This is a genomic window from Phaeobacter sp. HF9A (assembly GCF_011806385.1).
GTDB lineage: Bacteria > Pseudomonadota > Alphaproteobacteria > Rhodobacterales > Rhodobacteraceae > Epibacterium.
Genome location: NZ_JAATOX010000007.1, coordinates 1 through 57,671, shown reverse-complemented (window position 1 = coordinate 57,671; position 57,671 = coordinate 1). Strand labels below are relative to the sequence as shown.

General features: G+C 59.9%; 50 protein-coding genes, 1 tRNA gene and 2 pseudogenes (1 of these 53 running past the window's edge). 25 read left to right on the top strand and 28 right to left on the bottom strand.

The window, feature by feature from the left end; translation table 11 throughout:
• The 3 genes in view from pstB to phoB are tightly spaced (at most 17 nt apart) and all read left to right on the top strand, a layout consistent with a single transcriptional unit that may run on beyond the window.
• Positions 1-48 carry the 3' end of a phosphate ABC transporter ATP-binding protein PstB gene (gene pstB / locus HCZ87_RS02435; RefSeq protein ID WP_167642180.1) on the top strand. The gene continues 750 nt to the left of window position 1, outside the view, so the window shows 48 of its 798 coding nt (coding positions 751-798); the start codon falls outside the window, past its left edge; its stop codon occupies positions 46-48.
• Between the two features lie 17 nt (positions 49-65).
• A complete protein-coding gene (phoU, locus tag HCZ87_RS02430) occupies positions 66-776 on the top strand; it encodes a phosphate signaling complex protein PhoU (protein WP_167642179.1) in 711 nt (236 codons plus the stop codon).
• 3 nt (positions 777-779) lie between these two features.
• Positions 780-1,469 carry a phosphate regulon transcriptional regulator PhoB gene (phoB, locus tag HCZ87_RS02425; protein WP_167642178.1) on the top strand — a complete coding sequence of 230 codons (690 nt, stop codon included), beginning with the start codon at positions 780-782 and terminating at the stop codon, positions 1,467-1,469.
• 801 nt (positions 1,470-2,270) lie between these two features.
• Here phoB and HCZ87_RS02420 read toward each other — a convergent pair.
• The 10 genes and pseudogenes from HCZ87_RS02420 to HCZ87_RS02375 form a co-directional block, all read right to left on the bottom strand.
• Positions 2,271-3,281, bottom strand: a pseudogene (locus HCZ87_RS02420) (IS30 family transposase).
• Positions 3,282-3,446: 165 nt separating this feature from the next.
• Positions 3,447-4,667 (bottom strand): cysteine desulfurase, encoded by a 1,221-nt coding sequence (locus HCZ87_RS02415; RefSeq protein WP_167642177.1) that lies wholly within the window; start codon positions 4,665-4,667, stop codon positions 3,447-3,449.
• The gene (locus tag HCZ87_RS02410; protein ID WP_167642176.1) at positions 4,660-5,238 is read right to left on the bottom strand and encodes a YIP1 family protein; all 579 of its coding nucleotides are present in this window, start codon (positions 5,236-5,238) and stop codon (positions 4,660-4,662) included. The genes HCZ87_RS02415 and HCZ87_RS02410 overlap by 8 nt, the downstream gene beginning before the upstream one ends.
• Positions 5,238-5,723: a YIP1 family protein gene (locus HCZ87_RS02405; RefSeq protein ID WP_167642175.1), complete on the bottom strand. Its 486-nt coding sequence runs from the start codon at positions 5,721-5,723 to the stop codon at positions 5,238-5,240. The genes HCZ87_RS02410 and HCZ87_RS02405 overlap by 1 nt, the downstream gene beginning before the upstream one ends.
• A gap of 7 nt (positions 5,724-5,730) precedes the next feature.
• A complete protein-coding gene (locus HCZ87_RS02400) occupies positions 5,731-7,011 on the bottom strand; it encodes a SufD family Fe-S cluster assembly protein (protein ID WP_167642174.1) in 1,281 nt (426 codons plus the stop codon).
• Complete coding sequence (sufC, locus tag HCZ87_RS02395) at positions 7,011-7,766, bottom strand: Fe-S cluster assembly ATPase SufC (protein ID WP_167642173.1); 756 nt, start codon at positions 7,764-7,766, stop codon at positions 7,011-7,013. Before sufC ends, HCZ87_RS02400 begins: the two co-directional genes overlap by 1 nt.
• A 66-nt stretch (positions 7,767-7,832) precedes the next feature.
• Entirely contained in the window at positions 7,833-8,147 is a 315-nt protein-coding gene (locus HCZ87_RS02390; protein WP_167642172.1) for a heavy metal-binding domain-containing protein, read from the bottom strand.
• A gap of 38 nt (positions 8,148-8,185) precedes the next feature.
• Positions 8,186-9,706 (bottom strand): Fe-S cluster assembly protein SufB, encoded by a 1,521-nt coding sequence (sufB, locus tag HCZ87_RS02385; RefSeq protein ID WP_167642171.1) that lies wholly within the window; start codon positions 9,704-9,706, stop codon positions 8,186-8,188.
• A 15-nt stretch (positions 9,707-9,721) separates the two neighbouring features.
• Positions 9,722-10,765, bottom strand: a complete 1,044-nt coding sequence (locus HCZ87_RS02380) for a cysteine desulfurase family protein (protein ID WP_167642170.1) — start codon at positions 10,763-10,765, stop codon at positions 9,722-9,724.
• Between the two features lie 42 nt (positions 10,766-10,807).
• On the bottom strand, positions 10,808-11,266 hold the full coding sequence (locus HCZ87_RS02375; protein WP_167642169.1) for an Rrf2 family transcriptional regulator: 459 nt from the start codon (positions 11,264-11,266) through the stop codon (positions 10,808-10,810).
• Positions 11,267-11,450: 184 nt separating this feature from the next.
• Here HCZ87_RS02375 and HCZ87_RS02370 point away from each other — a divergent pair, with 184 nt between their 5' ends.
• The 4 genes from HCZ87_RS02370 to typA all read left to right on the top strand — a co-directional run bounded on the left by HCZ87_RS02370 (position 11,451) and on the right by typA (position 15,491).
• A complete protein-coding gene (locus HCZ87_RS02370) occupies positions 11,451-12,104 on the top strand; it encodes an alpha/beta hydrolase (protein ID WP_167642168.1) in 654 nt (217 codons plus the stop codon).
• On the top strand, positions 12,104-12,352 hold the full coding sequence (locus tag HCZ87_RS02365; RefSeq protein WP_167642167.1) for a hypothetical protein: 249 nt from the start codon (positions 12,104-12,106) through the stop codon (positions 12,350-12,352). Before HCZ87_RS02370 ends, HCZ87_RS02365 begins: the two co-directional genes overlap by 1 nt.
• Positions 12,349-13,518: an HD domain-containing protein gene (locus tag HCZ87_RS02360; RefSeq protein WP_167642166.1), complete on the top strand. Its 1,170-nt coding sequence runs from the start codon at positions 12,349-12,351 to the stop codon at positions 13,516-13,518. Before HCZ87_RS02365 ends, HCZ87_RS02360 begins: the two co-directional genes overlap by 4 nt.
• A gap of 152 nt (positions 13,519-13,670) precedes the next feature.
• On the top strand, positions 13,671-15,491 hold the full coding sequence (gene typA, locus HCZ87_RS02355) for a translational GTPase TypA (protein WP_167642165.1): 1,821 nt from the start codon (positions 13,671-13,673) through the stop codon (positions 15,489-15,491).
• 159 nt (positions 15,492-15,650) lie between these two features.
• Here the strand turns inward: typA and HCZ87_RS02350 are convergent, their stop codons facing one another.
• From HCZ87_RS02350 to recA, 4 genes are all read right to left on the bottom strand, one after another.
• Positions 15,651-15,938, bottom strand: coding sequence for a DUF1330 domain-containing protein (locus tag HCZ87_RS02350; protein WP_167642164.1), 288 nt, complete (start codon positions 15,936-15,938; stop codon positions 15,651-15,653).
• Positions 15,939-16,016: 78 nt separating this feature from the next.
• Positions 16,017-18,668 carry an alanine--tRNA ligase gene (gene alaS, locus HCZ87_RS02345; protein WP_167642163.1) on the bottom strand — a complete coding sequence of 884 codons (2,652 nt, stop codon included), beginning with the start codon at positions 18,666-18,668 and terminating at the stop codon, positions 16,017-16,019.
• A 118-nt stretch (positions 18,669-18,786) separates the two neighbouring features.
• The gene (locus HCZ87_RS02340; protein ID WP_167642162.1) at positions 18,787-19,332 is read right to left on the bottom strand and encodes a hypothetical protein; all 546 of its coding nucleotides are present in this window, start codon (positions 19,330-19,332) and stop codon (positions 18,787-18,789) included.
• Between the two features lies 1 nt (position 19,333).
• Positions 19,334-20,410: a recombinase RecA gene (gene recA, locus HCZ87_RS02335; RefSeq protein WP_167642161.1), complete on the bottom strand. Its 1,077-nt coding sequence runs from the start codon at positions 20,408-20,410 to the stop codon at positions 19,334-19,336.
• A gap of 194 nt (positions 20,411-20,604) precedes the next feature.
• Here recA and HCZ87_RS02330 point away from each other — a divergent pair, with 194 nt between their 5' ends.
• The gene (locus HCZ87_RS02330; protein WP_167642160.1) at positions 20,605-21,201 is read left to right on the top strand and encodes a gamma-glutamyl kinase; all 597 of its coding nucleotides are present in this window, start codon (positions 20,605-20,607) and stop codon (positions 21,199-21,201) included.
• A 266-nt stretch (positions 21,202-21,467) separates the two neighbouring features.
• Here HCZ87_RS02330 and HCZ87_RS02325 read toward each other — a convergent pair whose 3' ends face one another.
• The 3 genes from HCZ87_RS02325 to guaB all read right to left on the bottom strand — a co-directional run bounded on the left by HCZ87_RS02325 (position 21,468) and on the right by guaB (position 26,534).
• Positions 21,468-23,780, bottom strand: a complete 2,313-nt coding sequence (locus HCZ87_RS02325) for an ATP-binding protein (protein WP_167642159.1) — start codon at positions 23,778-23,780, stop codon at positions 21,468-21,470.
• A 96-nt stretch (positions 23,781-23,876) separates the two neighbouring features.
• Positions 23,877-25,052, bottom strand: a complete 1,176-nt coding sequence (locus HCZ87_RS02320; protein ID WP_167642158.1) for an RsmB/NOP family class I SAM-dependent RNA methyltransferase — start codon at positions 25,050-25,052, stop codon at positions 23,877-23,879.
• 33 nt (positions 25,053-25,085) lie between these two features.
• Positions 25,086-26,534, bottom strand: coding sequence for an IMP dehydrogenase (guaB, locus tag HCZ87_RS02315; protein WP_167642157.1), 1,449 nt, complete (start codon positions 26,532-26,534; stop codon positions 25,086-25,088).
• A 187-nt stretch (positions 26,535-26,721) separates the two neighbouring features.
• Here guaB and HCZ87_RS02310 point away from each other — a divergent pair, with 187 nt between their 5' ends.
• From HCZ87_RS02310 to HCZ87_RS02295, 4 genes are all read left to right on the top strand, one after another.
• Positions 26,722-27,891: a CaiB/BaiF CoA-transferase family protein gene (locus HCZ87_RS02310; protein WP_167642156.1), complete on the top strand. Its 1,170-nt coding sequence runs from the start codon at positions 26,722-26,724 to the stop codon at positions 27,889-27,891.
• Between the two features lie 98 nt (positions 27,892-27,989).
• Complete coding sequence (locus HCZ87_RS02305; RefSeq protein WP_167642155.1) at positions 27,990-30,032, top strand: ASKHA domain-containing protein; 2,043 nt, start codon at positions 27,990-27,992, stop codon at positions 30,030-30,032.
• A gap of 66 nt (positions 30,033-30,098) precedes the next feature.
• Positions 30,099-30,172, top strand: a tRNA-Gly gene (locus tag HCZ87_RS02300).
• Between the two features lie 95 nt (positions 30,173-30,267).
• Positions 30,268-30,744: a thioesterase family protein gene (locus HCZ87_RS02295; protein ID WP_167642154.1), complete on the top strand. Its 477-nt coding sequence runs from the start codon at positions 30,268-30,270 to the stop codon at positions 30,742-30,744.
• A 27-nt stretch (positions 30,745-30,771) separates the two neighbouring features.
• On the opposite strand, the gene pgl is transcribed toward HCZ87_RS02295, so the two are convergent.
• Together pgl and HCZ87_RS02285 are read right to left on the bottom strand one after the other, a co-directional pair.
• Complete coding sequence (gene pgl, locus HCZ87_RS02290) at positions 30,772-31,443, bottom strand: 6-phosphogluconolactonase (RefSeq protein ID WP_167642153.1); 672 nt, start codon at positions 31,441-31,443, stop codon at positions 30,772-30,774.
• 120 nt (positions 31,444-31,563) lie between these two features.
• On the bottom strand, positions 31,564-31,833 hold the full coding sequence (locus HCZ87_RS02285; RefSeq protein WP_167642152.1) for an usg protein: 270 nt from the start codon (positions 31,831-31,833) through the stop codon (positions 31,564-31,566).
• Between the two features lie 191 nt (positions 31,834-32,024).
• Between HCZ87_RS02285 and gyrA the strand changes: the two genes are divergently transcribed.
• Together gyrA and HCZ87_RS02275 are read left to right on the top strand one after the other, a co-directional pair.
• The gene (gyrA, locus tag HCZ87_RS02280) at positions 32,025-34,760 is read left to right on the top strand and encodes a DNA gyrase subunit A (RefSeq protein ID WP_368484070.1); all 2,736 of its coding nucleotides are present in this window, start codon (positions 32,025-32,027) and stop codon (positions 34,758-34,760) included.
• Between the two features lie 128 nt (positions 34,761-34,888).
• Positions 34,889-35,239 (top strand): DUF6614 family protein, encoded by a 351-nt coding sequence (locus HCZ87_RS02275; RefSeq protein ID WP_167642150.1) that lies wholly within the window; start codon positions 34,889-34,891, stop codon positions 35,237-35,239.
• 70 nt (positions 35,240-35,309) lie between these two features.
• On the opposite strand, the gene HCZ87_RS02270 is transcribed toward HCZ87_RS02275, so the two are convergent.
• The 3 genes from HCZ87_RS02270 to HCZ87_RS02260 all read right to left on the bottom strand — a co-directional run bounded on the left by HCZ87_RS02270 (position 35,310) and on the right by HCZ87_RS02260 (position 38,743).
• Entirely contained in the window at positions 35,310-36,779 is a 1,470-nt protein-coding gene (locus HCZ87_RS02270; protein WP_167642149.1) for a carboxypeptidase M32, read from the bottom strand.
• 5 nt (positions 36,780-36,784) lie between these two features.
• Positions 36,785-37,930: a heme A synthase gene (gene ctaA, locus HCZ87_RS02265; protein WP_167642148.1), complete on the bottom strand. Its 1,146-nt coding sequence runs from the start codon at positions 37,928-37,930 to the stop codon at positions 36,785-36,787.
• Positions 37,931-37,993: 63 nt separating this feature from the next.
• Positions 37,994-38,743: an RNA methyltransferase gene (locus tag HCZ87_RS02260; RefSeq protein WP_167642147.1), complete on the bottom strand. Its 750-nt coding sequence runs from the start codon at positions 38,741-38,743 to the stop codon at positions 37,994-37,996.
• Between the two features lie 157 nt (positions 38,744-38,900).
• Between HCZ87_RS02260 and HCZ87_RS02255 the strand changes: the two genes are divergently transcribed.
• The gene (locus HCZ87_RS02255; protein ID WP_167642146.1) at positions 38,901-39,533 is read left to right on the top strand and encodes a thiamine phosphate synthase; all 633 of its coding nucleotides are present in this window, start codon (positions 38,901-38,903) and stop codon (positions 39,531-39,533) included.
• 13 nt (positions 39,534-39,546) lie between these two features.
• On the opposite strand, the gene HCZ87_RS02250 is transcribed toward HCZ87_RS02255, so the two are convergent.
• Entirely contained in the window at positions 39,547-40,629 is a 1,083-nt protein-coding gene (locus HCZ87_RS02250) for a HupE/UreJ family protein (protein ID WP_254868495.1), read from the bottom strand.
• A 64-nt stretch (positions 40,630-40,693) separates the two neighbouring features.
• Between HCZ87_RS02250 and HCZ87_RS02245 the strand changes: the two genes are divergently transcribed.
• From HCZ87_RS02245 to HCZ87_RS02230, 4 genes are all read left to right on the top strand, one after another.
• A complete protein-coding gene (locus tag HCZ87_RS02245) occupies positions 40,694-41,494 on the top strand; it encodes a DUF4198 domain-containing protein (RefSeq protein WP_167642145.1) in 801 nt (266 codons plus the stop codon).
• A gap of 37 nt (positions 41,495-41,531) precedes the next feature.
• Positions 41,532-42,440, top strand: a complete 909-nt coding sequence (locus tag HCZ87_RS02240) for a PfkB family carbohydrate kinase (protein ID WP_167642144.1) — start codon at positions 41,532-41,534, stop codon at positions 42,438-42,440.
• Positions 42,437-43,345 carry a pseudouridine-5'-phosphate glycosidase gene (locus tag HCZ87_RS02235; RefSeq protein WP_167642143.1) on the top strand — a complete coding sequence of 303 codons (909 nt, stop codon included), beginning with the start codon at positions 42,437-42,439 and terminating at the stop codon, positions 43,343-43,345. The genes HCZ87_RS02240 and HCZ87_RS02235 overlap by 4 nt, the downstream gene beginning before the upstream one ends.
• 86 nt (positions 43,346-43,431) lie before the next feature.
• Complete coding sequence (locus HCZ87_RS02230; RefSeq protein ID WP_167642142.1) at positions 43,432-44,124, top strand: DUF502 domain-containing protein; 693 nt, start codon at positions 43,432-43,434, stop codon at positions 44,122-44,124.
• A 24-nt stretch (positions 44,125-44,148) separates the two neighbouring features.
• Here the strand turns inward: HCZ87_RS02230 and HCZ87_RS02225 are convergent, their stop codons facing one another.
• Entirely contained in the window at positions 44,149-45,177 is a 1,029-nt protein-coding gene (locus tag HCZ87_RS02225) for a patatin-like phospholipase family protein (protein WP_167642196.1), read from the bottom strand.
• A 64-nt stretch (positions 45,178-45,241) separates the two neighbouring features.
• Positions 45,242-46,015: a 3-hydroxybutyrate dehydrogenase gene (locus HCZ87_RS02220; protein WP_167642141.1), complete on the bottom strand. Its 774-nt coding sequence runs from the start codon at positions 46,013-46,015 to the stop codon at positions 45,242-45,244.
• 351 nt (positions 46,016-46,366) lie between these two features.
• Between HCZ87_RS02220 and HCZ87_RS02215 the strand changes: the two genes are divergently transcribed.
• Both HCZ87_RS02215 and HCZ87_RS02210 read left to right on the top strand, forming a co-directional pair.
• Complete coding sequence (locus tag HCZ87_RS02215; protein WP_167642140.1) at positions 46,367-48,193, top strand: extracellular solute-binding protein; 1,827 nt, start codon at positions 46,367-46,369, stop codon at positions 48,191-48,193.
• A 233-nt stretch (positions 48,194-48,426) separates the two neighbouring features.
• Positions 48,427-48,669: a hypothetical protein gene (locus tag HCZ87_RS02210; protein ID WP_167642139.1), complete on the top strand. Its 243-nt coding sequence runs from the start codon at positions 48,427-48,429 to the stop codon at positions 48,667-48,669.
• Positions 48,670-48,678: 9 nt separating this feature from the next.
• On the opposite strand, the gene HCZ87_RS02205 is transcribed toward HCZ87_RS02210, so the two are convergent.
• Positions 48,679-49,302: a helix-turn-helix domain-containing protein gene (locus tag HCZ87_RS02205; RefSeq protein WP_167642138.1), complete on the bottom strand. Its 624-nt coding sequence runs from the start codon at positions 49,300-49,302 to the stop codon at positions 48,679-48,681.
• A 77-nt stretch (positions 49,303-49,379) separates the two neighbouring features.
• Here HCZ87_RS02205 and HCZ87_RS02200 point away from each other — a divergent pair, with 77 nt between their 5' ends.
• The 3 genes from HCZ87_RS02200 (at position 49,380) to HCZ87_RS02190 (ending at position 52,998) form a co-directional block, all read left to right on the top strand.
• Positions 49,380-50,891, top strand: a complete 1,512-nt coding sequence (locus HCZ87_RS02200) for a class I adenylate-forming enzyme family protein (protein ID WP_167642137.1) — start codon at positions 49,380-49,382, stop codon at positions 50,889-50,891.
• A 3-nt stretch (positions 50,892-50,894) separates the two neighbouring features.
• Positions 50,895-51,584, top strand: coding sequence for a DsbA family oxidoreductase (locus HCZ87_RS02195; RefSeq protein ID WP_167642136.1), 690 nt, complete (start codon positions 50,895-50,897; stop codon positions 51,582-51,584).
• A 190-nt stretch (positions 51,585-51,774) separates the two neighbouring features.
• Complete coding sequence (locus HCZ87_RS02190; protein ID WP_167642135.1) at positions 51,775-52,998, top strand: multidrug effflux MFS transporter; 1,224 nt, start codon at positions 51,775-51,777, stop codon at positions 52,996-52,998.
• 63 nt (positions 52,999-53,061) lie between these two features.
• On the opposite strand, the gene mfd is transcribed toward HCZ87_RS02190, so the two are convergent.
• Together mfd and HCZ87_RS02180 are read right to left on the bottom strand one after the other, a co-directional pair.
• Positions 53,062-56,520, bottom strand: a complete 3,459-nt coding sequence (gene mfd, locus HCZ87_RS02185) for a transcription-repair coupling factor (RefSeq protein WP_167642134.1) — start codon at positions 56,518-56,520, stop codon at positions 53,062-53,064.
• A 29-nt stretch (positions 56,521-56,549) separates the two neighbouring features.
• A complete protein-coding gene (locus HCZ87_RS02180; protein ID WP_167642133.1) occupies positions 56,550-57,074 on the bottom strand; it encodes a component of SufBCD complex in 525 nt (174 codons plus the stop codon).
• Between the two features lie 178 nt (positions 57,075-57,252).
• Between HCZ87_RS02180 and HCZ87_RS02175 the strand changes: the two are divergent.
• Positions 57,253-57,671, top strand: a pseudogene (locus HCZ87_RS02175) (porphobilinogen synthase); the annotation flags it as partial.

Genomic DNA, 57,671 nt, shown 5'->3' with positions numbered 1-57,671 from the left:
CCCGAAGATCCGCGCACCGAAAGCTACATCACCGGCCGTATCGGCTAAGGCAGAGAGAAAGTCTCATGGAAGAACAACATATTGCATCCGCCTTTGACCGGGATCTGGAGGGCATCCAGGCCCGTATCATGAAGATGGGCGGGCTGGTCGAAGCCTCCATCAAGGACGCCGCCCGAGCCCTGGAAACCCGCGACGAGGAACTGGCCGCACGGGTCATCAAGGATGACCTCGCGATTGACGGCCTCGAAGAGCTGATCAACGAAGACGCCGCCCGCGTCATCGCCATTCGCGCTCCGGCAGCGGTGGATCTGCGGGTGATCCTCAGCGTGATCAAGATCTCCGGCAACCTGGAACGCATCGGCGACTACGCCAAGAACATGGCCAAGCGGACCAGCGTTCTGGCTCAGAGCCCGGCCGTCGCTGACAGCGCCGCCGCTGTGCGTCGCATGGCGCGTGAGGTGGAACTGATGCTCAAGGACGCGCTTGACAGCTACATCCAGCGCGACGCCGAGCTGGCACAGGTCATCATCGAACGCGACCGCGATGTTGACCAGATGTACAACGCGCTGTTCCGCGAATTCCTGACCCATATGATGGAAGATCCGCGCAACATCTCGCCCTGTATGCATCTGCATTTCATCGCAAAAAACGTGGAACGCATGGGCGATCATGTCACGTCGATCGCCGAGCAGGTGATCTATCTGGTGACCGGCGACAAACCCGACGAGGACCGCGCCAAGGCGGACACCACCTCGACCACGGCGCAGGGGATCTAAGACATGGCAGCCGATCAGCCAACAGTTCTGGTCGTCGAGGACGAACTGGCGCAGCGCGAAGTGCTGTCCTATAATCTCGAAGCCGATGGGTTCCGGGTGATCAAGGCCGAGAACGGCGAAGAGGCGCTGCTCCTCGTGGATGAGGACATGCCAGATATCATCGTTCTGGACTGGATGATGCCCAATCTTACCGGGATCGAAGTCTGCCGACGCCTGAAGACCCGCACCGAAACCCGGGGCATTCCGATTATCATGCTCTCGGCCCGGTCAGAGGAGGTGGACAAGGTCCGCGGCCTAGAAACCGGCGCCGATGACTATGTGGTCAAACCCTATTCGGTGATTGAGCTGATGGCGCGGGTGCGCACCCAGCTGCGCCGCGTCCGGCCCGCCACGGTGGGGATGCGGCTGGAATTCGACGACATCATTCTGGATTCCGAGACCCACAAGGTCAGCCGCGCGGAGCATTCGCTGAAACTCGGCCCGACAGAGTTTCGTCTGTTGTCCACCTTCATGGAAAAACCCGGCCGGGTCTGGAGCCGCGAGCAGCTCCTGGATCGGGTCTGGGGCCGCGATATCTATGTCGATACCCGCACGGTGGATGTTCATATCGGGCGCCTGCGCAAGGCGCTGACCCAGCACGGCGGCAATGATCCGGTTCGCACGGTCCGCGGCGCAGGCTACGCGCTCGGCTAACTTCCCAGTGACTTATTTGACGATTGAACGGCCCCGCATGCGGGGCCGTTTCATTGTGTTTCCAACGGATCAAAGCCTCCCAAATTTGCATTTTTGCAGGTTATGCGTCGATTCAATTCTCATAGACCTGCAAAATCACAATGATTTTCTCAGGATATCGCCAGATGGGCACAGTTCAGAGCGACCTTTTCTACCGCTCAATCCCTTAACGCGACGCATTCCTGCAAAACCTTCGTTGCGATTTTGCAAAAGCGTTCATTTTGCGGGGACACCAGAACAAAAACAAGGGACGCGCGAACTCTGTCAACATCGAGATCTTAACGGCATTCCTAACAGAGGCTTCGAAAACTACGCGGTTCTAAGCATTGCGACTAACACTAGTAAACTGCCACAGTATAGCTTTGCGCACTCTCTTGATTCAACACGGCATCTCAGCCATTGGTTTGCACAAATGCAGATCTACCATTTGACCCGTATATCGCGCCGAACTCAGGTGATTTTGCAAAGTACCCTGAAACCCTGGGGCAAAATGCGCCCGATATCGGGTTAACAAGCACAGCATGCATGCAAGCCAACGCCAAGAAAATAGAAGGTAGACTTGCGATATCGCAAGTCGCGATACAGCGATCACGCTCAGAGCCTTCCGATGGAACGCTCCAAAGCAGCTCTCAGCACTCAAGACCCATCCGCAAGCCGCCGGGTCATGATCTTTGAGGTGTGAGAGATTGAGCAAAGGGCATGCACGGCACCCTGGCATTTCTGTGTGAACTCACGCTGAAGCGCAATTTCTGCTTTTCTGTTTTACCTCAGCCGGTTCTGGATTTCCATCAGCCCGCTCTCGAAGACTTCGGCTGGTGTGCGGTAGCCGAGGCATTTCCGTGGTGTGGAGTTAAGGCGGTGGCAAATCGACCTCAAATATCGATTTGTCAGCGCCGTCGGCTCAGTTGATCGGGGCAGATAACGCCGCAGCCTGTTGTTCGTGTTTTCAATCGTGCCTTTCTGGTACGGCGCTTGTGGATCACAGAACCACGCGTCCGCACCGACGCCAGCCGTCAGGTGCCCCCAGGCCGAAAACTCGGTGCCTCGGTCAAAGGTGATCGACTGGCGTGCGTCGGCGGGCAGGGGAGCTAGGCCCTGGATCAACGCCTCCATGATCGGTTTGGACCGGCGATCCTCGTTGCGCATCACCACGGCATAGCGGCTGACGCGTTCGACCAGCGACGTTACGTTCACCTTCCCATACTCTTTGCGGAACATCATCAAATCGCGTTCCCAGTGGCCGAACTCGACGCCGTCCGCGATGCGCTCTGGTCTGTGTGACAGGCTTTGAATATCCAAGATATGCGTTCGGTTGTGTTTGCGATGTCCGCGCGGCCTGCGGCGCCTGCGATGCTCGGGAAGAAGACGATAGAATTGCGCGTCACGACCGTCCTTGGAATAGGCGAAACGGTAGATCGTCTCATGGCTCACGCGGATCGGATGGCGTTCGAGCCGCATACGACCTGCGATCTGCTCCGGTGACCATCCAGCCTTGAGCCGATCTTAGACGGCGGCCTTGAGTTCGGGATGCACGATCATCTTGCGATGAATGGCGCGGCGTTTCTCATACATGTCCTGCGCATTCAGTGCGTAGTAGCCGTTCAGCTCCGGCAATTCCTTGTCGTCAAAGAAGTTGCGCTTCAGTTCCCGGTAGATCGTGGACGGCGCGCGGCCCAGCCGATCTGCAATCTCCGAGATCGGCATTCTCGCTTCACGCCACTTGGCAAGCTTCCGCCGGTCTTCCAAACTCAGGTGAGGGTAGCAACGTCCCATCCGCTATCCTCCATGCAACATTCTGTTTTGATACAGAATTTGCACTTCGGATGTGAATCCACCCAGGCTCCAATCTTCATCCCATAATCAGTATTATGTAAATATTACAGTTGCACAGGACTGGAGCCCATGCCATGCTTTTCCGTCACCTAAGCCACAAATGGCTTAGGCAAAAAGCTCATGCGCGAGTTCAAGCGCGTCGATCAGGCGATCAACTTCCGCCTTGGTGTTATACATGCCAAAGGATGCACGGCATGTCGCGGTCACGCCGAGATGATCCATCAACGGCCCCGCACAGTGATGACCGGCGCGCACTGCAACGCCTTTCTTGTCGAGAATGGTCGAGATGTCATGCGCATGCGCGGCACCATCCAGCGTCAGGCTGAAGATCGCGGCTTTGCCGGGTGCATGGCCCTGGATGTTCAACCAGTTCAGCCCCTTGAACCGCTCCGACGCATAGTCATGCAGATCCGCTTCATGTGCGGCGATCTGCGCCATGCCGATCTCCATCATATAGTCCAGCGCAACGCCGAGCCCGATGGTCTGCACGATCCCGGGCGTTCCGGCCTCAAACTTCATCGGCGGATCATTGTAGATCACGCTGTCCTTGCTGACCTCCTTGATCATGTCACCACCGCCAAGAAACGGTTGCATCTCCGCCATCCGCTCAGGTCGCACATAGATCGCACCGGAGCCTGACGGACCATAGAGCTTGTGCCCGGTGATCGCATAGAAGTCGCAACCGATATCCTGCACATCCACCGGCATGTGAACCGCGCCTTGTGAGCCATCCACCAGCACCGGAACGCCTTTGTCCTGGGCGCCACGGCAGATCTCTTTCACATCAACAACGGTGCCCAAGACGTTGGAACAATGAGTAACCGCGATCAGTTTCGTGCGCGGGCCGATCGCCTCCAGAACTTTTTGGGGATCAAGGCTGCCGTCTGGCTCGCAATCAATCCATTTCAGCACCACTCCCTGACGTTCACGCAGGAAATGCCAAGGTACGATATTGGCGTGATGCTCCATCACCGAAAGGATGATCTCATCCCCGGCCCTTAGCTGCGGCATCGCCCAGGCATAGGCCACCATGTTGATGCCCTCGGTAGTGCCGGAATTCAGGATGATGTGATCCTCATGCCCGGCATTCAAGAAACGTGCGATGATGCCGCGCACGCCTTCGTATTTCTCGGTCGCAAGGTTAGAAAGATAGTGCAAGCCACGGTGAACGTTAGAATATTCCTCTGCGTAGGCTTTGGTGATCGCATCAATCACCACCTGCGGTTTCTGCGCTGAGGCGCCATTGTCAAGATAGGTCAGCGGCTTGCCGTTGACCTCGCGCGCCAGGATCGGAAAGTCAGAGCGGATTTTTTCGACATCATACATTGGACGTCTCCAGTAGCGTGGGCACGAAGGGACCCATCAGGAACATCAAGGCGGTCATACTTGCAAGACCGGCCAGAACGACAACCCCAAGCGCGCGCGCCAGTGAGGTGAAGCCAAAGCTTTCTTTGGAGAAATGCGCGAGCACATAGAGACCATAGCACAGCGTCACCAGATTGAGCAGGATGGCCAGAGGCGGCATTAGGAAAAGAAGAGCAAAGGCAACAGCTTCGACGACGTTCTTTACAAGCCCTAGCCAAGTCAGAGCGGCAAACAGCGGCAAGAAAGCCGCGTGCCCGCCAAGACGATTGCCGATCAGGATGCAGGCAAAAGTATAGATAAGTTGCCCGCCGATCAGAAAAAGCCCGAACAACTTTGGGCTCAAGCCCGGAAACAGCGCATTGTCAGGGATGCCCAACAAGAAGCCCTGCCCGGCGTAAATCAACACGCCAAGCACGATATTCAATGCAAAGGCGCTCCAGATCACATCTGCGCTGAGGTTGAGCGCCAGAAACTTGCGCGCGGCATGTGCCGGGCTGGTGAGCGTCTCGACGGCGAGCGATTTGAAATCCATCAGCTTTTTCCCCAGTAGGCCTCAAGAATACCGGAGACCCAGAACCAGAGGAACACCGCAACCCAGAGGATGCCAACCGCATTCAGCGCAGGACTGGCACCGATAAAGCCAGCCACCAAACCGTAGAGAAGCAACAGCGGCGTTGCCGCGAGGAAGGCCCAGAACAGCGCTAACCGGGCCCGGAAGCCTTCGCCCTGCCCGCCCAAAACGCGGATGATCAGATGTGAAATAAAGGCCAAGGCATAAAGCGCCAACGGAGCAATCACGACGATCCCCAGGAGCGCACCGCCAAGAAGCATGTTCAGCTCTTGTCCGCTGAGATAGGCCTCGCGCGACAGACGCGGCATTTGCGCGATGAACATCAGCGCGCAACCCACCATGACAAAAGCCAAAAAACGATCTTCACGTTGGCCCATGGCAAGAAGCCGCGCAATCACCTTGCGCGGCCCCCGATAGGTCGCCGTGATGTCTGTGGTCACAGCCATGCTGACCTCAGCGCCGACGGGCGAGCCAGCCGTAAAGGCGGTCGTTGATGCTGGCTGCGATCTCGCTGTCGTCGATTTCCTCCACCGCTTCGGCAAGGAAAGCCAGCGTCATCAGATCGGTGGCCTCGCCAATCGGAACGCCACGAGAGCGCAGGTAGAAGAGCCCGTCCTCGTCAATCGCACCAGAGGTGGAGCCATGCGAGCAGGCCACGTCGTCGGCATAGATTTCGAGCTCTGGCTTGGCCAGGAACTGGCTGTCGTCGTCCAGCAGCAAAGACTGAGAAATTTGATATCCGTCAGTCTTTTGCGCGCCTTCCTTCACCAGGATCTTGCCCTGAAAAACGCCCGTCGCCCCGTTGCGCAGCACCTTCTTGAAAACCTGACGGCTTTCACAATTCACCGCGTCATGGGTGATGAAAACCGTGTCATCATGATGGAAGTCCCCGTCCCCGACGCAGGCGCCAGCCACATGGGCCATGGCATTGTCGCCGGTGAACTCGACCACCGCCTCGTTGCGGGTGAGAACGCCATTGACCGTCAGGGTGAAACTCTTGAATGCCGACTCCTCGCCCAGGTGCGCAAAGAGATGCGTCGCAGCGCGACGTTCGTGATCACGACCCTGAGCGCGCAGCAGATGCAAGGTCCCCTTGTCGGCGATGTCGATTTCCATCACCTTGTTAAAGCGCGCAGCGGCCGGTCCGTTTTCCAGGATTGTCGCCTCGGCGCCGCTGTCCACCTTGATCACGTGATGCAGGATCGCATCAGAGCTGTCATTCGCGTGCCGATAGGTCAGATTGATCGGTTTTGAGGGCGTGCCGGTCACATGGATCACAACACCATCAGTTGCAAATGCGGTGTTGAACGCCGCAAGGGGACGCTCCACCGGGGTCTGTCCACGCGCTTCAAGAACGCCGTACAGGTCTTTGACCCAATGGATATCTTTGCCCTGCACATCGGCGAGCCGCTCAATGCTGACCCCTTCAAGTGACAGATCATCCGACGCCTCGGCATCAAAGACACCATCAACAAAGACGATCTGAAGACGATCAAACTCGCTGAAGGCCGGCGTTTCATCGGTTTCGAACACTGCCGCCTTGGTCACATCGACCGAGATCAGCGTGTCCGGGCGGGTGTATTTCCAATATTCATCCCGACGATCCGGCAGGCCCATGCCCTGCACGCGCGACAACGCGGCACGGCGTGCGGGCTCCAGGCAGCCACCTTCGGGCAGAGTAACAGAGGCCAGTCGCGCCTCTGTCGTGGTTTGTTTCAACTCGGGAAGCGCCATTATGCCACCTCGGTGAGAATATCTGCATAGCCGTTGTGCTCGACCTCAAGCGCCAGCTCGGGGCCGCCGGTCTTGATGATCCGGCCGTTGGCCATGATGTGCACGACGTCGGGTTTGATATGGTCCAGCAGACGCTGGTAGTGGGTGATCACCAGGAAGCCGCGGCCCTCATCGCGCAGCGCATTCACGCCATCGGCGACCAGTTTCATCGCATCCACATCAAGGCCGGAGTCGGTCTCGTCCAGGATGCACATTTTGGGTTCCAGCATCGCCATTTGCAGGATCTCGTTGCGCTTCTTCTCGCCGCCGGAGAAACCGACATTGACCGGGCGCTTCAGCATCTCGGCGTCGATTTTCAGCGTCTTGGCCTTTTCACGCACCACTTTCAGGAAGTCGGAGGCAGAGAGTTCTTCCTCGCCACGTGCCTTGCGCTGCGAATTCACCGCGGTGCGCAGGAAGGTCATATTGCCAACGCCGGGGATTTCGACCGGGTATTGGAACGCCAGGAAGATACCAAGTGCTGCGCGCTCTTCGGGTTCCAGCTCCAGCAGCTCCTCGCCACCCAGCGTTGCGGAGCCTTCGGTGACCTCATAACCATCCTTGCCCGAGAGCACATAGGACAGGGTCGATTTGCCAGAGCCGTTCGGCCCCATGATCGCATGCACCTTGCCAGCCTCGACAGTCAGGTTCACACCCTTGAGGATCTGCTTGTCCTCATCTTCAAGTTTCACGTGCAGGTTTTTGATTTCGAGCATTTTTTCCTCGTCTCATATCTAGTGGAGCAGCTGCCCCATGTTCCTTTGCCCCGAAGGGCGAATATCCTAACCGATCACCACGGCGGTGCCGCTGGCGGAGACCATCAGCATCGACTGGCCGACAACCTCGTAATCCAGATCCACGCCAACCACCGCATTGGCCCCGAGCGCGCGGGCGCGCTCTTCGAGCTCGTGCAGCGCGGTTTCGCGGGCATCTTGCAGCTTGCTTTCATAGGCGCCGGAGCGGCCACCGACGATATCGGTGATGGAGGCAAAAACATCGCGGACCACATTCGCCCCCATGATCGCCTCGCCCACGACGATGCCTTTGTAGTCGGCGATCTGATAGCCTTCGACGGTATTCGTTGTGGTGATGATCATGGGCGTGTCTCCTTTGCGTTTTTGCCAGGGGCCTGCCATTAGCCCACAGAACCTTCCAGCGAAATCGCAACGAGCTGCTGGGCTTCCATCGCGAACTCCATCGGCAGCGCTTGCAGCACGTCCTTGCAGAAGCCGTTCACCACCAGAGCGACCGCCTCTTCCTCGTCCATGCCACGCTGGCGGCAGTAGAACAATTGATCGTCGTCCACCTTGGAGGTGGTCGCCTCATGTTCCACGCGGGAGGAATTGTTCTTCACCTCGATATAGGGCACCGTGTGCGCGCCGCATTTATCGCCGATCAGCAAGCTGTCGCATTGGGTATAGTTGCGCGAATTCTTCGCTTTGGGGTGCATCGACACAAGGCCACGATAGGTGTTCTGCGCCTTGCCGGCCGAAATCCCCTTGGAGACGATGCGCGACTTGGTATTCTTGCCGAGATGGATCATCTTGGTGCCGGTGTCGGCCTGTTGCATATTGTTGGCGATGGCGATCGAGTAGAATTCGCCCTGGCTCTCGTTGCCACGCAGGATGCAGGAGGGATATTTCCAGGTCACGGCAGAGCCGGTTTCGACTTGCGTCCACATCACCTTGGCGCGGTCGCCCCGGCAATCGGCACGTTTGGTCACGAAGTTATAGATGCCGCCCTTGCCGTTTTCATCACCGGGATACCAGTTCTGAACGGTGGAGTATTTCACCTCGGCATCTTCTTCTATGATGATCTCGACTACGGCGGCATGCAGCTGCGCGGTGTCGCGTTGCGGCGCGGTACAGCCTTCCAGGTAGCTGACATAACTGCCTTTATCGGCAATAATCAGCGTGCGTTCGAACTGACCGGTGTTTTCCGCGTTGATGCGGAAATAGGTGCTCAGCTCCATCGGGCAGCGCACGCCCGGCGGCACATAAACGAAGGAGCCATCAGAGAACACGGCCGAGTTCAGCGTCGCATAGAAGTTGTCAGACGCGGGCACAACGGTGCCGAGGTATTTCTTGACCAGCTCGGGATGTTCGCGGATCGCTTCCGAGATGGAACAGAAAATCACGCCCGCTTTTTTCAGCTCGGCCTGAAAGGTGGTGCCGACGGAAACCGAGTCAAATACAGCATCCACGGCAACTTTGCGCTCTTCGGTCTGGGCCTCTTCGGCACCCTCTACGCCCGCAAGAATCATTTGTTCTTTCAACGGGATACCGAGCTTAGCATATGTATCGAGCAGCTTGGGATCGACCTCATCCAGCGACTTCGGCTTCACTTCCATGCTCTTGGGGCGGGCATAATAATACTGGTCCTGAAAGTCGATCTCGGGATAGTTCACCATCGCCCAGTTCGGCTCTTTCATGCCGGTCCAGCGCTCAAAGGCTTGCAGGCGCCATTCGGTCATCCACTCGGGCTCTTCGTTCTTGCTCGAGATCAGCCGCACGATATCCGGGTTCACGCCTTTGGGGGCGTATTCCATCTCGATATCGGTGTTCCAGCCGTATTTATAGGTGCTGACATCGCGAACGGCATCCACCGTTTCCTGATCAACGCCTTCCTTTGCTTCGAATTGGTCCAGAGCGGCCATTTTCTTCTCCTGAACTCACGCCGAGCGGGCGCGATGTTTCTTCTGTTTGGCGCACCATGCTTCGGTGAAGCGCAGCACATCCGTTTCTGTTGTTTGCGGCCCGAGCGATACGCGGATCGCACCCTGGGCCGTCATCTCGTCAAATCCCATCGCGGTCAGAACCGCGCTGGCGCGCACCTTGCCACTGGAACAGGCACTGCCCGCGCTGATCGCGAAACCGGCCAGATCCATCTGCATCACCTGCGTTTCGCCCTTCCATCCGGGCGTGGCAAAACAAGAGGTATTGGGCAGGCGGCGCGCGCCCTTGCCCACAAAAATCGTCTCGGGGCACGCGGCCTCGATGCTCTTCTCCATCAGGTCCCGCAGCGCTGCAACCCGATCCCAGAGACCTGCGTCAAGATCCCTGGCCGCTGCTTCAGCTGCGGCGCCGAACCCTACGATTCCAATGACATTTTCCGTCCCGGAGCGCCGCCCCATTTCCTGACCACCACCGCGGATCTGCGCCGCAAGCTCTGTGCCGCGCTTCAACACAACCGCGCCGACCCCCTTGGGTCCGCCGAGCTTATGCGCCGAGATCAGCGCCATGGTCGCGCCCATCCAGTTAAACGCCACCGGCAGCTTGCCAAAGGCCTGCGTGGCATCCGTCACCGCCAAGCCTTCGGGCAGGTCCTGAATGACACCGGTTTCCGAATTAGCCAGCTGAACGCAGCTCCTGGCCGCATCCGTTACCGTGACGCGCCCCAGCGTATCAACCGAAAGATCTTCGATAATTCCGGCCCTTACGGCATCATGTTCAACCACAGCACCATGCAAGTCACGCCCGGCCAACGCTAACGCCGCCCCCTCGGTTGAGCCCGAGGTAAAGACCACATCCGCCCCATCCGCACCAAAGGCAGCCGCGACCTGCGCCCGGGCACGCTCCACCGCGGCCTTGGCGGCGCGACCTTCGGCATGCACGGACGAGGGATTACCGCAGATATCCATCGCCGCAATCATCGCCGCGCGCGCCTCTGGGCGCAGCGGGGATGTGGCGTTATGATCGAGATAAACACGGGTCATGGATGCATCTTTTACACTGTCCGTTGGCCGGCGCAAACGGCATTACTCGTCCACCACAGCAAACAGGTTCGGAACCGCCGGACAAGGCGCCAGATCATTTTCGATCACATCCGAAAGCCGCGTTTGATGAAGGAAAACATAGACATGGGCGCTGAGTCCTTCCCAAAGGCGATTGGTCAGCGATTGCGCGCGGCTGCCACAAGACCCGCCGGAGACCCCGGCCCCCTTGTGCATTGCATCCACGGTTTCATCCACCGCCGACAGGATCTCGACCACGCGAATTTCCGACGTGGGACGCGCCAGACGGTATCCACCGCCCGGACCACGCACAGACGCCACCAGCCCCGCGCGGCGCAGCTTGACAAAAAGCTGTTCCAGATAGGGCAAGGAAATATCCTGACGCTTGGAAATATCGGCAAGCACGACCAGCCCGTCAGCGGGTTGAAGCGCGATATCAGCCAGCGCCACCATCGCATACCGTCCCTTGGTTGATAGCTTCATTTGCTCACCCTCTCGCGAAAACGCAGCAAATGATTGACGATACCCCTGTCAATGCGTATCTCAGCTTGACAAGGTGCTGGTGTCCACCTGCGCCTCTTTAGAATAGTTCTAAGGTGCCGGAGAAAATTCGTCAAGTATTTGTCTTCTGCATCCGCGCCAAAAAGAGAATAGGATCCATCCCCCCATGCCTGAGGTCATTTTCCCCGGACCCGAAGGACGCCTGGAAGGCCGTTATCACCCGCAAAAGGAAAGGGACGCGCCGATCGCGATCGTGTTGCATCCGCATCCTCAATTTGGCGGCACCATGAACAACAAGGTGGTCTATAACCTCCACTATGCGTTCTATAATATGGGTTTCACGGTCCTGCGGTTCAACTTCCGCGGCGTCGGTCGCTCGCAGGGCGAATATGATCAGGGCGTGGGCGAATTGTCCGATGCGGCCTCGGCGCTGGATTACCTCCAGTCGATGAACAACAACTCCAAGCATTGCTGGGTTGCGGGCTTCTCCTTTGGCGCCTGGATCGGCATGCAGCTGTTGATGCGCCGCCCAGAGATCACCGGTTTCATCTCGGTCGCACCGCCGGCCAATATGTATGATTTCTCCTTCCTCGCGCCCTGCCCGTCTTCGGGTCTGATCATCAACGGCACCGCGGATCGCGTCGCACCGCCCGCCGATACCGTTGGTCTGGTCAACAAGCTGCACGAGCAAAAGGGCATCACCATCACCCATACCGAGGTGGAAGGCGCTGACCATTTCTTCCAAGATCAGCATATGGACACGATGATCGGCACCGTTTCCGATTATGTGAAACGCCGCCTGACAGAGACCTCGCGCTAATGGCAGGACTGGATAAGCTGGCTGAAAAGCTGGCGGAGGACACGTTAAAAATCCAGGACGTTCTCAATGAGGACCGCATCTATATGGAGGTTGCCCAAGTCCTCGGGGCGGCCTCCCAATCTCTGGAAGAAGCCTTCCTGACAGAGATCCGCGTGCGACTGGCCGAGCGCAAGGCACGCGAGTTTCTCAACAAACGCCTGGCGGATGCCAAGGCTGCACTCGAAGCAGAGGCTCAAAACCAACGATGACGACCGACACCCTGACGCAGCAGTTCGACTTTCTCTCTCAAATCGAAAGGCTGCGCGAGGTGGATCGTCAGAACCTGTTGCTGGACGGCAGCCGGGTTGAAAACTCCGCAGAACATTCCTGGCATCTGGCGCTCTATGCGCTGGCCTTTGCACCCTATGCGCCCGAAGCCGTCAGCCTCACGCGCGTTATCCAGATGTTGCTGCTGCATGATATCGTGGAAATCGACGTAGGCGACCATCCCATCGACGAACCCACGGATTGGGAGGCCGTCGCACGGGCAGAAGAACGCGCACAGCGGCGGATTTTCGGCCTGCTTCCCCTCCCTCAGGCGCAGGAGCTCAGCGCCATCTGGCAGGAGTTCGAAGCCGCCCAAAGCGCCGATGCCCGCTTTGCAAAAGCGTTGGATTACTGCCAGCCGATCTTCCAGACGCTTTGCGCGCCTGTGCCTCCGGCGGACCATCTGCGCGTGGTCAAGGAAAACCTGACCACCGGGCGCGCGACAAGCTTGCAGGACCGCTTCCCCGAGGCGTATCGCGCGGCCAAGCAGTTGCTGAAGGGCGAGGCAATTGAGGATCCGATGTTTGCCGCCCGCCTCGCTTTCCTCTCCGAGGCGGATCGGCTCAAGACCATTCTCAGGGCTTCGCGGATCGCATCGGGCATCCGTCATGAGAATTCCGCCGAACACAGCTGGCACATCATGATATACGCCTGGATCCTGTCCGGGCATAGCAACACCGATATCAAGCTGGATCGCGTGCTTATCATGTTATTGCTGCATGACCTTGTTGAAATCGACGCGGGCGATGTGCCAATCCACAGCGCACTCGACGCCGCCGCGCTTGCGCGCATTGAGGCGGCCGAACTCTCTGCCGCGCGGCGGATCTTTGGCCTGCTGCCCGACGATCAGGCCGACGCCTGCCTGAGGACCTGGCAGGAGTTTGAAGCCGCGCAAAGCCCGGACGCCATTTACGCCAAATCGGTGGATCGGGTGCAGCCGGTTCTGTTGAATATGGCGACCGGCGGCGGCAGCTGGGTCGAATATGACGTCACCCTGTCCCAACTCGAAACCCGGGTTGGGGCCAAGGTCGCCCTCGGCGTGCCCGCGGTCTGGGACCATCTGCGCGCGCAGCTGCTGCCCTGGTTCACGGCGCAAAACAGGATCTGACGCCGATCCAGACGAAACCGACCCGATCCGCCGCGAGAGACTGTGCGCTTTGCGGCATCGCAGCATATGAAACACGCGGATTTGTCTTTTCTACTGGCCATCGGGCCAGTATCGCGCTATTCGCGCGGCAACCCCAATCAAAGGCATACCTTATGGACCTGCGCAATATTGCGATCATCGCGCACGTTGACCACGGCAAAACCACACTGGTTGACGAGCTTCTGAAACAATCCGGCGCCTTCCGCGAAAACCAGGCCGTGGCAGAACGTGCCATGGATTCCAACGACCTGGAACGCGAACGCGGCATTACCATTCTCGCCAAATGTACTTCGGTGGAATGGAACGGCACCCGGATCAACATCGTGGACACCCCCGGCCACGCCGACTTTGGCGGCGAAGTGGAGCGGATTCTGTCCATGGTTGACGGTGTTGTGCTGCTGGTGGACGCCGCCGAAGGGCCGATGCCGCAAACCAAATTCGTGACCTCCAAGGCGCTGGCCCTGGGTCTGCGCCCCATCGTGGTGCTGAACAAGGTCGATAAACCCGACGCCGAGCCGGACCGCGCGCTGGACGAATGTTTCGACCTCTTTGCCAACCTCGGCGCCGACGATGATCAGCTCGATTTCCCCTCCATGTATGCCTCCGGTCGCTCCGGCTGGGCCGATATGGAGCTGGACGGCCCGCGCAAGGACCTCTCTGCGCTGTTCGATCTGGTGGTCAAACACGTCCCCGCCCCCAAGCAGATCGCCCATAAGGAAGAACCCTTCCGCATGCTGGCGACCACGCTGGGCGCGGATCCCTTCATGGGCCGCATCCTGACTGGTCGCGTCGAAAGCGGCACGCTGAAAGTCGGCGAAAGCATCAAGGCGCTGAGCCGCGATGGCGCGCTGATCGAAAACTTCCGCGCCACCAAGATCATGGCCTTCCGTGGTCTGGCGCAGCAACCGATCGATCTGGCTGAAGCGGGCGATATCGTCACCGTTGCCGGCATGACCAAAGCCACCGTTGCGGATTCGCTGGTTGATACTTCGGTCAACGAGGCCCTGCCCGCTCAGCCGATCGATCCGCCCACCATCACCGTGACCTTTGGCATCAACGACAGCCCGCTGGCGGGTCGTGACGGCAAAAAGGTTCAGTCCCGCGTCATCCGTGATCGCCTGATGAAAGAAGCAGAGCTGAACGTGGCCATCCAGGTCAGCGACACCCCCGGCGGCGAAGCCTTCGAGGTTGCAGGTCGTGGCGAACTCCAGATGGGCGTTTTGATCGAGAACATGCGCCGCGAAGGGTTCGAACTGTCGATCTCCCGTCCGCAGGTTCTGTTCAAGGAAGAAAACGGCCAGCGTCTGGAGCCGGTCGAAGAAGCCACCATCGACGTTGATGACGAATACTCCGGCGTGGTGATTGAAAAACTCACCGGCAACCGCAAGGGCGAGCTGGTCGAGATGAAACCGGCCGGTGTCGGCAAAACGCGGATCATCGCGCATGTTCCGTCGCGCGGCCTGATCGGCTATCACGGCGAATTCCTGACCGACACCCGTGGCACCGGCGTTCTGAACCGCGTGTTCCACGGCTGGACCCCGCATAAGGGCTCCATTCCGGGCCGTCGTGCCGGGGTGCTGATCTCCATGGAGAACGGCCAATCCGTGGCCTATGCGCTGTGGAACCTCGAAGAGCGCGGCAAGATGTTCATCGGCGCGCAGGCAGATGTCTACACCGGCATGATCATTGGCGAGCACAGCCGCGAAAACGATCTGGAAGTGAACCCGCTCAAAGGCAAGAAGCTGACCAACGTGCGCGCCTCCGGCACCGATGAAGCGGTCCGCCTGACCACGCCGATCACGCTCTCGCTGGAAGAGGCCATTGCCTATATCAACGACGACGAGCTGGTCGAGGTCACACCGCGCTCCGTGCGTCTGCGCAAACGCTATCTGGACCCGCATGAGCGCAAGCGGATGGCCAAAGCGAACCAGTAGTCGCTACAAATCTACAAAAGGCCGCCGAATTGGCGGCCTTTTTTGTGTTTTCCTGACGGAAGAGGAACGTGCATTCCATATACCTGTCAGACACCCCAGAGACGCAAAGAAAAAGGCGCCAAACGGCGCCTTATCTTGCAATAGTGCTGGAATGATCCGCTATTCGCTGGTCTCGACGACCATCAGCTCGCGTTCGGATGCGTCACGCGCGTGGCTCAGCGCCTCCTGATATTCAGGGCTGTTGTAGCACGCCACCGCAGCATCAACGCTGGCGAATTTCGCCACCACATTGCGCGGCCGCTCCTTGCCCTCAAGCTGAACAAACCGTCCGCCGCGCGCGATAAATGTACCGCCATGTTTGGCGATCGCCGGACCGGCAAGCTCGGCGTATTTTCCATAGGCCTCCGCGTCGGTCACTGTCACATGTGCAATCCAGAGTGCAGGCATTTGGGTCTCCCGTCAGAATGGTCTTTCCGGCACCCTAAGGCATTTGCCGAAAAGACCAAGTGATTTTTGACCAAATGGTCAGCCAGCAAGGAGCGCTTCGGCGGCTTTGATCGCCTCTTCGGCACCGGCAAAATCCTTGCCACCACCCTGCGCCATATCCGGTCGTCCACCGCCGCCCTTGCCGCCAACCGCAGGCACAGCGGCCCGCAGCACATCAACGGCGGAGATCTCGCCGGTCAGATCATCGGTCACCCCAGCCGCAACGGCAACCTTGCCGTCATCTTCGGCGATCAGCAGGATCACGCCGGAGCCGATTTTCTGCTTATGCGCATCAATCAGACCGCGCAGATCCTTGCCCGACACCCCTTGCAGCGCTTGGCCGACAAAGGTCTTGCCGCCGATCTCCTTGGTTTCGGCGCCACCGCCCGCACCGCCGCCCATGGCGATCTGCTGCTTGAGGTTGGCGATCTCGTTCTGCAACGCGCGGCGTTCGTCCATCAGCGCCTTCAGCCGGTCCATGACCTCGCCCGATTGCGCCTTGAGAGATCCGGCAACCTCAGCCATCCGGCCAGCTTCACGCGTCAGATAGTCAAAGGCCGCAGCCCCGGTGAGCGCCTCGATCCGACGCACCCCCGCAGAGGAGGCACTGTCGCCCAGGATCACAAAGGTGCCAATGTCGCCGGTCTGTTTCACATGCGTGCCGCCGCAAAGCTCGATCGAATAGGTCTCGCCGTCATGGCCCTTGCCAGTTGCGGCCCGACCCATGGAAACCACGCGCACCTCATCGCCGTATTTCTCGCCGAACAGCGCCTGCGCCCCCAGGGCCCGCGCGTCATCCGGCGTCATGATGCGGGTTTCCACGGCGGTGTTTTGACGGATGAAACGGTTCACATCCGTCGCGACCTGGCTCAGCTCGGCTTCCGAGAGCGCCTTGCCATGACTGAAATCGAACCGCAGACGGTCGTCCGCATTGAGCGAGCCGCGCTGCGCAACGTGATCACCAAGCGCCTCACGCAGGGCCTCATGCAGCAGGTGCGTGGCGGAGTGGTTTGCACGAATAGCGGTACGGCGCGCGTTATCGACCTCCAGCTGTGCAGAGGCACCGGTGGTCACAAGACCGTCAGCCACTTCGGCAAAGTGGATGAAGACGCCAGCAACCTTCTTGGTGTCACTCACGCGCAGCAGGCCGCCTTCGACGCGGATCACACCGCTATCGCCGACCTGACCACCGGATTCCGCATAGAACGGCGTCTGGTTCAGAACGACCTGAACACTGTCGCCCTGCCCGGCCTCCTGGACGATCTCGCCATCCTTGACCAGCGCAACAATCTGGCCCTCGGCGCTCTCGGTTTCATAGCCGAGGAACTCCGTGGTGCCCTTGCTGTCAGCTACATCATACCAGATGGTGCTGTCGGCAGCTTCACCGGAGCCCGCCCAGGCGGCGCGCGCCTTGGCTTTTTGCTCGGCCATGGCGCTGTCAAAGCCATCGGTATCGACCTCGCGGCCCTTTTCGCGCAGCGCATCCTGTGTCAGGTCGAGCGGAAATCCGTAGGTATCATAGAGCTTGAAAGCTGCGGCGCCAGGCAGCGGCGCCCCCTCTTCCAGATCGGACAGTTCATCATCCAGCAGCTTCAACCCGCGATCCAGGGTCTGCTTGAAGCGGGTTTCTTCCAGCTTCAGCGTCTCCTCGATAAGCGCCTGCGCGCGGCCAAGCTCCGGGTAGGCGGCGCCCATCTGCTGCACCAGCGCGGGCACCAGACGGTGCATCACCGGATCCTTGGCGCCCAGCAAATGCGCATGACGCATTGCACGGCGCATGATGCGGCGCAGCACATAGCCGCGACCATCATTCGAGGGCATCACCCCGTCGGAAATCAGGAAGGAGGTGGAGCGCAGATGGTCCGCAATCACCCGGTGGTGCACGTTCTGATCGCCGTAAGGATCGACGCTGGTCACATCCGCTGACGCCTCGATCAGCGCCTTGAACAGATCGGTATCGTAGTTGTCATGCGAGCCTTGCAGCAGCGCGCCGATGCGCTCTAACCCCATGCCGGTGTCGATCGACTGCATATCCAGCGCCCGCATGGAGCCATCTTCGAACTGCTCGTTCTGCATAAAAACGAGGTTCCAGATCTCGATGAAGCGATCCCCGTCTTCTTCCGGGCTGCCCGGAGGGCCACCCCAGATATGATCGCCATGGTCATAGAAAATCTCGGTACAGGGACCGCAGGGGCCGGTCGGGCCCATCTGCCAGAAGTTGTCGGAGGTCTCGATCCGAATGATCCGATCTTCGGGAACGCCGACTTTCTTCCAGATTTCAAAGGCTTCGTCGTCGGTGTGATAGACCGTGGTCAAGAGCCGTGACTTGTCGATGCCGAATTCCTTGGTCACCAGTTCCCAGGCATAGGGGATAGCCTGTTCCTTGAAATAGTCGCCAAAGGAGAAGTTCCCCAGCATTTCAAAAAACGTGTGGTGACGGGCGGTATAGCCGACATTGTCCAGATCGTTGTGCTTGCCGCCGGCGCGCACGCATTTCTGTGCGGTGGTGGCGCGCACATAGTCGCGTTTTTCCAGCCCGGTGAAACAGTTCTTGAACTGCACCATACCGGAGTTTGTGAACATCAAGGTCGGATCATTGCGCGGAACCAGAGGGCTCGAGTCCACAATCTCATGGCCTTGCTTGGCAAAATAGTTGAGGAAGGTCGACCGGATGTCGTTCAAGCTGGGCATGGCAACGCGGCTTTCTTGATGTGAATGGTTCGTCTAAGGCGGTTTATCGCGCTGATGCAGGGCTGTCCACCGCGCAAAGCAATCGCGGCCAATTCCCTTGAAACACAGGGAATTGGCCTCAGATTTTGATCAAAACATCACCGGTGCAAAAGCGGCCTGCTCGCTCCACCGAACACAGGATCCCCCGCAGGCGCAGCGCAATGTTATCAGGATCGACGATCCAGTCTTTTGCCGCGGTGCCATAGCGTACCTTCCATTTCACGCAGCCCTCGTTGAACACATCCGACACCCGCAAGACCGCTGATCCGACCTGCAACAATTGGCCTGTGGGCAGGTTGGCCTCAGAGAGGTCCATATCCACGATGAAACTATCGCCCGGATGCGGCAGGTTTTCACGGTCGCGCCAGACCAGATCCAGCACCCGTTTGGACAGAATGCTGATCTGAATCCCCGGATGCGGCGCGCCATCCGGCAGGGTCAGCCAGGGTTTTGAAGACCAGCGCTCGCCGGGGATGCCCTCCTCCGGCGTCACGGCGATCTCGTCTACAAACTGGCGCTGATTATACCCGGGGCGCAGGCACAACATGAAAATGGCCGCCCGATCCTTCGGGGCGGCCATCACATGCGGCAGCGCCGCGTTCAGCTCTTCACGGCTGACCTGCATGTCAGCCTTCATCAAACAGGACGTCGTCGTCCTTCTCGCCCGGGGGCATATCAAATTCGAGCCCATGGGCGGCGCGGATCTTGTCCTCAATCTCCAGCGCGACACGGGTGTTTTCCCGCAGGTAGGTCTTGGCGTTTTCGCGCCCCTGCCCGATGCGCTCGTCCCCGTAAGAGAACCAGGCCCCGGATTTATTGACCACCCCGGCCGCCACACCCAGATCCAGCAGTTCACCCATTTTGGAGATGCCTTCGCCATACATGATGTCGAATTCCACCTGTTTGAACGGCGGCGCCACCTTGTTTTTCACGACTTTCACGCGGGTGGCGTTGCCGACAACCTCGTCGCGGTCCTTGATTGCGCCAATGCGGCGAATGTCCAGACGCACGGAGGAGTAGAACTTCAGCGCGTTGCCGCCTGTCGTGGTCTCGGGCGAGCCAAACATCACGCCGATCTTCATCCGAATCTGGTTGATGAAGATCACCATGCATTTGGAACGGCTGATGGAGCCGGTCAGCTTGCGCATTGCCTGGCTCATCAGGCGGGCATGCACGCCAACGCTGCTGTCGCCCATATCACCTTCGAGTTCCGATTTCGGCGTGAGCGCCGCGACGGAGTCCACGATCACCATATTCACCGCCCCGGAACGCACCAGCGTGTCGGTGATTTCCAGCGCCTGTTCGCCGGTGTCGGGTTGCGAAATCAGCAATTCGTCCAGATCCACGCCGAGTTTGCGCGCATATTGCGGATCCAGCGCGTGCTCGGCATCCACAAAGGCGCAGACGCCGCCTTTTTTCTGTTGTTCCGCAATGCAGTGCAGCGTGAGCGTGGTCTTGCCGGAGCTTTCCGGCCCGTAGATTTCAATGATCCGCCCCATCGGCAGGCCGCCGATCCCCAGCGCGATATCCAGCCCGAGAGAGCCCGTCGAGCTTGCCTCGATCTCCTGCAAGGCGGTGCCATCGCCCAGTTTCATGATCGAGCCCTTGCCGAACTGCCGTTCGATCTGGGCGAGCGCGCTGTCCAGAGCTTTTTTCTTGTCGCCGCTCTTCTTGTCGTCCTTCATGGTCAATAGATCCGCCATAATCCCGTGTCCTCTTCTATGTGTCACACCCGAGGGCGGACGACAATCACTGCTTTGTTCTCCTCTTGTTCCTTATGAGTTCAAAACAAGAACATTGCAAGCCCAAACATAAGGTCTCCAGCAGGCTGGAAACGTGGTTAAAGAATGGTTTACAAGTCAGGAACGCTTGGAATTATTGCCGGGGCTTTCACGACATGATGGTATTTTATCGTGCAAAATTGGCGCTCCTGTCGGTGCCGAAGACCGGCACAACCGCCCTGCAAACGGCGCTGAGACCCCACGCGGATATCGTGATCTCCGACCCGCCAGAGCTGAAACACGCGCCCGTCTATCGCTACAACCGCTGGATTCGCCCGATGTTCGAACGGGTCTGCGACACCGAGCTGGAGCTGGCGGCGGTGATGCGCGAGCCCGTGGACTGGCTTGGCAGCTGGTATCGCTTTCGCCAGCGCCCGCATCTGGACGGCAAGCCTGTCTCGACCAAGGGGCTGAGTTTCGATGCCTTTGTACAGGATTACTGCAAGGGCAAGCGCCCGCCCCATGCGAATGTCGGCAGCCAGGCGAAATTTCTGGAACCCCAGCCCAATGGCTGCCGCGTGACGCATCTCTTTGCCTATGAAAACCTGGCGCCGTTTCACAGCTTTCTGGAAGAGCGCACCGGGATATCCATTGAAACCCAACAGGAAAACGTCAGCCCAAAGGCGGATCTGACGCTGGAGCCGCGCACGCTGGAGAAGCTCAGGCGCAAACACCCGGAGGAGTTCGCGCTCTACGGCTCAATCCCCGCCTGACCCTAGGCTCAGGACCCATTAATCCTGCGCCACTGGTTTGTCAGTTTTTTGTCCTGACAACGAGCCATACTGAAGGAATAGTGGTTCTATTTCAAGGAACTGAGAGGCGGTCAGGACAAAAGACCGTCAAATCCGAAGGACGCGAAATCCACTTCATCTCAGCACTTTGGCCTGCTTGGAAATAGAACCACTATTCCCGGCGCAGGCCAAAGCACTGATCTTTCGTGGATTTCGCGCCAGTGATGCAGGATTAATGGGTCCTGAGCCTAGTCCTGCAACTGCAATTGTACCGTCTCGGTCAACTGGCTGAGCGAGAAGGGTTTGGCGAGGAAGACCGAATTCGGCACTTCCGGCTCGGCATCGCCAAAGGCGCCCTCGGAATAGCCGGAAACGAACACCACCTTGGTGCCCGGGCGTTCCTTCAGCGCTTCGCGCACCCAGCTGGGCCCATCCATACCCGGCATAATCACATCGGTCACAAAGACATCGACGCTGAGGTTCGGATCTTCCAGCGTGTGCAAGGCTTCCTCGGCGGAATCCGCCTCCAGCACCGTATAGCCGCGCATGCGCAGCGCCCGGGAGGCAAAGGCGCGCACCGGGGCCTCGTCCTCGACCAAGAGGATCACACCATCGCCATGCTGCGCGGCGAGTTTGGGCTTGGGGGCGACCTCCGCCACGGCCTCGGCCTCTTCCGCACCATCGCTGCGATAGACCGGGAAATAGAGCGTGAACTTGGTGCCCACGTTGACCTTTGAATCCACAAAGATAAAGCCGCCGGTCTGCTTGATGATCCCATAGGCGGTAGAGAGACCAAGCCCGGTGCCCTCGCCGGTGCGTTTGGTGGTGTAGAAGGGTTCAAACACCTTTTGCAGCTTATCGGGCGCGATGCCGCTGCCCTCGTCGCTGACCTGGATGGTCACCCATTCGCCCGGCGGCACCACCGCACGGTTGCGCTCCAACGGCGCATCCAGAGAGATCACCTCGGTTTCGACCCGGATTTCGCCGCCGCTGGGCATGGCGTCGCGGGCATTCACGACGAGGTTCATCAAGACCTGCTCCAGCTGCCGCTTGTCGGCACGGATCGAGCGCATGACCGGATCGTGGCTGAGCGTGAGCGAGACCCGCTCTCCCACCAGCCGGTTCAGCAGATGGGTCAGATCCGACAGCGTTTCGCGCACATCCAGCACCTCGGGCTGCAAGGTCTGCTTGCGCGAGAAGGCCAGAAGCTGGCTCACCAAGGCCGCTGCCCGGTTGGCATTTTCATGGATCTGGATCAGGTCGCCATAGTCCTGGTCGCCCTGATCATGGCGCAGCAACAGAAGGTCGCAATGGCCCGAAATTGCCGTCAGGAGGTTGTTGAAATCATGCGCAACGCCGCCAGCAAGCTGTCCGATCGCCTGCATTTTCTGGCTCTGGACAAATTGCGCCTCCAGCGTCTTGAGCTCGGTGGCGTCGTTCAGCACCGCCATCAGCAGCGTTTCGCCCTCCTCGATCACCCGGGTCAGCGTGACCTGAACAAAAACCTCCTTATCCTCGCGCGAGACCCGCAGGAATTCGGATTTATGCGGCGCGAGCCCCTTAGCGGTTTCCTGCAACCAGTCGTTCATCGGCCGGCCAAGCCCTTCCATCAGCTGACCAAGATGCACGCCTTCGGCCTTCTCTGCCCCGAGAAGGCGCAGCGCCATGCGGTTGATCGCCATGACCTCGCCGCTTGGCCGCACCTTCAGGAGCGGCACGGGCAGGGTTTCAAAACCGGTATGGGGGCCGCTGTCCTCGACATCCGCCTTCAGGAAATAAAGCTCGCTGCGGCCCTGGCCATGGCAGTGTTCGCTGACCAGCACCTCCACCGCGCCGGTCTTGGTCATGATGGTGTTGATCCGCCCCGGCATCACCGGCAGCGAGGTAAACAAACGTTCGGTGGATTTAACCCGCGCTCCAATCAGGCTGCGCGCCGCCTCGTTCATGAAAAGCACCGCCCCGGTCCGCCCGACAGAGATCATCGGCACCGGGCTGGTATCTGACGCCCGCCCCGACGGACGCTCGACCCGATCCTCAACCCGCCAGAGGAAGCTCCCGGCTGTCATCTCATGCACCGCAAGACGCAGCTGGCCACGGCGGGTCACGAAATCCTCGCTTGCGGCGCCGTCCTGCTGTGCCCGCGTCTGCAACCGCAGCAAGACCGCCGAGGGATTGGCCAGAACCGACCGCAAGGTGCCGGAGATGGTCTCGCTCTCGCTGCCCTCAAACCGTTTCAGCGCCGCAGAGTTGCAGGCGTGGATCACACCGGCATCATCGGTCACGAAACTCGGCGTCGCGTCCTTGTCGATAAAGCCGCCAAGCAGCTCGCTTGCCATGGTTTTCGCCGCAAGCCGGGATCGGCTTTGCACAAATACCAGCGCCGCCACACCGGCCAGTGTCAGACCGACGGCGATCAGCGCCCGCCCGATCCAATCCGGCAGCGTCAGCAGCCAGGGGCAGGCCACAAGCAGCAGCGCCAGGCAAAAGGTCACGGCAAGCCGCGCCTGTTCGGGCGTTTGAACCTTCAGGTTCGGCACAAAGGAGGAAGTGCGACCGATCATTGCGGCTCCGTTATCAATCTTCACGTCGCAATATCGCGTTAGTCTTGGTTAAGGCGGAGTTAACCGAAAGGCCGAATTGCAACACTTTCCAATAGATTAATCGCTTTGTGGACGTTGGAACACGCTCACATAGAACCCGTCCGTCCCTTGATGAACCCGCCAGGCCGCCTCAGTCACCGCTGTCCAGCCGGGGTGGCGGTCCAGAAAGCCACGCGATTGCGCGCCGTTCTCGACCTCCAGCATGGAGCAGGTCGCAAAGGCCAGATAGCCGCCCGGTGCCACATGCGCGACCGCCCGATCAAGGATCTCGGCCTGAAGGCGCACCAGCTCATCCAGCCCCTCCTGGGTCAGGCGCCATTTGCCCTCGGGGTCACGCCGCCAAGAACCGGAACCGCTACAGGGCGCATCACAGAGCACCAGATCAAACGGCGGCTGCGCCGCGAGCGCCTCGGGCGTCAGACAGGTGATCTTGACCCCGGCACGCGCGGCCCGGGCAGGAATATCCGCCATGCGGCGCGGCGCGGCGTCATGGGCATAAAGCGCCAGATCTTCCCGCATCGCCATCGCGAGGGATTTTCCACCACCGCCGGCGCAATAGTCCAGCACCCGCATGCCGCTTTGCAATGGCAGGGCCTCAACGACCGCCTGACTGGCCGCGTCCTGCAATTCCACAAAGCCCAGCGTATAGCTCTCGGTATTCTTGATGCGCCGCGCGCCCTCGGTGACAAGCAGTGCGGCCTCGGATGCGGCGTGCGGCTCTGCGACAACACCCTCCTCAGCCAGACGCGTGATTGCCTCCGCGCGACTGGCTTTGCGCAGGTTGACCCGCAGATGGGCCGCCGCGCGACTGCGCAGCGCCTCGGCTGCGGGAATCGCCTCATCGCCAAGGCTGCGCGAAAACAGCGGCCAGAGCCACTCCGGGATGTCCTTCGCCTCTGCCGAGCTCTGGAAATTGCGCGGCTCGGCCTGTTCCGCCTCGCTCAACGGCGCAGGGGCATGACCTTCGCCGGTAAAGAGACTGCCCACCTCGATGCCCTGATCACGCAGCGCGCCAATCAGCAGCCCGCGACCGCTCAGACTGCCGCCGAGCACCGCATGTGAGCGCTGACAGCGCAACGCCTGGAACACATGATCGCGCACCGCGGCGCGATCTTTGGAACCGGCAAAGCGGCTGCGACGCCCCCAATTGGTCAGCGCCTTTTCAGCCGCCTGCCCGCCAAGGATGTCATCAAGAATTTCGATCGCCGCCTGAACGCGCGCTGCGGGGGTCATTGGGCTGCCCCCGCATGTTCACTCCGGGCCACCTCAGCCGATCCGATAGTTGGGCGACTCGCGGGTGATCTGCACGTCATGCACATGGCTTTCTTTCAGACCGGCGCCGGTGATGCGCACAAATTCGCAATTGCTGCGCATGTCGTCCACCGTCGCGCAGCCCGTGTAGCCCATCGCCGCACGCAGACCGCCCACCAACTGGTGGATGACCGCGCCTGCGGCCCCTTTATAGGGCACCTGCCCTTCGATGCCTTCGGGCACCAGCTTGTCGCTGGCGGCGTCTTTCTGGAAATAGCGATCCGCAGAGCCGCGCGCCATGGCGCCCATCGACCCCATGCCCCGATAGGATTTGAAGGACCGGCCCTGATAGAGGATCACCTCGCCCGGGCTTTCATCGGTGCCCGCGATCATCGACCCCACCATGGCGCAAGACGCACCCGCGGCGATGGCCTTGGCAAAATCGCCAGAGAACTTGATGCCGCCATCGGCGATCACCGGCGTATCCCCCGCAGCCCGCGCGCAATCCATGATCGCGGTCAGCTGCGGCACGCCGACGCCCGCCACCATGCGGGTGGTGCAGATGGAGCCCGGCCCGATGCCGACCTTGACCGCATCCGCGCCCGCGTCGATCAGCGCCTTGGTTGCATCGCCGGTGGCAACATTGCCCGCAATGACTTGAACATCGTGCGACAAAGCCTTGACCCGCTTGACAGCTTCAATCACCCCGGCAGAGTGGCCATGGGCGGTATCAATCACCACAACGTCAACCCCCGCTTCGATGAGCGCGACGGACCGTTCATAGCCGCTGTCGCCCACTGAACTTGCCGCAGCCACCCGGAGACGGCCCAGATCGTCCTTGCAGGCCGTCGGGTTCAGCACCGCCTGTTCACTGTCCTTGAGGGTCAGCAAGCCGGTCAGCTTGCCGTTCTTGTCGGTCACCAGCAGCTTTTCGATCCGCCGCGCCCGCATCAGGGATTTAGCCTCTTCGCGCTCGGCCGGTTCTTGCAGCATGGCGAGGTTTTCAGAGGTCATCATCACCGAGACCGGCGTCTTGTCATCCGAGGCAAAGCGCATGTCGCGATTGGTCACGATACCCACGACCCGACCGCCCTCGTCCACCACCGGAAAGCCGGTGACGCGGTAGCGCTCTTGCAGCGCCTTTGCATCGGCCAGTGTCTGATCGGCGCGCAGGGTGATGGGGTTGTAGACGATCCCGCTTTCAAAGCGCTTGACCCGACGCACCTGGCGCGCCTGCTCTTCCGCGTCGAGGTTCTTGTGGATCACCCCCATCCCGCCCGCCTGCGCCATGGTGATTGCCATGCGCGACTCGGTCACCGTATCCATGGCCGAGCTGAGCAGCGGGATATTGAGCGAGATGGCGCGGGTCACCCGCGTGCGTGTATCCGCCGTACTCGGCAGGACATTGGATGCGGCCGGAACCAACAAAACATCGTCAAAGGTGAGAGCCTCACGAATCTGCATCTGTCTTCCCCATGCAAAACACCGTTTGGCGGTGACCCTATTGCACAGTTCTACCAAAGGGGAAAGAGGGCGCCGGCATTTTTCGCCGCGCCGCGGCAGTTGCTCGGATGCCCTGACATAGGTCAAGGAACTGTCGTATCCTGCGACTATAGCACGACACAGATGACACCAAGCTGCGGAGACCCACATGAGCGCGCCCCTTGACGGAGTGATTATCCTCGACCTCACCCATGTGCTGGCGGGGCCCTATGCCTCGATGACGCTGGCGGATCTCGGCGCCCGGGTGATCAAGGTCGAACGCCCCGGCACCGGTGATGACACCCGCAGCTTCCCCCCCTTCAAGAATGGCGAGAGCGCCTATTTCGCGACCATCAACCACGACAAGCAGAGCATCGCGCTTGACTTGAAGAACACCGATGATCGCGCTGTTTTTGAACAATTAGTCGAGCAATCAGATATCATACTTGAAAACTATCGCCCTGGCGTGATGGAGCGGCTCGGCTATGGTTGGGAGGATCTTCATGCCAAGCATCCGAGGCTGATCTACGGCGCGGTTTCCGGCTTTGGTCATAGCGGCCCTGACAGCCAGCGCCCCGCCTACGACATGGTGGTGCAGGCCCGGGGTGGCGTCATGTCGATCACCGGCGAGCGCGACCGGGAGCCGGTGCGCGTCGGCGCCTCGATCGGCGATATCGCCGCCGGAATGTTTCTGGCGCAGGGGATTCTCGCGGCGCTGCTGCATCGCACACAAACCAGTCTCGGGCAGAAGATCGACATCTCCATGCTCGATTGCCAGCTCGCGCTGCTGGAACATGCCATCGCCATGACCACGGTGAACGGCGAACCACCGCGCCCCTCTGGCGCGCGCCACCCGTCGATCACCCCGTTTGAGACCTTTCACGCCGAGGACGGTCTCTTTGTGATCGCCGCCGGAAATGACGTTCTTTTTGCGCGCCTCTGCGAGGCCCTGGAACTGCCGCTGGCGGGTGATCCCCGCTTTACCAGCAATCCGGCGCGATGTGAAAATGCGCGCCTTCTCAAACGGTTGATCGAAGCTGTTACACTTGGCCAAAGCAAGGCGCATTGGATCTCCCTGCTGACGGACGCGGGCATCCCCACGGGGCCAATCCAGAATGTGGCCGAGGTGCTGAAAGACCCGCAGATCCTTGCACGCAACATGGTGGTTGATGTGCTCGACCGCGCTGGGCAGCCCGCCTATGTGGCTGCGGGCAATCCGATCAAGATGAGCGCCCTGGCCGATCCCGGCACCCGTGGCCCGGCGCCAAAGCTGGATGAGGATCGACAAGACATCCTCGACTGGCTCGCAACGCAGCAAGCTGCCGCAAATATTCGCTGATTTGCCGCCCCTGAGCCACGAAATGACGGTGCTTGCCTTTCTCACTTCGAAAAGTGACATATGGTCCGCATGAATAGCGAGAGATGAAGGCTAGAGGCATGTCAAACGATCCCCTTGTTATGTTCACCCCATCTGGCAAGCGCGGCCGGTTTCCTGTTGGCACCCCCGTGCTGACTGCGGCGCGGCAACTGGGTGTGGATCTCGACTCGGTCTGTGGCGGGCGCGGCATCTGCTCGAAATGCCAGATCACCCCGGGATATGGCGAATTCTCCAAACATGGTGTCACCGTTGAGGAGGACGCCCTGTCGGACTGGAACGCGGTTGAGCAGCGCTACAAGGACAAGCGTGGCCTGATTGATGGCCGTCGCCTGGGCTGTCAGGCCAAGGTGCAAAAAGACGTCGTGATCGACGTTCCGCCCGAAAGCCAGGTCCACAAACAAGTGGTGCGCAAACGCGCCGAGGCCCGCGACATCGTTCTGAACAGTTCGATCCGGCTCTGCTATATCGAGGTCGAAGAGCCCGATATGCACAAGCCCAGCGGCGATCTGGAGCGGCTCTGCGACGCGCTGGAAAACCAGTGGGATATCAAAGGCGTAAAAGCCGACTTTCACATTCTGCGCGCGCTACAACCGGTGCTGCGCAAAGGCGGCTGGAAGGTCACTGTCGCTGTGCATCAGGGCGATACCACGCAGCCGCCGCGCATCATGCATATCTGGCCGGGTCTCTACGAGGGGAGTTTCTACGGGCTTGCCGTCGATCTAGGCTCCACCACCATCGCGGCCCATATGTGTGACATGAAAACCGGCGAGGTCATGGCCTCCTCCGGCATCATGAACCCGCAGATCCGCTTTGGCGAAGATCTGATGAGCCGCGTCTCCTATGCGATGATGAACAAAGGCGGCGACCTGGAGATGACCCGGGCCGTGCGCGAGGGCATGAACACGCTGTTTGGTCAGCTTTGCGACGAGGCCGAGGTGCCGCGCGAGCTGATCATGGAAGCGGTTTTTGTCTGCAACCCGGTGATGCACCACCTGTTTCTCGGCATTGATCCCTTTGAGCTGGGTCAGGCACCCTTTGCGCTTGCAACCTCTGACTCGCTGTCACTTGAGGCCCGCGATCTGGGCCTACAGATCCATCCCGCCGGTCGGATTTACCTGTTGCCCTGCATCGCTGGCCATGTTGGTGCCGATGCGGCGGCGGTTGCGCTCTCCGAGGCGCCCGACAAATCCGAAGACCTCGTCTTGGTCGTCGACGTGGGAACAAATGCCGAGATCCTGTTGGGAAACAAGGAAAAAGTTCTTGCGTGTTCTTCTCCCACCGGGCCTGCGTTTGAAGGCGCGCAAATCTCCTCCGGCCAGCGCGCCGCGCCGGGTGCGATCGAGCGGGTCGAGATTAATCCCGCCACCAAGGAGCCGCGCTTCAAGGTGATCGGCTCCGATCTCTGGTCCACCGACGCCGGATTTGAAGAAAGCATCGCAAGTATCGGAATTTCCGGCATTTGTGGCTCCGGCATTATCGAGGCCATCGCCGAGATGCGCCTGGCCGGGGTGTTGGATGCCTCTGGGCTTATTGGCTCTGCCGAACAGACCGGCACCAGTCGCTGTATCTCCGAGGGGCGCACCAACTCCTATCTGCTCTGGGACGGCTCGGCCGAGGGCGGACCGCGCATCACCGTCACCAATCCCGACATTCGTGCGATCCAGATGGCAAAGGCGGCGCTCTATTCCGGTGCGCGTCTGCTGATGGACAAATTCGGCGTCGATAAGGTGGATCGCGTGGTCCTGGCCGGAGCCTTTGGCGCGCATATCTCCGCCAAACACGCGATGGTATTGGGCATGATTCCCGATTGTCCCATCGACAAGGTGACCAGCGCCGGCAATGCCGCTGGTACAGGGGCCCGGATCGCGCTTCTGAACACCAACGCTCGCAGTGAAATCGAGGACACGGTGCGCAAGATCGAGAAGATCGAAACCGCCGTAGAGCCGCGTTTTCAGGAGCATTTTGTCAATGCTTCCGCCATTCCGAACTCCGCCGAACCCTTCCCGATTCTAAACTCCGTGGTGAGCCTGCCGGATGTGTCTTTCAACACTGGTGGCGGCGATGGCGACAGCGCTGGCGGTCGGCGGCGTCGGCGGCGCTGATCGCATGCAGAAAACCGTGGCGGCGCTCTTGACGATCTTGGCGCCGCCGCATAAAGCTCTGCCTGCGCGGGTATGGTGAAATGGTATCACACGAGCTTCCCAAGCTCTTGGCGCGGGTTCGATTCCCGCTACCCGCTCCAACACTCCTCGGATCGTAACGTCACATGCAATCTTCGGCCCCTTTGCCGCGCAATTCGCTGTTGCGCCCGAAGACAAGCCGTCTTACCTCACCCTCATGGATGCACGTTTTCTCACCCCGTTGAACCCTGCCGAGCAACTCTCCTATGGCCTGTCGCTGCCCGCCCCTATGGCGATGGCGGATCGGGTGCGGTTTTCTGAAATCGACCTCCTGCATCATGTGAACAACAAGGCGTACCTTGATTGGTTCGAGGCACTCCGGGTTCAGTATTTCAACGACTTCTTCCTCGAACATTTCGACCTCGATGCCCTGCCGCGGCACGTGGTCCGCAATGCGGATATTCACTACATCAAAGAAATGGTGCTCGGGGAAAGCTATATGACCACGGCGCGGGTTCTGTCCTTCCGCCGCACGTCCTACACGCTGGAGCAGCAAATCTGGTCCGGTGATCTGCGCGCGAGCATGGTTGGGGTTATGGTCTTTCGCACCCCGGATGGCAGCGCAGGCTACCCCATCCCGGACAGCCTGCGGCAACAGTTTATTGACCTAGACGGTGCGACGGACGAATCCTAGTCGCGATTTACCTTTTTGGCCAACAAGTTACGGCGCCCAGTGAACCTGACATTCTGACAGAACCGCCTGAACGGGCGCCTCTTCCGGCGGCAGGCTCACGGCCCGCTCCAGCGCCGCGCGTTTCTCATCACCAAAGATCACCAGGTGCTTGGCCATGGCGCCGTCCAAGACCCGCGCCGTAAGCGAAATCCGCGCCTCTGGCTGGCTGTCCGGGCGCATCACGGCGACCTCGGGTGCATCGGGCGACAAGGCCTCCGCCAGACCGGCGACGCCGGGAAACAGCGAGGCCGTATGCATATCATTGCCCATGCCCAGCAACGCCACTGCCAGATTGCCCTGCGCACGCACCTTGGCCGACAGCGGCTCGATCGCCTCGTCCGGCTCCATCCCGTTGGTAAAGAACGGCAGGAATTCCGCCCGCGCCGCGCGATTGGTCAGCAGACGCTCGCGGATGAGCCGAGCATTGGAGCGCTCGCTGTCCTCTGGCACCCAACGCTCGTCAGAGGCCATGACGCAGACGTTTTCCCAATCGAGCTCCGCCGCGCAGAGATCATCAAAGATCGGCCCCGGCGAGGTTCCGCCCGCGACCGCGATCGCGGCCCGCCCATGGCGCAACAGGTGGTTTTTCAGATCACCCGCAATTCGGTTCGCAACCGAAATGGATAGCATCTCCCTATCCGGGTACTCATTTAAATTCATGGACTTGCTCCTCAAACCTAAGACGGCGCTCGCCGAAGGTATTCACCATTGGGCGGAGTCTGTCACAGGTTGCGCGAGAGGCCAAGGGCATGAAGAACGGCAAGGCGCGTCACGAGTCAGCTAGTTCAGGTAGAATTCGCCGACCACATTGCGCCACTCGCCGCTGGACATTTGTTTGCGATGCGAAAATCGCACGTGATGCAGCGGCCCTTCGATTTCCTCTCGCCAGTAGTCAATAAAGGAAAACAGCCGCGGATGATCGGGAGCCAGGTCATAGTCCTGCCAGACAAAGGTGTTCAGCACATGGGCGAAATCTGGCATGTGGTAGGTGAATTCCGCCGTGGTGAGCCCATAGCCCTTGAGCATCAATTCGGTTGCAGACGGGTCCATTTTGGTCCTCCATTCACTGATCGACCCGACCAGCCTACATACGACAGGTAAATTTTCAGCTAAATCAGCCTGTTAGCAGATAGACCCGCTGGCTGCCACCGGAATGGGAGCTGCTTGCTTGCACGTCATATGCCCAGTCTGATAAGGTGTTCACACAATATATAGATCCCCAAGAGAAGCGGACAGCCAACGTGAGCGATACGCCGGAAACCCCTGAAAATCCTGATGAAAACACACCGGAGCGGGCAGTTTACGATGGCCCCAGTGTGTCCATCGAATCCGAGATGCGGACATCGTACCTCGATTATGCGATGTCGGTCATCGTCAGCCGCGCGATCCCGGATCTGCGCGACGGGCTGAAACCCGTGCACCGCCGCATCCTCTATGCGATGCATGAGACGGGGAACAGCCACGATAAATCCTATCGCAAATCTGCGCGTCCCGTCGGCGATGTGATGGGTAAATACCACCCTCACGGCGACAGCGCGATCTACGACGCGCTGGTGCGGATGGCGCAGGATTTCTCAATGTCGCTGCCGCTGCTCGATGGTCAGGGCAACTTCGGCTCCATGGATGGCGATAACCCCGCCGCCATGCGCTATACCGAGGTCCGCATGGACAAGCCTGCGGCCTTTATGCTGGCGGATATTGACAAGGAAACCGTTGATTTCCAAGACAACTACGACGGCAAGGACAAGGAACCCACCGTCCTGCCCGCGCGCTTCCCGAACATGCTGGTCAATGGCGCTGGCGGTATCGCCGTCGGTATGGCCACCAATATCCCGCCGCATAACCTTGGCGAGGTCATCGACGCGACTCTGGCGCTGATCGAAGACCCCGATCTTACGTCTGAGCAGTTGATCGAATACGTGCCTGGCCCGGACTTTCCGACCGGCGCTCTGATGCTGGGTCGTTCTGGCGCGCGCAAGGCTTACCTGGAGGGGCGTGGCAGCGTCATCATCCGGGCAAAGACCCGCGTCGAGGAGATTAGGAAAGACCGCTACGCCATTGTTGTGGATGAGATTCCCTATCAGGTGAACAAAGCCTCCATGATCGAGAAGATCGCCGAGCAAGTGCGTGAAAAGCGTATCGAAGGCGTCGCTCACGTGCAGGATGAATCCGACCGCAACGGCGTGCGTGTGGTGGTCGAGCTGAAACGGGACGCCACCGCCGAGGTGGTGCTGAACCAGCTCTATCGCTTTACACCGATGCAGACCTCCTTTGGCTGCAACATGCTGGCGCTGAACGGCGGTCGCCCCGAGCAATTGACGCTGCGCAAATTCCTTACGTCTTTCATAGACTTCCGCGAGGATGTTGTTGCGCGCCGCACGGCCTATCTGCTGCGCAGGGCGCGCGAGCGGAGCCATATCCTCTGCGGTTTGGCGGTGGCTGTGTCCAATGTGGATGAGGTGGTTGCCACCATCCGTTCCTCCGCCGATGCCGCCGAGGCCCGCCACAAGCTGATGACCCGTCGCTGGCCCGCCGCCGAAATTGCTGGCTACATCCGCCTGATCGACGATCCGACCCATACGATGAATGACGACGGGACCTACAACCTGTCCGAGGCCCAGGCGCGCGCGATCCTGGAGTTGCGGTTGCAACGGTTGACCCAACTGGGTGTCAAAGAGGTCACGGACGAGCTTGAAGAACTCGCTGCAAAGATCAAGGAATACTTGGAGATCCTGTCTTCGCGCGAACGGATCATGGCCATCATCGCAGAGGAGCTCAGCGAGGTAAAAGAGAACTTCGCTGTCCCCCGTCGCACCGAAATCGTCGACTGGTCGGGCGACATGGAGGACGAGGATCTGATCGAGCGCGAGGACATGGTGGTGACCGTGACCTCTGGCGGCTATATCAAACGGACTCCGCTGGCTGATTTCCGGGCGCAAAAGCGTGGCGGCAAGGGCCTCTCTGGCATGCAGACCAAGGAAGAAGACGTGGTGACAACGCTGTTTGTGGCCAATACCCATACGCAGCTCTTGTTCTTCACCACAGACGGCATGGTCTACAAGCTCAAGACCTGGCGCCTGCCGCAGGGTGGACGGACCTCCAAGGGCAAGGCGATCGTCAATATCCTGCCGATCCCAACCGGGGTATCCATCGCGGCGATCATGCCTGTCGACCGCGCCGAGGAAGAGTGGAACGATCTGCAAATCATGTTTGCGACATCTGCTGGAACTGTGCGCCGTAACCGTTTGTCAGACTTCACAAATGTGATGCGTAACGGCAAGATCGCGATGAAGTTCGACGACGAGAACGCCGACACCAAACTGATCAATGCGCGCATCTGTTCCGAAGAGGACGACATCATGCTGGTGACCAACACCGGCCGCGCGATCCGCTTCCCCACCACCGAAGTGCGGGTGTTCAATTCGCGCAACTCGGTCGGCGTGCGTGGGATCAAGCTCGGCGACGAGGATGAGGTCGTTTCCATGTCGGTGATCCGCCACAGCAAATACACGCCCGAACAGCGCACCACCTATCTGAAAATGCGCCGCGCCATGGCTGGGCTGACCGACGAAGATGCCTCGGATGAGGATGCGCTGGAGGATCCGAATTTCTCCAACGAGCTCTTTGCCGAAATGTCGGCTGCCGAGAACCTGATCCTGACGATTACATCAGGTGGGTCTGGTAAGCTCTCGTCCAGCCACGATTATCCGGTTCGCGGACGTGGTGGCATGGGTGTCACCGCGATGGATAAGGCGATGCGCGGTGGCGCGCTTGTTGCGTCCTTCCCGGTCGAACTGGATGATCAGATCATGCTCGCCACCTCCAAGGGGCAGTCCATCCGGGTGCCGGTGGATGGCATTTCCTTCCGCTCGCGCTCTGCTGGTGGTGTCAAAATCTTCAACACCGGCAAGGGCGAAGAGGTCGTCTCGGTCGCGTGGATCGCCGATAGTGGTGACGACGAAACCGTGGAAGAATAATCTTTTACACGAGTTATCTAAATTGAAACGCCGCCTTGCAGACCAGGGCGGCGTTTTATTTACGCTTCCCACATCTTTGTCGCCCATCCTGTTCATCGCAGGAGTTATCGAGTTCGGAGGAGCGACAGATGAACCTCTATCATTGCCAGATTGATCTCGCACACGAGGCCAAGGCGCTGGCCTTTGCGAGTGCCGTGGAACAATGGATGGAATATCTCAAGGGGCGGCAAGCGATCAAAGGCTGGCGTTTGCTGCGTCGCAAGCTCAACCTCGCCAGCGACTCCTGCAAGGATTTCCTGTTGGAAATCCAGTTCGATAACCTGACTCAGCTCGACCAAGCCTTTCGCATTCTGGGCGAACATGACGAGGAGGTCGAGCGGCTCTATGCCAACGTACGTGCGCTGATCGCCCGGGCGGATTTCGGTCTTTACCGACCGTTCCCAGATCCTGAGCGCGCCGAACGAATGGCGTTGATCTAGCGACCCTATTCAATAAAGAGCCCGGGTAAAACACCCGGGCTTCTGTGTTTCGAATATCGCTACGTTCGCCTTACAAACCATAGATATCAGAGAATTTTCTCTCCAGATATCCCATCAGCGGTGCGTGGTCAGGCTGTTGACCAGAAGCATGCTGGATCGTCGCGCGAGGGGCGCGAAGGCTACCAAACTGCTGAAGATTGTCACGCAGCCAGCCAGTCGCAAAGCTGGTATCACCGGCAGCAAGCTGCGCGTCCAGCTCAGGAACATCACGGCGCAGGGTCTCAAACAGGCAGCCCGCGTAGACATTGCCAAGCGCGTAGGTCGGGAAGTACCCAAACAAGCCAACCGACCAATGCACATCCTGCAAACAGCCGTTTGAGGGCTTGTCCACAGCATAGCCAAAATCTGCCAGGAAGCGATCATTCCAGGCGGCTTCCAGGTCTTGAACCTCCAGATCGCCTTGCATCAAGGCACGTTCCAGATCGAAGCGCAGCATGATGTGCAGATTATACTGCAATTCATCCGCCTCGGTCCGAATGTAGCCGTTTTGCACCCGGTTCACCGCAGCATAGAAGGCTTCAGCCGAAGAAATCCCAATATCGCCAAAGAGATCGGTCATCTCCTTAAACAGCCAACCGGTAAAGGCACGGCTGCGGCCAAGCTGGTTCTCATAGATCCGACTCTGGCTTTCATGCACCCCCATCGACACACCACGCCCCAGCGCGGTCAGAAGATAGGCCCGATCAATATTCTGCTCATAGGCGGCGTGGCCGACCTCGTGAATGGTCGAATAGATGCAGTTAAACGGATCCTCGGCACTGGTGCGGGTGGTGATCCGCACATCGAGACCGCTGCCGGAGCTAAAGGGATGCACTGCCTTATCGACCCGGCCGTGCTGCATGTCGTAGCCAAAGACCTTTGCGATCTTGCGGGCCAGCTTCATCTGGGCGGCCTCGTCAAACTGACCGCTCACGCCCTTTGGTGTCGCTTTCTCCAGAACACGCGCACGCAAATCCACCAGACCTGGACGCATCGCGTCAAAGATTTTCGCGATATCTTCGGAGGTTGTGCCCTGTTCGTAATCCGCGACCATCGCGTCATAGAGGTTGCCACCCGCGGCCAGGGCGTGGCCTTCTTCGCGCTTCAACACCACGACCTCTGCCAGAACCGGCAGGAAGGCGGCAACATCCTCGTCCGCGCGGGCCTGGGCCCATTTGCCTTGTGCCTCGGAGGTGACCCGCGCGATGCGGCTGGCCAGCGCGCCGGGCACCTTGACCGCACGGTCATAGCTGCGACGAATCTCGCGCAGTTGCGCGGCGCCGGCCTCGTCCGGGGCCTCGGCGCTGTTCAGCCAGTCCTTGATGCGCGGATCAGAGCGGCGGGCGTGCAAGACACCTTCGAGCGCGGCCATTTCCTCGCCACGTTGCGGCGCCGCGCCGCGTGGCATCATCGTTTCCTGATCCCAACCCAAACGCCCGGAGATTTGACCCAGCGCCTGGGTTTCACGTTCAAACGCAATCAGTTCGTCAAAAGAGTTCATGTGATTTAATGCCCTTTGATAGAGGTTGTCCGGGGATAGGCCGCCAAGAAACGGGCGCGCAGGATCAATACCCAGACAACCACGGCCGTCACCTGGTGCACAATGGCGATTTCAACCGGCGCTGCGGTCAGAACGGTCACAATGCCGATCGCCACCTGGAGGCTGAGCACCGCGATGACAGCGTTAAAGGCAAAGCGGGTCGCCGCATGGGCGCTGCGCCGTCCGCGCAGCCAGACGACAATGGCAAAGACATAGAGGAGATAGCCGCTGACACGGTGAATAAACTGCACCAAGGCTGGATTTTCAAAGAAATTTTTCCAAATTGGCTCGATCATGAAGGGCTTGGGCGGCAGGATTTGCCCGGCCATCAGCGGCCAGTCGGTATACGATCGGCCCGCGTCGATCCCGGCAACCAATGCACCGAGCAGGATTTGCAGGAAGGCAAAATGCAGCAGTCCGGTGCTGAGGCCAAAGAGCTTGGCCTCTTTCAGGCGGCGCGCCTGCATCAGATCGCGCTCTTCCCGGCCCAGCATGAACATGAACCATGCCAGGTAACCCAAGATAACAAAAGCAAGTCCCAGATGGGTCGCGAGCCGGTAGGAGGCCACGGAGGTCATGCCTTCGCCCTGCGTCACCCCAGAGGACACCATCCACCAACCGATCGCGCCTTGCGCCGCACCAAGCACACCGGGCAACAACAGCCGTCCCGCCCATCCGGCTGGGATATTGCGCGTCACCAGGAAGCCGAGATAGCCAAGCGCCCAGACAAGGCCGATCACGCGGCCCAATTGGCGGTGGCCCCACTCCCACCAATAGATCTGTTTAAAGTCAGACAGTTCCATCCATTTGTTCAACAGATGGTACTGGTCGATCTGTTGGTATTTCTCGAACTCTGCTTGCCAGGCCGCCTCAGTCATGGGCGGCAAGGCACCGGTCACCGGACGCCATTCGGTGATCGAGAGGCCCGAGTCCGTCAGCCGCGTCAGCCCGCCCACGGCGATCATTGCCACGACCATCGTGAACATCACGGCCAGCCAGATGCGGATCGCCTTACGCGCACCGCCACGCCCGCGATCAATGCCACCCGGCGTTGGGCTGGCGTTCTGTTTGGTGTCCGAGGAAACTTCCTCAAAAATCGTGCGATTGCTCATCTTGGCCTCACATCTTCATCTGGCGGGACGCTAGGATTTCGGGAGCGAAAGGTCCAGCAGGAGTTAGTCCTTACCGTGGTTCTTCCAACGGACCATCTGTCGCATCACCCCATGCAGCATCTGCACATCGGCCCGGGTCAGCGGCATGCGGCTCCAGAGGTTGCGAAATACGGTTTTCATGCCCGGCGCCTTTTCGGGCGGGAAAAAATAGCCGGCCTCGCTCAGCCGGTCCTCGTAATGGGTGACCAGCGCCTCGATTTCCTGGTTGGTCGCCCAGTCGGATTTACCGATCTCATAGGTTTCATCCGCGACGCTGTCTTGTTGGCGACGCCATTCATAGGCAGTCAGCAGCACACATTGCGCAAGGTTCAGCGAGGCGAACTCCGGGTTCACCGGAACGGTGATGATGGCATTGGCCTTGGCGATATCGTCGTTTTCCAGACCGGCGCGCTCTGGGCCGAACAGGACCGCAACTTTCTCTCCTTTGCCAAGGAGTTCTGCGGCTTTCTTCATCGCGCCTTCGGGGCTGAATACCGGTTTGGTCAGCTCGCGCGGCCGGGCGGTGGTGGCAAAGACATAGGTGCAATCGGCCAGCGCCTCCGGCAGGTCCTGCGCCAGCTGCGCCTCGTCCAGCAGACGCCCGGCCCCCGAGGCCATGGCGACGGATTTGGGGTTCGGCCAACCATCGCGCGGCGCCACAAGGCGCATCCGGTCAAGGCCAAAGTTCCACATGGCCCGGGCGGCCCCGCCGATGTTCTCGCCCATCTGCGGGCGCACGAGCACAAAGTGAGGTTGGGGGCGGTCAGTGGGCATCAGGCATACTCCGGGAAAATCGCATCTGCCTTACTGTCTGTGCCGCGATGGGGCAAGCCTTGCGGCGGTGGAAAGTCGGCCAATCTCCTCCGTGATCCTTGCGTTATGCGCGATTTCGGGTAAATACCCGCCAATCATGCCAACAGGAGCCCTGACAATGGACAGCGCAGAGCAGACACCGGAGCAGCCGCAGATTTACCTCGTCACGCCGCCGAGCTTTGAGCTGGGACAATTCCCCGGCCAGCTGGCCCGCGTTCTGGACGAGATTGAAATCGCCTGCGTGCGCCTGGATCTGGTGAGCCGCGACGAGGATACCCTCAGCCGCGCCGCTGACGCGCTGCGCGAGGTGACCCATGCGCGCGACATCGCGCTGGTAATCTCTGACCATCAAATCCTGGCGGAGCGTCTGGGGCTGGATGGCGTCCACCTGTCGGATTCCTCAAAATCCGTGCGCACCGCGCGCAAGGCGCTGGGGCCGGATGCGATTGTCGGGTGTTTCTGTGGTGCCTCACGTCACGAAGGCATCACCGCAGGCGAGGCCGGCGCGGATTACGTCTGTTTCGGCCCCGTGGGGGCCTCCGGGCTGGGCGATGGCGCCAAGGCCGAGCTGGAGCTGTTCCAGTGGTGGTCGGAAATGATCGAAGTTCCGATCGTTGCCGAGGGTGGCCTGACCAGCGACGTGATCCGTGAGGTTACCCCCTATACCGATTTCTTTGCCCTGGGCGAAGAGATCTGGCGCGAGGAAGATCCCGTCGCGGCGCTGAAAAAGCTCCAGGCCGCGATGGGCTGACGCCCGTCCCTGCCTACCAGAAGACGCGCTCCACAAACCAATAGGCGCCAATTGCGGCGATGGTCGCCGAAGCCGGGATCGCCACGCGACCCCGGTATTTTGGATGTTTGCCGAACCAGAATCCGACCAGCGCATAGGCGATGGCGATCACCGTCAGCTGTCCCAGCTCCACCCCGACGTTAAAGCCCAGCAAGGCGGGCAGCAGCTGCGCCGAAGGGATGCCAAACTCGCCGAGCACCGAGGCAAAGCCCAATCCGTGCAAAAGCCCAAAGCAGAAGATGATGATCGGCCGCCAGGGATGCAGCCGCCGCACAAAGATATTCTCAAGCGCCACAACCGTGATCGAGGCCGCGATCAGCGGCTCGACAATGGCCGGGCTCACCCGCACCACGCCGGTGGTCGCCATGGCCAGTGTGATCGTATGCGCCAGGGTGAAGGCGCTCCCCTGCCACAACAGCGGCTTCAGGCGGGAGCTGAAGAAAAACAGCCCCAGCACGAAAAGGATATGATCCAGACCTTTGGGCAGGATGTGCTCAAAACCGACGGGGATATAATCCACAAAGGCTTGGCGCGCAGTCATCTGCGCGCCGCCCCGGATCGGAACCTCGGGGGAGCTCTCACCGCTCAGCAAATAGCCGGTATAGGGCTGCGCAACATCATGTTGGCGCAGAACCATACCGCCGGAGCGATCCGGCCAGTGAAAGGTCAGGTGTTGTGCACCGGCGGGCAGGTCCGCCGCAACAAGCAGGGTGCTGGCCCGGGGCAGCTCCATATCGCCAACCGGCGGGATCTCCAGCTCCTCCAACCGCAGCACCAAGGGCGTGGCGGCCTCGATCCTCAGCTTCGGCAGCCAGGTCTCGGCAAAGGCGATGGCATGGGGGCGCAGGTCAGACGGCGACAGCGCGCGCAAGCCCTGATAGGCCTCGACCTCTTCGGCGGTATCCGTGTTCACCACCGCATCGAGATCCATACCTGCGGCAAATGCCTCTAGGTTCAGACGAATTCCCATGGCAAGCTGGCCGTCAATAACGCGAAAATCAATGACCGTCGGGGACAGCTCATGCGCGCGCAGCGGGGACTGGGTTCCGACCAGCAAACAGAGCGCTACAAAAACCTGAAGCAGCGCCCGTAACGGACCAGAAACAAGGCAACGACTGCGTATGAAACCTCTCCGCTCCGGGCTTGGCCTGTTGTTGATCACCTCTGCGTCCTCCGCTCTGGCGCATGAATTCTGGCTGGATGCCGCGCCTTATTCTTTTGCTGCTGATAGCTATGTGGCAGCGGATCTGCGCAATGGGCAACAGTTTTCCGGCATCACGCTGCCCTATCTTCCCAAGACCACCGCCCGGTTTGACTACAGCCTGAACGGTGATGTCTCGTCCTATGAGGGCCGCATAGGGGATTTCCCCGCCTTTCACAGCGAAGGGTTTTCCCCCGGGCTGCTGGTCATCGTGCATGAAACCACGCCAAGCACGATCACCTATACGGATTGGGAAAAGTTTCGCCACTTTGCCGAGGATAAAGGCAGCCCCGAAGTCCTGGATACGCATCAGGGCAACAGCTGGCCGGAGCAAGATTTTACCGAGAGCTACAGCCGCCATGTGAAGTCTCTGATCGCCATCGGGGACGGGAGTGGCGCGGATCATGCCTTTGGGCTGAAAACCGAATTTATCGCAGTCACAAACCCTTACGCCCCTGAATTTACTCATGACATGCAGGTGGAACTGCGGCTGGACAACCAGCCCTTGCCGCGCGCCACCGTGACCCTGTTTGAAAAGGACGCAGAGGCGGTGGTCACGACCGAAAAAATGCAAACCGATGATCTGGGGCAACTGACCTTTCAGGTCCATCCCGGACACAGCTACCTGCTGGATGCGGTCAGTTTTGCGCCTGCCCCCACAGGCTCCGATGCGCTTTGGCAGACCTATTGGGCCGCGCTTACGTTTGCGGTATCGGAATAGGCTTGCGGCAGACCGCGAAAGGCGGCAAGAGATCAGCATGACTGATACCGCTGAAGCTTCCCCCCCTGATATTCTCTGCGTCGGTTCTGTCCTTTGGGACATTATCGGGCGCAGCACCTCCGAGATGCAGCGTGGCTCTGATATGCCGGGGCGGATCACCCGCCTGCCCGGCGGCGTCGCCATGAACATCGCCATGACGCTGGCGCGTTTTGGCATGAGGCCCGCCGTGCTCAGCGCCATTGGCCGCGACCCGGAGGGTGATGAACTGGTGACCGCCTGTGGCCATCTCGGGCTGATCACCGATTATCTCTACCGTTCCGAGGATCTGCCTACGGATCGGTACATGGCGGTTGAGGGCGCCAATGGGTTGATTGCGGCGATTGCCGACGCCCATTCGCTGGAAGCCGCCGGAGACAAGATCCTGCGCCCGCTGATTGATGGCCCCTTGGGCACCAGCGCGGCGCCCTTTGTCGGCCCCATCGCCCTGGATGGCAATCTCAAGCTGGCGCTGCTGGATGAGATTGCGGTCCACCCTGCCTTTGATGGAGCGGACCTGCGCGTTGCACCGGCCTCGCCGGGCAAGGCGGAGCGGCTTCGCCCCTTCCTGAACCACGCCAGAGGCACGCTCTATGTGAACCTCGAAGAGGCAGGTCTGCTCTGTCAGGACAGCTTCACCGACAGCGCAGTCGCGGCCCAAGCGTTGCTGTCGCGCGGTGCGGCGCGGGTGCTGGTCACCGACGGCGGCAAATCCGCCACCGAAGCCGACGCGCAAGACAGCCGCACCCAGGTGCCGCCCCGGGTCACCGTGGCCCGCGTCACCGGTGCAGGCGACACATTCATGGCGGCCCATATCGCCGCAGAGGCCCGTGGCGAGACGCGCGATAGCGCCCTCGCCTCCGCCCTGCGCGCGGCCGCAACCTACGTATCTGGAGAACCACCCCTGTGATCGACATTACCTATTCCGCCGAAGTCGAAACCGCCCGTGCCAAGGGCCTGCCGATTGTCGCACTGGAAAGCACCATCATCACCCATGGCATGCCCTACCCGCAAAACGTCGAAGTGGCTGCCCAGGTCGAGGATGACATCCGTGCCGCCGGCGCCGTGCCTGCCACCATGGCGGTGATCAAGGGCGTGCTGCATGTCGGCCTGGAGGCGGACACTCTGCAATCGCTCGGTCAGGCCGAGGGCGTGGCCAAACTGTCGCGCGCGGATTTTGCCGCTTCGCTGGCAACTGGCGGCACCGGTGCCACCACGGTTGCGGCCACGATGATCGCCGCGCGGCTTGCGGGCATCTCCGTCTTTGCCACCGGCGGCATCGGCGGCGTGCACAAAGGGGCTGAACAGAGCTTTGATATCTCCGCCGACCTGATGGAGCTGGCCCAGACTCCGGTGACCGTGGTTGCCGCGGGCGCCAAGGCCATTCTGGACGTTCCCAAAACGCTGGAAGTTCTGGAAACCCAAGGGGTTCCGGTGATCGCCTATGGTCAGGACAGCTTTCCCGCTTTCTGGTCGGCAACCTCTGATCTGGCCGCACCCCTGCGCATGGACAGTGCGGCCCAGATCGCCCGGGCGCATGTGCTGCGCGCTGCGATGGGCCTGCCCGGTGGCCAGTTGGTGGCAAATCCGATCCCGGCAGAAGAACAAATCCCAGCCGAAGATCTCGCCCCAATCATTGCACAAGCGCAAAGCGAGGCGGATGCACAAGGCGTCGCAGGCAAAGAGGTCACCCCCTTCCTGCTGCAACGGATTTTTGAGCTCACCGAGGGGCGCTCGCTGGTGGCAAATATCGCATTGGTGCGCAATAACGCGCGGCTGGCGGCTGAGATCGCCAAAGAATTGACCGCGCTGTAAAATATTCTCCGGGTGCTGCGCGCAAAGCCATTGTGGCGGGGCGGTGCAGCACCTAACTTGCAAGCAACCCAATCAGACTGCCGAATATGAACACACCCTTCGACGATCCTCTTCCACGCCGCCCCGGCCTTTTTGGCCGGTTGCGGTCCTCGTTTCTGACCGGCATCGTCGTCATTGCACCGGTGGGGCTGACGATCTGGCTGCTGTGGTCGGTCATGGGCTGGGTCGATGGCGTTGTGCTGCCGCTGGTGCCCAGCACATTCCAGCCGGAGCAATATATCGGCATCAACCTGCGTGGCGTCGGGCTGATCATCTTTCTGCTGTTCACCATCGTGGTGGGCTGGGTCGCTAAGGGGATTATCGGGCGCTCGCTCATTGGCTATGGCGAGAACCTGGTGAACCGCATGCCGGTTGTGCGCTCGATCTATTCCGGGATCAAACAGATCTCTGAAACGGTCTTTGCGCAATCGGAGCGCAGTTTTGAAACCGCCTGTCTGGTGCAATATCCCCGTCGTGGCATCTGGGCGATCGGTTTTATCTCGACCGTGGCAAAGGGCGAAATTCTCAATCGCGCCGAAACCAGTGGCAAGCTGATCAGCGTCTTTGTACCGACCACGCCAAACCCGACCTCGGGCTTCCTTCTCTACTTTCCCGAAGAAGACGTGGTCGAGCTCGACATGAGCGTCGAGGATGCCGCCAAGCTGGTGATCTCCGCCGGTCTGGTCTACCCCAACGGCAAGACGCCAATCGACGTGGCAGAGGCGGTCGAGCAGGATTGAGCCGAGCCTGAGGCGCTGCCTGCCTCAGCCAAACATCTCTTCCAAATCAACGGTTTGCCGAACATTGATGCTATCAAAATGCTGGCCGAGGAAGCCCTCGGCAGCACGTCGTCCGGCCTCCTTCAGCGTATAGAGGATCTGCGGAATCGGGATCATCTTTGTGGTCGCCGACAGCTGGGTCATCAAGGCGTCATCGGCGACCATATGCACGAGCACCCGTTTCATCCGGCCCTGTTCCATCGTGCCATCCGCCAGCAGCCGCTGCACAAATGAAATCGCCCGCAGCTCGCGCAGCAAGGACGAGTTGAAACTGATTTCATTCACCCGGTTCTGGATATCATGTGCGGTCTTGGGCACCTCATCGCGCACCAGCGGGTTGATATTCACCACCACCACATCATCCGGCAGATCATCGCGGAACAAGGGAAACAGCGCCGGGTTGCCGGTATAGCCGCCGTCCCAGTAGGCCTCGGTGCTGCCAGTCTGCGGATTTTCGATCTCGATCGCCTGGAACAGATCCGGCAAACAGGCCGAGGCCAAAATCGCGTCAGTCGAAACGTCTGGTCCTGAAAACACCCTCACTTTGCCCGTTTGCACAGAGGTTGCACAAATATAGAGGTCAGGACCGCCATTCGCGCAAACCGCATCAAAGTCAAACTCCTCCACCACCGGGCGCAATGGGTTTCGGTAAAAGGGACCATAGGAATAGGGCGAGATTGCCTGGTTGAGGGCTTCCAGCGGGGAAAAAGGCGCTGCGAGTTTGAGCGTATTCAACAGCGGCGCCGCGTCGAGCCCAGCCATCCAGCTTGCCATGCGCAGATCCCCAACCGCGCCCATCCGCGCCCAGAGCTGATCCAGCGCCGCCTTTGCGCCTGCGCGCCCATCCCGCACCATCCCGGCCTTGAACGCCGCGCCATTCAGCGCCCCGGCGGAGGTACCGGTGATCGCGGCGATCTCCAGCCGCTGCTCTTCCAGCAGGCGATCCAATACACCCCAGGTAAAGGCCCCATGAGCGCCGCCCCCCTGAAGCGCCAGATTGATACGTTTTACCATCATCTTGTGCCCTTTTGACGGTCTCGCGATCACCCTCACCGGATGACCGCGATGCAATAACGGATCAGAGTGCGGTCCAGCCACCATCCACGCTGATGGTTGTTCCGGTGATCTGCTGCGCGGCGTCCGAGCAGAGGAAATTCACCGTGCCGCCAAGCTGTTCAACGGTTGCGAACTCGCGCGAGGGCTGGCGCTCCAGCATCACTTTCTTGATCACCTCTTCGCGCCCCATGTTATATTTCTCCATGGTATCGGGGATTTGGGCCTCGACCAGCGGTGTCAGAACATAGCCGGGGCAGATCGCATTACAGGTGATCGGCTCCTCGGCGGTTTCCAGCGCGACGGTTTTGGTCATGCCGACGATGCCATGTTTGGCCGCAACATAGGCGGATTTATAGGGCGAGGCCGTCAGCCCATGCGCCGAGGCGATATTCACCACCCTGCCCCAGCCAGCCGCACGCATCTTGGGCAGCGCCGCCGCCGTTGTATGGAAAGCCGAGGACAGGTTGATCGCGATGATCGCATTCCATTTGTCCTCGGGAAATTCGTCAATCGGCGCCACATGCTGAATGCCGGCGTTATTCACCAGGATATCGCAGGTCCCGGCCTTCTCAATCAGGGCGCGGCATTCCTCGCCCTTTGACATATCGGCCTGAATGTAGCGCGCCTCAACGCCGAATTCCTCGGCAATCCCTGCCGCCAGCGCGTGATCTTCCTCACGGTCAGTAAAGGAGTTCAGAACCACATTGACACCGGCGCGCGCCAGCTCCCGGGCGATGCCCAGGCCAATGCCGGAATTGGAGCCGGTGATGACAGCGGTTTTACCTGTAACAGACATGATCTTTCCCCTCGAAATATCGGATCGCTTCTCTGCGCAGCTTTACATGCTGCACATGCGAAATAAACGTCCAATTGATGGGAAAGATCCGCTGCGCAGTTCAGGACGGCGTTCGCCCGGCTGAAACTGGCCGATCACTGATCGCACTGTCATAAGGGCGAAAAAAAACGCTGGCACAAGGCCAGCGTTCAGTTATTGAGGCAGGTTTCATACAGGCAAGAAACCTATCGAGCAGTGACTCCGTTATAAGCAATTTCCGGCCTTGGTCCAAGCTAAAAGTTTGAATTGCCTTTGCCCCCTGCAATACGTCATGACTTATGAAAATAAGGGCAGCGCAGGATTGTTCACCAAATGAGACCAATATTTTTCTCTCGCCTTCGGGCCGCCGCCAGTGGAATCGCCCTCTTGGCCAGCGCCTGTATCGCTTCGGCAGAATCAGCCCATGGCATTGCAATGTATGGCAAACCGGCCCTGCCTGCGGGCTTCACCGCGCTGCCCTATGTAAACCCGGACGCGCCCAAGGGCGGCGAGGTTGTGTTTGGCAATCTTGGCAGTTTTGACTCGCTCAATCCCTTTACCTCGAAAGGCAACCCGCCCTGGCAAATGCGCTTCTGGGGCTATGAGAGCCTGATGGGCCGGTCTTATGACGAGCCGTTCTCGCTCTATGGTCTGCTGGCCGAATCGGTTGAGACCCCGCCAGATCGCTCCTGGGTGGAATTCACCCTGCGCGAGGAGGCCCGGTTTTCCGATGGCAGCCCTGTCACCGTCGAGGATGTCATCTGGTCTTACGAGACCCTCGGCACCGAGGGCAACCTGCGGTATCGCGGGTTTTGGGCCAAGATCGACAGTATAGAACAGACCGGCCCCCGCAGCCTGCGCCTCACCTTCAATACCGAAGACCGCGAACTTGCGCTGATCGCCGGGCTGCGTCCGATCCTGAAGAAACAACAATGGGACGGCATATCCTTCGCCGATGCGCCGCCCGATATGGTGCCGATCGGCAGCGCCCCCTATGTGGTGAAGGATTTCGAACTCGGCCGCTCTGTCACCTTCGCCCGCAACCCCGAGTATTGGGGGGCGAATTTGCCACTGCGCCGGGGCACCAACAATTTTGACACCATCAAGCTGGAGTTCTTTGGGGATCAGACTGTGCTGTTCGAAGCCTTCAAGGTCGGCGCCCTATCCGCCGTGCGGGAATTCAACGCTGCCAAGTGGGATACCGATTACGACTTTGCACGCGTGCAAGATGGCGCGGTGATCAAGACCGAAATTCCAAATCAGAAACCCTCTGGCATGACCGGGCTGGTGATGAACACCCGTCGTGCACCTCTGGATGACTGGCGGGTGCGCCAGGCGTTGATTGATGCTTTCAACTTTGAATTTATCAATGACACGCTGACTGGCGGGCGCCTGCCGCGTATTACCTCTTATTTCTCCAATTCCTATCTTTCCATGCAGGACGGTCCGGCATCCGGGCGGGTGGCGGAGCTGCTCGCCCCCTTCGCCGACACGGTCCCGCCGGGCACCATTGATGGCTATGCCCTGCCCGTCAGCGATGGCAGCGAGCGCAATCGCGCCAACCTGCGCGAGGCTCGCAAACTGCTGCAAGAGGCCGGCTGGACCATTCAGGACGGCGTTCTGAAAAACGCCGATGGCGAGGCGCTGGTGCTCAAGGTTCTGCTGCAACATGGCAACCTGGGAGAGGAGGAGATGCAAAAGGCGGTCGATATCTATGCAACCGCATTGGAACGTCTGGGCATTACCCTCACCACCGACCTGGTGGACAGCGCCCAATATGTCGAGCGGCAAAACGACTATGACTTTGACCTGACCTTCTTCCGCCGCGCATTGTCGCTGAGCCCGGGCAACGAGCAAATGCTCTATTGGGGCAGCGAAGGCGCCGATGCGCCGGGGTCGCGCAACCTGATGGGGATGAGAAGCCCCGCCGCCGAGGCGATGATCCAGCACATGCTGACCACCGACTCCTCGGATGAGTTCATCGCCGCCACCCGCGCGCTGGACCGGATCCTGACCGCCGGGCGGTATGTGATTCCCATCTGGCAATATACCAAGAGCCGCATCGCCCATGACGCGGATATGCGCTTTCCGCTGCGCATCCCGATCTACGGCGACGGCTATTATTACATGCCTGAAGTCTGGTGGGAGGCGGAAGACTAACTCTCGCCGATCGCGCCTGCGCAACCAGCGCCAAGTGGCTGAAAAACATACAGGGCCGGCAGATATTGCCCGTCCTGTTTTGTTTCCTGCTTACCTCACAGGCGGCGATGCATCGGCAAAGGACCGCTCTTTGTTGTAAAACTGTCATCAATCCCTGACAGGCTTTTCATTTCTTGCTATGATGGCTGTCAGACGTTCTGAATATATCCGGATCCACGCGTGGGGAGGACCCGATGACAGACTGGACTGAGTTTGATCTGACGCGAAGCCTGCCGCGTCTTCAGCAGCGTTTCCCAAAGCTGGTGGTGGATAATGCGCTATGCTCCATCAAACAGGGTGATGCCCTCATCGCTCGGGTGGCCTCTGCGCAAGGCATATCCCTGACCGAAGCCCGCGAAGAGATGCGGGATTTTTTGTATCTGGAAAGCCTGCGCGCGGAGCTGACGACCTCCAAGGACCATGCTGCGCTCACCTGATCGCGGGGATTACACCAGCGAGGTAACCCAAAGGATGGTCGCATCTTCCGGGCTGATTGAGATCACATTATGCCCCATGGCACCGTCATAATAGGCGCTGTCTCCACGTCGCATCTCAATGGGTTCGTAGAACTCGGTATAGAGCTTCACCACCCCGGTCAGCACATAGAGAAACTCTTCGCCATCATGGCGCACCCAGCCGTCAAACTCATCCAGCTTGCGTGCGCGCACCTGCGCACGATAGGGCAGCATGTTCTTGCGAGTGAGCCCATCGGCCAGCAGCTCGTGTTCATAGGTGGCCGTCGCATGGGCAGACCCCTCACCGAGCTTGGTCACCGTCATCCGGCCATTGACCTGATCGCGCTGCGGCGGCGTGAACAATTGCGGCACAGAGATCTGCAACCCCACGGCCAGCTTCTTCAGCGCCTCATAGGTCGGCGACATCTGGCCATTTTCGATCTTTGACAGGGTTGAGCGCGCCAGCCCGGCCTGATTGGCCGCATATTCCAGCGTCCAGTCCCGCTGCTTGCGCAGCTCCCGCACCCGTGCCCCCAGATCGAGAGGCTCTGGCTCGCTCTCCTCGCCGTTGGCATGGGCAATGGAAATCAGATTCTTGGGATCACGCTCTATCATGCAAATCCTATAATTGCGCAGCATCGTTCTGGCAACGTCGACTTGCCCAATTCCACCGGGCGGTTTAGGGCTGGCATATGCTGTCGATCTTTGACCAGGGCCGCCCGGCCGCCTGCCCGACCCCGTTCAACCTCGCCGCGCATGTGCTGGGGCGAGCTGACGCGCGAGCCGACCATCCGGCGATTGTCATCGCATCCGCGCATCAGGAAGATGAGGTCTGGACCTATCGACAGATTCAGAATGCAGCGCTGGGGATCGCGACCGGATTGCGCGAGAAAGGCTTCACTCCAGGCGACATCCTGTTGATGCGACTGGGAAATACCATCGACTTCCCGCTCTGTTTCCTGGGCGCAATCGCTGCGGGCCTTGTCCCGGTTCCAACTGCGGCGCAGCTGACCGAACCCGAGGTCGCGCGCATCATGGCCGAGCTCTCGCCCGCCGGCATGCTGCTCGATCCCCGGATCGCACATGTTCCCCATCCGCGCAGCCTGGAGATTGATCAGCTCCGGGCAATGTGGCACCTGCCGCCCGCGCCCTATGACATGGGCGCGCCTGACCGGATGGCCTATCTCATTTATACCTCGGGAACAGGCGGCAGCCCGCGCGCAGTGGCTCATGCCCATCGCGCTATCTGGGCCCGGCAGATGATGATCCGCGACTGGTATGATCTGCACCCCGATGATCGCCTCCTGCACGCTGGCGCCTTCAACTGGACCTTCACCCTCGGCACCGGGATACTTGATCCTCTGACGGTTGGGGCCACCGCCATCATTCCCGCCCAGGATCGCGACATCGCGGATATCCCGCAGATCCTGAAGCAAAGCAGCGCCACGCTCTTTGCTGCTGTGCCAGGCGTTTACAGAAAGATCCTCAAGTCAGAGCAGCTGCCAGATCTGCCCCATCTTCGCCATGGGCTCGCCGCCGGAGAGAAGCTCTCTGGCGAGATCCGCGACCTCTGGCGTCAGCGTATCGGGACAGAGATCTACGAGGCCTTTGGCATGTCGGAATGCTCGACCTTTATCTCCTCCGCGCCGCATCGACCTGCCGATGGCGTCGCCTTGGGCACGCCCCAGCGCGGGCGCAAGCTCGCGATCCTCGCCGAGGACGGCCCGGTCGAGATCGGCCAGGAGGGCGTCATCGCCATCCACCGCGAGGACCCCGGTCTGATGCTCGGCTACCACGGCGCCCCAGAGGCCACCCATGCGCGCTTTCAGGGCGCCTGGTTCGTGACCGGAGATCGTGGCGTCATGTCGGAAAGCGGCCAGATCCGCTATTGTGGGCGCGATGACGACATGATGAATGCGGGCGGCTTTCGGCTGTCTCCGTTGGAGGTTGAAAAAGCCTTTGCAACCTGTGACGGAATAACGGAATTCGCCGTCGCAGAGGTGGAGGTGAAACCAGATGTCCATATCATCGTCGGCTTTTATACCGGTCGAGAAGATGTGACCGAAACCCGCCTGCGGGCCTTTGCAGAGGCCGAGCTGGCCGATTATAAACGCCCCAAAGCCTACATGCGGCTGGCGCACATGCCGAGCAACCCCAACGGAAAGCTCCTGCGCCGCGCGCTGCCCGATCTCTTCAAGGAATGATCCATGTCTGACCCCCTTCCGCTTGTGAAGCTCGATATCCTCTCTGATCCGATTTGCCCCTGGTGCTATATCGGCAAGGCGCTGCTGGATCAGGCGCTCGCGGATGAACCCGACGCGCCCTTTGCCATTGAATGGCATCCGTTTCAGCTCAACCCGGATATGCCCGCCGAGGGCATGGATCGCAGCACCTACCTCTTGAACAAATTTGGCAGTCAAGAGAACGCGGTAAAGCTGCATCTTCAACTAGAAGAACATGCCAGAGCCGCCGGGGTGAGTTTCAATTTTGAGGCCATCACACGCACGCCAAATACGTTGAACGCGCATCGGCTGATCCATTGGGCCGGGTTGGAATCCAGGCAAACCGCCATGGTTGATGCGCTGTTTCATGCCAATTTCGTGGCGGGCAAGGATATCAGCGATGTCACCGTTCTGGCGGATCTGGCGGAACAGGTCGGCATGGATCGTGCGGTTGTCGAAAAGCTGCTCGCAGGCGAGAGCGACGCTGAGGAGATCAAGGCCCGCGATGCGCATTCTCGTGAGATGGGCGTAAATTCAGTGCCGACCTTCATCATCGCCAACCAGCATGTGGTCCCCGGAGCGCAGCCGCCCGAGTTGTGGAAGCAAGTCATTGCCGATATCCGCAGCCAGCTCTCTGCTCAATCGGAGCAGATAAACAGCGATGCATCACAATAGGTTAGACGTCGAAGCGAAGCTGTCAAAAGGGGCTGCGTCGGGTTCTGGTAAATTTGCACAGTTAAATGTGCGCATCCTTAACACCTGAAGCACTTTTCCCGGCCTCCGATCCGTGTTAGCGCCTGTCACGCCAGCGTCGGAACCTGGAACGATGTGCGTTCCCGTTCATGTCGCCGGGAAAGGTATTATTATGATTGAAAATCGAAAAGCCGCTCTCTCGCAGAGCGAATTTATCGCCCTCATTGCGATGATGATTGCCACGGTCGCCTTTTCGATCGACGCAATGCTTCCCGCGCTGCCTGAGATCAGCGCGACGCTGAGTCCCGACAATATCAACCGGGCACAGCTCCTGATCCCGTCCTTTGTCATCGGGATGGGCGTCGGTACGTTTTTCACCGGCCCGCTGTCTGATGCCTTTGGGCGCAAACCGGTGATTTACGCTGGCGTCGGCCTTTATTGTCTTGGCGCGCTCGCCTGTTTCTTTGCGCCCTCGCTGGATACGATCCTGATCTCAAGGGTCTTGATGGGGCTGGGTGCCGCCGCGCCGCGCGTCATGGCGATCGCTATCGTCCGCGACCTCTACGTCGGGCGCAACATGGCGCGTATCATGTCGCTGGTGATGATGGTCTTTATCCTGGTGCCCGCCTTCGCGCCGCTTCTGGGCAGCGGTATCATCGCGCTCTCCAGCTGGCGCGGGATCTTTGCGGCATTCGCAATATTTTCTTTGGCATCAGCCGCTTGGGTGGGTATTCGCCTACCAGAACCGCTGCCGAAAGAGAACCGCCGCCGGTTCAGCCTTCCCAATTTGCTGAGCGCTCTGCGTGAAATGGTGGCCCATCCCACCGTGCGCCTGTCCATTCTGGCGCAGATCTTTTGCACCGCCACGCTGTTCATCACCATCATGATGGTGCAGCCGGTCTATGACAGCGTCTATGACCGCGCCGAGACATTTCCGATCTGGTTCATGGTGGTTGCGCTGATGGCGGGGTCTGCCAGCTTTCTGAACGCCTCCCTTGTGGTGCGCGTGGGCATGCGCCGCATGGTGACCTGGTCGCTCGGGTTTCACATCATCGGCAACGCCACAATGTTTCTGCTCTCCGGGATCGAGTTCTCTGATCCGCTTGGGTTTTACATTTTCGTGGCCTGGCAAACGAGCGTCTTCTTCATGGCCGGCCTTACGCTTGGAAACTTGAACGCCATCGCGATGGAGCCCATGGGCCATATCGCAGGCATGGCAGCCTCTGTGATCGGTGCGATCGCCACTGTTGTCGCCGGTCTTATTGCGGCCCCTGTCGGGTTGCTTTTTGACGGCACCATCCAGCCTCTGGTCATCGGGGTGTTGTGCACCTCGGTCCTGTCTTTCCTGACAATGCTCTGGATGACGCGGGTCGAGAAATCCGTCGCGGTTGTTTAAGACAAGCCCGTAACAGATTGTAAAAAAGCCCCTCTTCGGATCAACGCGAAGAGGGGCTTTTTGTTAGTTCGCCTTTGTGGCTTTCTTTTTCTCCGCGACAACCTTTTCCGCCAGGTCGCGCGCAATGGCAAAGGCGCCCTTGATCTTGTCGCTGTCTTTTCGCCAATCGCGGCGCACGACGATCTTGTTGTCCTTCACCTTGGCCAAACCGTCCTGGGCCTGAATGAACTCCACCAGGCCCTGCGGCGAGGCGAATTTGTCGTTGTGGAATTGGATCGTCGCCCCCTTTGGGCCGCCATCCAGCTTGGCAATTCCCGCCTTCTTGCACATCGCCTTGATCCGAACAACGAGCATCAAAGTGTTGACCTCCTTTGGTAATTTCCCAAATCGGTCGATCATCTCGGCGGCAAAACCCTCCAGCTCCACCTTGCTCGACAAGGACGACAGGCGGCGATAAAGGCCAAGGCGCACATCAAGATCCGGCACATAGGTTTCCGGGATCAGAACCGGAACACCAAGGTTGATTTGCGGTGCCCATTGATCGTCGCCCTCGACCAGCCCCTCGACCTCGCCGGATTTGATTTTGGCGATCGCCTCTTCCAGCATGGATTGATACAGCTCATAGCCCACATCCCGCATCTGGCCGGATTGCTCTTCGCCCAGAAGATTGCCTGCGCCCCTGATATCAAGGTCTTGCGAGGCCAGGGTAAAGCCCGCGCCAAGCGTATCAAGCGAGCCCAGAACCCGCAGACGCTTCTGCGCGGTATCGGTCAAGCGCTGGCGCGGTTTGCTGGTCAGATAGGCATAGGCACGGGTTTTGGATCGCCCCACGCGCCCCCGGATTTGATAGAGCTGCGCCAACCCGAACATATCGGCGCGATGCACCACCATCGTGTTGGCGGTCGGAATATCCAGCCCGGATTCAACGATCGTCGTGGCCAGAAGGATATCGTATTTGCCGTCATAAAAGGCGTTCATGCGGTCATCAAGCTCGCCCGCCGCCATCTGCCCATTGGCCACCACATAGGTGAGCTCGGGCAGCTGCTCCTTCAGGAAGGCCTCGATCTCAGGCAGATCCGAGATCCGAGGCACCACATAGAAGCTCTGCCCGCCGCGATAATGCTCGCGCAGCAAGGCCTCGCGAATGGTCACCGCGTCGAACTCCATCACATAGGTGCGGATCGCCAGACGATCCACCGGCGGCGTGCCAATAATCGAAAGATCCCGTACACCTGTAAGGCTAAGTTGAAGTGTCCGAGGGATCGGCGTCGCGGTCAGCGTCAACACGTGAATATCGGATCTGAGCTGTTTTAGCCGTTCTTTATGCCCGACCCCGAAATGTTGCTCCTCGTCGATGATCAGCAGGCCAAGGTTCTGAAAGCGGATGTTTTTCGCCAGAAGCGCATGGGTGCCGACGACAATATCCACCGTGCCCTTTGCCAGACCTTCACGGGTTGCGCTGGCTTCCTTCGTGGAAACAAAACGCGACAACTGCCTGACTTCCAATGGAAAACCACGGAATCGTTCTTTAAAACCCGCTGCGTGCTGACGTGCCAGCAAGGTTGTCGGCGCCACAATCGCGACCTGAAGACCGGACATCGCGGCAACAAAAGCCGCCCGCATCGCAACCTCGGTCTTGCCAAAACCAACATCGCCGCAAATCAGCCGATCCATCGGTTGGCCGGAATTCAGATCCGCCATCACGTCCTCGATGGCGCGGAGCTGATCGTCCGTCTCCTGATAGGGAAAACGGGCCGAGAATTCCTCCCAGGCGTGCGGCGGCGGGTCGATCATCGGCGCCTTGCGCAACGCGCGCTCGGCAGCGATGCGGATCAGCTTGTCCGCCATTTCGCGAATACGCTCTTTCAGGCGGGCTTTCTTCGCCTGCCAGGCACCGCCGCCCAGCCGATCCAATAGCCCTTCGTCATGGCCATATTTCGACAGCAGTTCGATATTCTCGACCGGCAGATAGAGCTTGGAGGATTCGGCATATTCCAGCAGCAGGCATTCATGCGCCGCGCCGGCCGCCGTGACCACCTCCAGCCCCTGGTAGCGGCCAATGCCATGGTCCACATGCACCACCAGATCACCCGGACTCAGCGCTTGAGCTTCGGTCAGGAAGTTCTCGGCTTTTCTGCGTTTTTTCGGAGTGCGGATGAGCCGGTCGCCAAGCACATCCTGTTCAGAGATCACGGTGATATCCGGCGTTTCAAATCCGTGCTCCAGCGCCCAGACCGCCAGATGCAGACCGGATTTTCCGATCCGCCTGCCATCTTTGATCGGGATCGCCTCCGCAAGGCCCTCATCCTCGATCAAACCGCTCAGGCGCTCTCGCGCGCCCTCGGAATAGGAGGCGACAACCACCGGACCCTGCTGTAACCGCTCTTTAACATGGCTCGCCAAGGCGCCAAAAAGGCTGATATTTTCCTGCTGCCGCTCAGGCGCGAAATTGCGCCCGACGCGCCCGCCTGCATCCACCACGCCGGGGCCGGATGCCTGCGGCAAGGGGTGGAACTGCACGCTGCGATGTGGGCTGACCTTCGCCTCCCAATCCGCATCGTTGAGATAAAGCAGCTGTGGCGGGGCCGGTTTATAGACCGTGTCCATCCGCCCCTTGCTCTCCATCGCGATTTTGCGGGTTTCATATTGATCGACGATGCTTTCCCACCGCGTGTCGCGCGCGGGCGTTAGTTGATCATCCTGCGTGATGGTCGCGCCAGGCAGATAGTCAAACAGGGTTTCCAGGTGCTCGTGGAAGAAGGGCAGCCAATGCTCCATCCCCTGCTGTTTGCGACCTGCGCTGACCGCCTCGTAGAGCGGATCATCATTGCCGGCAGCGCCGAACTCGATCCGGTAGTTCTGCCGAAAACGGGTGATGGCGGCATCGTCCAGGATCACCTCCGACACCGGCGCCAGCTCGACCAGTTCCAGTTTTTCCGTGGTACGCTGGGTGGCCGGATCAAACCGGCGCGCGCCGTCCAGCGTATCGCCGAACAGATCCAGGCGCACCGGGCCGCTCTCGCCCGGCGGGAAGATATCAATGATGCCGCCCCGAATGGCGTAGTCGCCCGGCTCCATCACCGTGGGACTTTGGGAAAAACCCATACGAACCAGGAACTTGCGCAAGCCATCTTCGTTAATCCGGGAACCGACCCGGGCGGAGAAGGCCGCCTCCTTCAGGACCTCGCGCGCCGGGACGCGCTGCATGGCCGAATTCAGTGTGGTCAACAGGATAAACTGTCGGGGCATGCCATGCACCAGTGCCGCCAGCGTCGCCATCCGCGCGGCAGAGATATCCGCATTCGGCGACACCCGATCATAGGGCAGACAATCCCAGCCGGGAAAGACCACAACCGGCATCTCCGGCGCAAAGAAACGCAAGGCGGCCCGCATCGCCTCCATGCGCTTGTCATCGCGGGCGATATGCAACACCGGCGCATCGCTGCGGCTGACCTCACGCAGAACGAGCTGCGCATCAAAACCTTCGGGGGCCCCCCCCATAACAATGGATTGTTGGGTCATTGTATTTCCCTTGTGCGCTGCGCCCTGGCTTACCTGAGCACGCCGATGACAAGATTCTGATAGGTGCCCCAAATGCCGGTGATAAATATCGACACGATACCGATCAGCTGAACAGTGAGCCGCAGCCGCGTCAGCCGTTGGCGCAACGCCGCATCATCATGCGGCACTGCCCGGATCACCCGCGCCGCCTGGAGATTGATGAGGCCAACCACATTCATGGGCAGCAACATCAACACCACCGCCTGCGCGAACTCGACGCCGTAAACAAAGCCGAGCAACAGCAAGACCGTGTTGAGGAAGAACATGAACGCAACAATGAGTCCGCCCATCGCATCAAAGACATAGGTGATCCGGTTCACCTTGATTCGAACCGCGTCCCGCAGATCCTCTGCCGCCTGTCCGCCACTCCGTGCCGCGCGCGGCACCATGTCATAGGGCACCCCAAGCACCCGATGGCTTGCAGTGGACCACAGCACGGCAAGCCCGATCCAGTACCACAGGTTAGAAAAAGACCGCAGGTCGATCATTTCGATGATAACGTCTAGCAAATCCAACTCAGGTCCGTTCCAACAGTTAATCCCGGCGCAGCGCAGCAGGCCGCTTGTCGCCCTGTATCCAACTCTGCGCCCGCTGATACAAGGGCTGCTGCGGCAGAAATCCACAGGCACGGCCCTTGTGAAACACCGCACTTCCATGCCACCCATAGGCACCGGAATAGCACAAGAGATCGAGATGCCCCCAATCATTGCCCCGTTTCCCGCCGCCCGTCCCCGTCGCCTGCGCGCCAACGCCGCACTGCGCAACCTGACCCGGGAACATGAGCTTTCGGTCAACGATCTGATCTGGCCGGTCTTTGTGCGCGATGGCGAGGGCATCGAGGAGCCAGTGCCCTCCATGCCCGGCGTTGTTCGGCGTTCCGTTGACAAGGTGATCGAGGCCGCGATCGAGGCGCATGCGCTCGGCATTCCCGCGATCTGCCTGTTTCCCTATACTGATCCCGCCCTCAAGACCGAGGACTGCGCCGAGGCCTGGAATCCTGACAACCTCTGCAATCGCGCCATTCGCGGCATCAAAGCAGCGGTGCCCGAGCTCGCAATCATGACCGATGTGGCGCTCGATCCCTACAATATCAATGGCCACGATGGCTTTGT

Bases quoted from the DNA above. Each gene is read 5' to 3' on its own strand.
- phoB (WP_167642178.1), top strand. From the start codon at position 780: ATGGCAGCCGATCAGCCAACAGTTCTGGTCGTCGAGGACGAACTGGCG.
- typA (WP_167642165.1), top strand. From the start codon at position 13,671: ATGGACCTGCGCAATATTGCGATCATCGCGCACGTTGACCACGGCAAA.
- HCZ87_RS02190 (WP_167642135.1), top strand. From the start codon at position 51,775: ATGATTGAAAATCGAAAAGCCGCTCTCTCGCAGAGCGAATTTATCGCC.
- guaB (WP_167642157.1), bottom strand. From the start codon at position 26,534: ATGCAGATTCGTGAGGCTCTCACCTTTGACGATGTTTTGTTGGTTCCG.
- sufC (WP_167642173.1), bottom strand. From the start codon at position 7,766: ATGCTCGAAATCAAAAACCTGCACGTGAAACTTGAAGATGAGGACAAG.
- pgl (WP_167642153.1), bottom strand. From the start codon at position 31,443: ATGAATTTAAATGAGTACCCGGATAGGGAGATGCTATCCATTTCGGTT.
- recA (WP_167642161.1), bottom strand. From the start codon at position 20,410: ATGGCGGATCTATTGACCATGAAGGACGACAAGAAGAGCGGCGACAAG.
- HCZ87_RS02410 (WP_167642176.1), bottom strand. From the start codon at position 5,238: ATGGATTTCAAATCGCTCGCCGTCGAGACGCTCACCAGCCCGGCACAT.
- HCZ87_RS02400 (WP_167642174.1), bottom strand. From the start codon at position 7,011: ATGGCGCTTCCCGAGTTGAAACAAACCACGACAGAGGCGCGACTGGCC.
- HCZ87_RS02330 (WP_167642160.1), top strand. From the start codon at position 20,605: ATGATGGTATTTTATCGTGCAAAATTGGCGCTCCTGTCGGTGCCGAAG.
- HCZ87_RS02325 (WP_167642159.1), bottom strand. From the start codon at position 23,780: ATGATCGGTCGCACTTCCTCCTTTGTGCCGAACCTGAAGGTTCAAACG.
- HCZ87_RS02255 (WP_167642146.1), top strand. From the start codon at position 38,901: ATGGACAGCGCAGAGCAGACACCGGAGCAGCCGCAGATTTACCTCGTC.
- HCZ87_RS02305 (WP_167642155.1), top strand. From the start codon at position 27,990: ATGTCAAACGATCCCCTTGTTATGTTCACCCCATCTGGCAAGCGCGGC.
- HCZ87_RS02200 (WP_167642137.1), top strand. From the start codon at position 49,380: ATGCTGTCGATCTTTGACCAGGGCCGCCCGGCCGCCTGCCCGACCCCG.
- HCZ87_RS02360 (WP_167642166.1), top strand. From the start codon at position 12,349: ATGACGACCGACACCCTGACGCAGCAGTTCGACTTTCTCTCTCAAATC.
- HCZ87_RS02240 (WP_167642144.1), top strand. From the start codon at position 41,532: ATGACTGATACCGCTGAAGCTTCCCCCCCTGATATTCTCTGCGTCGGT.
- HCZ87_RS02370 (WP_167642168.1), top strand. From the start codon at position 11,451: ATGCCTGAGGTCATTTTCCCCGGACCCGAAGGACGCCTGGAAGGCCGT.
- HCZ87_RS02285 (WP_167642152.1), bottom strand. From the start codon at position 31,833: ATGGACCCGTCTGCAACCGAATTGATGCTCAAGGGCTATGGGCTCACC.
- HCZ87_RS02310 (WP_167642156.1), top strand. From the start codon at position 26,722: ATGAGCGCGCCCCTTGACGGAGTGATTATCCTCGACCTCACCCATGTG.
- alaS (WP_167642163.1), bottom strand. From the start codon at position 18,668: ATGCCCAGCTTGAACGACATCCGGTCGACCTTCCTCAACTATTTTGCC.
- HCZ87_RS02230 (WP_167642142.1), top strand. From the start codon at position 43,432: ATGAACACACCCTTCGACGATCCTCTTCCACGCCGCCCCGGCCTTTTT.
- mfd (WP_167642134.1), bottom strand. From the start codon at position 56,520: ATGACCCAACAATCCATTGTTATGGGGGGGGCCCCCGAAGGTTTTGAT.
- HCZ87_RS02220 (WP_167642141.1), bottom strand. From the start codon at position 46,015: ATGTCTGTTACAGGTAAAACCGCTGTCATCACCGGCTCCAATTCCGGC.
- phoU (WP_167642179.1), top strand. From the start codon at position 66: ATGGAAGAACAACATATTGCATCCGCCTTTGACCGGGATCTGGAGGGC.
- HCZ87_RS02350 (WP_167642164.1), bottom strand. From the start codon at position 15,938: ATGCCTGCACTCTGGATTGCACATGTGACAGTGACCGACGCGGAGGCC.
- HCZ87_RS02415 (WP_167642177.1), bottom strand. From the start codon at position 4,667: ATGTATGATGTCGAAAAAATCCGCTCTGACTTTCCGATCCTGGCGCGC.
- HCZ87_RS02210 (WP_167642139.1), top strand. From the start codon at position 48,427: ATGACAGACTGGACTGAGTTTGATCTGACGCGAAGCCTGCCGCGTCTT.
- HCZ87_RS02380 (WP_167642170.1), bottom strand. From the start codon at position 10,765: ATGACCCGTGTTTATCTCGATCATAACGCCACATCCCCGCTGCGCCCA.
- HCZ87_RS02295 (WP_167642154.1), top strand. From the start codon at position 30,268: ATGGATGCACGTTTTCTCACCCCGTTGAACCCTGCCGAGCAACTCTCC.
- HCZ87_RS02390 (WP_167642172.1), bottom strand. From the start codon at position 8,147: ATGATCATCACCACAACGAATACCGTCGAAGGCTATCAGATCGCCGAC.
- HCZ87_RS02320 (WP_167642158.1), bottom strand. From the start codon at position 25,052: ATGACCCCCGCAGCGCGCGTTCAGGCGGCGATCGAAATTCTTGATGAC.
- HCZ87_RS02340 (WP_167642162.1), bottom strand. From the start codon at position 19,332: ATGCAGGTCAGCCGTGAAGAGCTGAACGCGGCGCTGCCGCATGTGATG.
- HCZ87_RS02260 (WP_167642147.1), bottom strand. From the start codon at position 38,743: ATGCCCACTGACCGCCCCCAACCTCACTTTGTGCTCGTGCGCCCGCAG.
- HCZ87_RS02215 (WP_167642140.1), top strand. From the start codon at position 46,367: ATGAGACCAATATTTTTCTCTCGCCTTCGGGCCGCCGCCAGTGGAATC.
- HCZ87_RS02225 (WP_167642196.1), bottom strand. From the start codon at position 45,177: ATGGTAAAACGTATCAATCTGGCGCTTCAGGGGGGCGGCGCTCATGGG.
- HCZ87_RS02205 (WP_167642138.1), bottom strand. From the start codon at position 49,302: ATGATAGAGCGTGATCCCAAGAATCTGATTTCCATTGCCCATGCCAAC.
- HCZ87_RS02275 (WP_167642150.1), top strand. From the start codon at position 34,889: ATGAACCTCTATCATTGCCAGATTGATCTCGCACACGAGGCCAAGGCG.
- HCZ87_RS02270 (WP_167642149.1), bottom strand. From the start codon at position 36,779: ATGAACTCTTTTGACGAACTGATTGCGTTTGAACGTGAAACCCAGGCG.
- HCZ87_RS02405 (WP_167642175.1), bottom strand. From the start codon at position 5,723: ATGGCTGTGACCACAGACATCACGGCGACCTATCGGGGGCCGCGCAAG.
- HCZ87_RS02375 (WP_167642169.1), bottom strand. From the start codon at position 11,266: ATGAAGCTATCAACCAAGGGACGGTATGCGATGGTGGCGCTGGCTGAT.
- HCZ87_RS02365 (WP_167642167.1), top strand. From the start codon at position 12,104: ATGGCAGGACTGGATAAGCTGGCTGAAAAGCTGGCGGAGGACACGTTA.
- sufB (WP_167642171.1), bottom strand. From the start codon at position 9,706: ATGGCCGCTCTGGACCAATTCGAAGCAAAGGAAGGCGTTGATCAGGAA.
- HCZ87_RS02195 (WP_167642136.1), top strand. From the start codon at position 50,895: ATGTCTGACCCCCTTCCGCTTGTGAAGCTCGATATCCTCTCTGATCCG.
- HCZ87_RS02245 (WP_167642145.1), top strand. From the start codon at position 40,694: ATGAAACCTCTCCGCTCCGGGCTTGGCCTGTTGTTGATCACCTCTGCG.
- ctaA (WP_167642148.1), bottom strand. From the start codon at position 37,930: ATGAGCAATCGCACGATTTTTGAGGAAGTTTCCTCGGACACCAAACAG.